Here is a 57,671-nt window from a genome sequence, read left to right as displayed (position 1 = left end):
CCAGCCAAGGAATAGGCCTTGGACATACCGGCCGTGGCGATGCCTTTCTCGTAGACGTCCACAATCGACGGGGTCATGCCATCGCCGGTTTGCCCTGTGCCACGATAGACCTCATCACAAAGAACATAGGCCCCAACTTCGCGGGCGATCTGCGCGATCTCTTCAAGCATCGGGCGTTCGATCAACGCGCCGGTGGGGTTGTTGGGGTTTGTCAGCGCGATCAGTTTGGTGTCAGGCGTCACCAAGGCACGCAATGCGTCAAGATCAGGCAGGAATCCATCCTCGGCGCGTAGGCGCAAGATTTGAACATCTGCCTCGATGCTTGCAGGGATGGAGTAATGCTGTTGATACGTGGGCACGATCGAAACCACCCGATCCCCGCGCGACACCAATGATTTATGCACCAGCGTATTCGCCGCGATGGTCCCGTGGGTGACAGTGATATTGGCAATGTCTTTATCAGCGTAAAGCGTCGAAATCGCAGTCCGCAGACGGGTCGAACCCTCGATCGCACCGTAGGTCATTTTCATCGGCAGCAGCGCAGATAGATCATCGCTGTTGCGACCGGACATTTGCAGCAACTCATCAATCGTGATGCTGGCAACGCAGGTTTCGGCAAGATTATAGGTGCAGTGGTTTTCCCACTCGTTCATCCAGATCTCGACTTTGAACGGTTCGATATGCATGGCGTAGGTCCTTTACGCTGTGGCGTGTTGATAGACGGCGTAGCCGATCGCGATGTCCTCAAGGCCGAGGCCAATGGATCGAAAGAAGACAGGGCGATCCGCGTCAGGTTTGGCGCAGGATGCAACGCAAAGCTCTGCCAGATCGCCGCAGATATCATTCGCAGACCATCCGCTTTCTTGCGCAATTACCATGTCACCGGCCGCATTTGGTGTCGTGGCGCGGTAGTCGCAATAGACTTGTGCGGTCTTCAGAAATGCTGGGTCAACTTCATGGGCACGCGCCACATTGGTGCTGATCGAGGTGACAAGCGCATTTGAGGCAAAATCGGCCACGTCCACAACAGGCGTACCCGATGACGTACACAGCATGACGACATCTGCCTCTTGGACAGCGACTTTAGCCGTATCGGCTAAGGTGATGCCGGATTGTAGTCCTTGCCATTTTGCCTGTGTTTCCGGCACGCTCGCTAAACTTGGCGAGTACACACGCACATCTGCCCAATCGCGCAGCCCGGCGACATGACGCATATGCGCTTGTGCCACAGCACCTGAACCAATGACCGCAAGCTTGAGGGGACGATCATTTGGCGCGAGCAAATCAACCGCGAGCGCGGTCGTCGCGGCGGTACGTTCTGTCGTTAAAGCGCCCGCGTCCAGCAAGGCCAGCGGTTGGCCCGTCTCCATCGACATCAGAACCGACCACGCGGTGATGATGGGGCCGCCGTCACGCGGCAAGTAGGGTGACAGTTTTGCGCCAAAAACGCCCGCGCCGCCAAGCGCCCCGAGATATGTGATGAAATCACCGCCTTGGGGAAATTCGGTAATGGTCTGCGGCGGTTGAACTGCACGATCTTGTCCAAGCTCTGTGAAAAGGTCTCGCATTGCTTCAACAATATCGATCTTGCCCAATGCGTTAGAAACGGTTTCTCTGTCGAGAGTAATTGGGGTGTTTGCCATTGCGTTAATCCTTTTTGGCCTTGCTAGCTAAGCAAGCCAGACAACGCCATCATCCCAAAGGATGACTCTACAAAGGAAAGTGCCGATAGCCGTGCCGCAGACAAGTTTCCAAGCCTTCAGCGAAAAGCTGGCAAGCGTCATCGATGGCCAATCAGGCGCCGACCGTTTTATCGAGGCCGTATCTGCTTTGTACCCTTGCGAGGCGGCATTTGCCGTGCTGAACCGACCAAATGCATCGCCTGTCTACTTGGCTGACAGCTACGCTGATCTTTCTTCCAAAGCGGCAGTGCAACGCTATGTCACCTCCACTTTTGAAATCAATCCCGTTCATAACGCCATACGGGGTGGTCTCGGCGGCGGCGTTTACCGCATGGCCGACCTCGCCCCTGATAACTGGAGCGCGACTACAGCGGACGTTATTGCGGATGATGCTGAAGAGATAAGCTTCCGAACGCCCGGGTGGCCACAAGGCCTTCGGGAAGTGTCCGTGCTCGTTGAACTAGAAGACGGCATGGTGGGTGAAATAAGCCTTGCCCGCGCCGCTGCATCGAAAGGTATCCCCGATGCGGATTTGGACGCTTTGCGAAGCGTTTTGCCACTGATACGGTCCGCGTTTCTCAGGCTCGCATCGAACTCCATTAATAATCTACCATTGGACCAAACGAAATCACGGTCTTTGGCATCTTTTGGGAACGATATCCTTTCGCCAAGAGAGGCTGAAATCATCCAGATGATCCTGAAAGGGCATTCCAGCCTTTCAATCAGTTTAAGTTTGGACATTGCTCTACCAACAGTAAAATCACATCGCCGTAACGCCTATGCCAAACTTGGCATCAGCACACAGCAGCAGTTGTTCCACGCCTATTTGAAATCGCGTGAACCTGAGGGAGAGAAGTAAATAGAGTAAACCCAGCATACACTGTAGTAGAACTGCTAACTTAGAGGCACTACGTCGCAATTCTTAAATCCGGACATTCGCGCGACCGCAGTGAAGGTGCGCTTTGTCCGCACTGTGTCAGTTCATGCGCTATGCAGCGAAGGGCAGGTCTTCCCAAATCTGCGATGGTCATAAACTTGAGGAGGGGGCTGGCATTCGAGCTGCATATTGACCTAAATTTCCTGCATGGCTTCGAAGACTACATTGAATACAAAGAACCTTGCGGCGCTCGGCGCTGAGCGGTTGGCCGACCTTCTTCTTGATATCACCAAAGGTAATGCTGACGCAAAGCGGCAGCTGAGGCTGGAGCTGGCAAGCGAAGCCGGTTCCGGAGATGTCGCTCGGGAGATCCGCAAGCGGCTCAGTAGCATTGCAAGATCACGATCGTTTATTGACTGGCAGGGCCGCAATGCTTTCGCGGCTGACTTAGACATGCAGAGACGCGCCATCGTTTCTCAAGTTGGGCCGGTCGATCCAGCAGGGGCGTTTGATCTGATTTGGCGGTTCGTGGCTCTTGCGAATGGGGTCTATGAACGTTGCGATGACAGTACGGGCAAGGTGCAGTCGATTTTTTACGAAGCCTGTGAAGGCTTGATCGATATGGCCGAGGTTGCCGCGCCGGACCCGCTTGTCCTGGCAGACCAGTTGCTGGAGGCCTTGGCCGATGATGATTATGGGCATTATCCAACTTTGATATCAGGTCTTGCTTCAGTCTTGGGTTCAGAAGGATTGCAGCACCTTAAAGCTGGGATCACCACTTCGGGAATTGATCTGTCGAACAACTACGCGCTGCGCATGGCGCTCGAGCAGATTGCGGATGTCGAAGGTGATGTAGACGCCTACATTGACCAACAAAGTGATCTGGCACGAAAGGCACCACAGGTTGCTGCTGAAATCGCGCGTCGTCTTCTTGAAGCGGGGCGGGTTGAGGAAGCATGGGAGGCCATCAATGCGCCCGATGAGAAAGATCGCGGATGGATTCCCTATGACTGGGAAGTGACCCGGATCAGCGTGATGCGCGCGATGGGGCAGCCCGAGGTGGCGCGGGACTTTATGTGGACGTGTTTTGCACGCAGCCTAAATGCAGACCATCTACGCGCATGGCTCAGCGGACTACCTGATTTTGAAGACGTCGAAGCAGAGAGCCGAGCCCTTGAACACGCGCTTGGGTTTGAGAGTTTCACGACAGCTCTCCATTTTCTGATGACTTGGCCCGCGATTGAGCAGGCTGCAGTTCTTATCACAAACCGTGCCGCAGAGATTGATGGAAATCACTATGAGCTTTTGGGACCGGTGTCCGACGCCCTTGAGGATCGCCATCCACTGGCCGCCACACTTTTGAAACGCGGCTTGATCGATTTTGCGTTGCAAAATTCACGGGTCAAACGGTATCGCCATGCTGCGCGTCACTTGCGTGAGTGCAAGAACCTAGCCGCGAGAGTTGACGACTTCGCACAATTTGATACGCATGAGGCTTATCTTGATGGCTTGAAACAGTCTCATGGAAAGAAGACCTCATTTTGGGGGGCGGTTGCTTAGTGTTCAGCTCACGGTGAGGGTAAGAGGACCCGTGTTCATTCTTTGTTCTTTTTCGCATAATGAAGTTTATGTTAATTATGAAAGTGCTCCTTCAAAAATCCGAGAGTCCATCTTATGTTAAATCTTTAATAAAATCGGCGCTGTTTGAATAGGCAACAAATTTAGAATCAAGTATTCTTCGCACCCACGCCATGGATGATTAGTTCCAGCATTTCATCTGCAATACTCTCTGGGTTAAGCGGCCCTTTCGGATTATACCAGATCGGCATCTGGTTGAAGGCCGAAAAAAGCACATGTGCGAGGCGCTTTGAGTCGCAATCGCGGATAGAACCGTCTTTGATCCCTTCTGCGATAATACTTTCAAGAAAATTCTGACCGTCTATCATTGTCTGACGCAAATTCTTCTGATTTTCTCCGGTCAGATTGCGCCGCGCTTCGCGCATCAAGGCAGAGCCGAATTCGCTCACAACCATGTTCGCATAGACTCTAAAGAATACGCGGATACGATCAAGCCCGTTACCCTGAACTTCCTTTGCCGATGTGAAGCATAGCTCGACCCGCTCCAGCGAGATGCGGGCGCATTGCATCAGGATATCTTCTTTGTTTTTGGCGTAATAATAAAGCGCGGGCTTGGTGACTGCGAGTGCTGCTGCGATGTCATCCATCGATGTCTGTTTGTATCCGACTGTTGAAAACGAATGCGCGGCCAGATTGAGCATGGCCCGCCGTTTCAGCTTTTGCTGGCCTTTGGCATCTTTGGTTTTTTTGTGCCAATGGATTCTAGTCAAAGCTACTCTTTCAAAACCAACGGGCGGAACCGAAGCACCGCCCGCATTTATCACTGACAGATTAGTAGTCGAGCCCGCGGGCCGCAATAGTCCATTTACCGTCTTCGACTTTTGCCATAATCAGACTTTCGATGCCCTGATGGTCTTCCGGGCCAAAGCTGACCGACTGGCCGCCGATCGGATCAACATAGCTAGTGATCGCTTCGGTTGCGGCCAGAAATCCTTCGGTCGTCAGATCGCGACCAGCAGCTTCGAGCGCCACGGCAATCAGGTCGATGAAAACGTAACCAAGCTGCGCTTGTGGGGCCATCTTTTCACCGTAAATTTCGCTGTAACTCTCCAGGATACGTTTTGCTTCCCCTTCGGAGTCTCCTGCGTTCGCAAAAACAAAAGGCGATACCAGATATAGACCATCCATCGCGCCATCAGCGGCAGTCGCAACTGCATCCATATAGGACACCATTCCAGTCACGAAAGTCGGTTCAAAACCAAGCTTTTTAGATGTTGCAACAACTAGAATTGTATCGCGCACCCCACCCGCCAGAAACACGATATCGCAACCGGCGTTTTTCAATGTGGTTACAGACGAGAGCATATCGGATTCGGTTGCCGAATGCTCCGTTTTGGCCGCGACTTTCATGTCATACTCTGCCAATTGCTGCGTGACGCCAAGCGCCATTGATTCACCAGCTTCATTTGCGAGTTGCGCAATGCAGGGTGTTGAGAAATCACCATTTTCCTTGAAGTATGCAACGCCCGCGCGAAACTGGTCTGTATAGCTGCGAAAAAATGCGTATTTCATCGGATCCAATGGTTCATACATCTCGACCTCGGCCGACATCGGGAACATGTTGGGAATTCCCGCTTCAATTTGTTGCGGCATGATCGCTAGGTTCATCGGTGTGCCAAGCGCGCCAACCATCGCAAAAATCTGGTCGCGGCGCATCAGTTTGTTTGCAACCTGAATCGCGCGGGGCACCTGATATTGCGTGTCCTCGATTATAATCTCAAGCTGGCGACCGTGAATGCCGCCCGCCGCATTGATCTCGTCCACGCGCATGCGCAGGCCATTCGCCTCGGGCACACCCCAGACTGCCAACGGCCCGCTTAGGTCCGTATAGGTGCCAAGCGTGATCATGTCGTCGGTCACGCCCTGCAGCCCCTCGGCCATCGCGCCGGTGGCTGTCATTGCGGTAAACGCAAGTGCTGTTGCTAGTTTCTTCATTGGTCTCTCCCTTTGGTGTTTCAATACATCGTTTCGATCAGGTCTTTGTATTTGCGCTCGATCTCGTTGCGCTTAAGCTTCATCGTCGGAGTCAGCTCGTCGTCTTCGGCTGTCAAAAGTACGTCGATCAGCCGGAATTTCTTTACCTGCTCGACCGGCGCGAAACCGCTGTTCGCCTGTTCCACCTCGCCTTCGATCAAGTCCTGGATTTGGGTGTTTGCGCACAGGGATTTGTAGTTGGAAAACGGGATACGCTTTTCCTGCGCGTATTTTTCAACGTTTTCGTGGTCGATCATGATCAGCACGCTCAGGTATTTGCGCTTGTCCCCGATGATCACCGCATCAGAAATATAGGGCGAGAATTTGAGCTCGTTTTCCAACTGCGAAGGCGTAATGTTCTTGCCGCCTGCGGTGATGATGATGTCCTTCTTGCGGTCCAGAATAGTTAGGTCACCATTGGCATCCATCGTCCCAACATCACCCGTATAGACCCAGCCATCGACCACGGTTTCCGCCGTCTTTTCAGGCTGGTTCAGATAACCCGAAAAATTGCTGGATGAGCGAATGAGGATTTCACCGTCATCGGCCAGTTTCGCTTCGACATTGCGCATTGCCCGGCCGATGGAACCGATCGGTGATCTGCCCGGTATGGTTGCAGTCACAATGCCGGTTTCGGTCTGGCCATATGCCTCTTGTACTGTCACCCCAAGGGCATTGAACCAGCTGAGCAGTCGGGCTGAAATCGGTGCCGCACCCGATACGATCGTATGCGCGCGCGCCAGTCCCAGTTCGACCCTGATATTTCGAAGCACCAGAAAGTCCAGCACCTTATGCCTAAGCCTAAGCATCGTCGGCACAGATTTTCCCGCAGCAATCAATGCCTCCCTGCGTCCAGCCGTTTTCAGGGCTTGGTCATAGGCAAACCGGCCAAATGCGGTGGCATCATTCATCACAAAATTGATACGGGAATAGAATTTTTCCCACACGCGCGGCACCGCAAAGATGAATGTTGGCGCGACTTCCTGAATGTCAGCGGCAAATGTATCGCCGCTTTCCGCGATGTTGATGGTTATGCCGTGACGGATCGGCACGCAGACAGACAGGATCCGTTCGGCCGCGTGACACAGCGGCAGGAACGTCAAAACTTCATCGCCCGGTCCGAGCGGCAATTCGGGGTAATTATCCGATTGCGCTAGAAAGAAGCGGTGCGACATCGCGGCACCTTTGGGAGCACCGGTTGTGCCGGACGTATAGATCAGCGTTGCGATATCTTCGGGATCGCCCGCATCAACGCGGCGCTCAAATTCAACGCTCAGTTCTTCGATTTTAGCGTCCGACAGTGCGAGAAATTCTTCCCAGCCTATGACTTTGTCATGCTGGAAACTGCGCAACCCTTCCATATCAAATACGATAACTTTTTCGAGATGATCAAGCTGGTCCTCCACACCCAGATACTTATCTAGCTGCTCTTCATCCTCAACGAATAGCACCTTCGCTCCGCTATCGTTCAACTGATAGGCAACTTGCTTTTCCTGCAAAGTAGGATATAGCCCGTGAGTCGTGGCCCCGATGCACTGGATGCCAAGGTCGGCAAACACCCACTCCTTGTTGTCTTCACTAATGATCGCGGCCACGTCACCTTCACGGTAGCCCAACGCCATAAGTGAACACCCGACCCTGCGCGCGGATGCGTAATAGTCCAGCCAGCTGAATTCTTTCCAGATGCCGAAATCCTTTTCGCGGATTGCGATTTTGTTGCCGAACTTCTTGCAGTTCTGCCGGAACAGTTTGGAGAACGTGTCACAGCCGTCAATCTGGACCGGCGGCGGCGTCCATCCTGCGGTGGATTGGTCTTGCATTGTGTTCATCGCCACGTCTTTCTTGCTTTCCAGCGGCGGTCGCCGCGCGCACTTTCTGCTTTGATGCCAAGGTAGAATTCGCGAATGTCAGCACTTTTCATGAGAACGTCGCGTTCACCTTCCATAACGATCCGGCCGGTTTCAAGGACGTACCCGAAATCGGCGGCCGGCAGCGCAACACTGGCGTTCTGTTCAACCAGCAACATGGTCACGCCTTCTTCGACGTTGATCCGTTTGATGATCTGGAAAATCTCGGAAATCAGGAGCGGTGACAGGCCCAGCGACGGCTCGTCCAGCAACATCACGCGCGGACGCTGCATAAACGCGCGACCCAAAGCCAACATCTGTTGTTGCCCGCCAGATAGATAGATCGCCTGCTTTTCCAGAAAGGTGCGCAGCACGGGAAACCAGCCCAGCACCTTTTCCAAGTCACGCGCCACTTCATCGCGATCCTTGCGGCAATAGGCACCCATCATCAGGTTGTCCTTGACCGACAAGAGGGAAAACACTTCGCGCCCTTCGGGTGAATGGGCGATGCCGACGCGCGCGATGACATCTGGGTCAAGCGCGGTGATATCGCGCCCTTCAAATTCCACCTGCCCCTTGAACGGATCAAGCGCGCCGGAGATGGTTTTCAAAATCGTCGTTTTGCCCGCCCCATTGGAGCCCATGACCGTAACGACCGACCCTTCCTTGACCGTCAGGCTGATGCCGCGAATGGCCATCACCCTGCCATACATCGTTTCGACGTTGCTGGCGCGCAGTACCTCGGTCATGCTGCCTGCCCTCCCAGATATGCCGCCTGAACATCGGGATCGCTTTGAACTTCGGATGCGCTGCCGCTTGCAAGAAACCGGCCTTCGTTGATGGCCAGCACCATGTCCGAAACTTTGTTCACCAGTTTCATGTCGTGTTCGATCATAACAACGGTGACACCCAGGACCTCGCGGATATCTTCAATCACAAAAGCAGTATCGTCGGTTTCCTCGCTGGTCAGTCCGCTTGACGGTTCGTCCAGCAACAGGATCTTTGGCTCCGACACCAACGCGCGGGCCATTTCGGTCTTTTTGCGCACGCCATACGGCAAATCCGCAACCCGTGCATGACGGTAGCCTTCGAGATCAAGAAACTCGATTATTTCTTCGGCTTTGCGGCGGTGGGCCAGTTCCTGACGCATCTGCGAACGGGTAAAAAACAGCTCACTCAGAGGCCCGAATTTGCCGTGACGGATGCGCCCGATCAGCAAGTTATCAAGCAATGACGCATGTTCGAACAGTTCGATATTCTGGAACGTCCGCGCAATGCCGTGGTTGATTACCTCATGGGATTTCGCTTTTCGCAGGCTTTTGCCGTTGAACCGGATGTCGCCTTGCGACGGATCGTAAATCCGGCAGATGAGGTTGAACACCGTGCTTTTGCCCGCGCCATTGGGGCCAATGATGGTGAACACCGACCCCGGTTCAACTGAAAAGCTCAAGCCATCCACCGCTTTCAAACCACCAAAGGAAAGCGATACGTTATCTATCTCCAACCCGTTCATCTTAAACGCTCCGTTTTGAGGAATGTCTTCTGACGCTGGAAACTGCGCTTCTTGTACATCGGGAACACGTTGAAATAGTGATGGATCTTGGTCCAGCGTCCATAAAGTCCGTCAGGTTCGAACAGGATGAACCCCAGCAGGATCAGACCGAATGCAAGACTATCGAAACCGCCGGACGTGGCGACTGCACTGGGCAGCACGATCTTGACCCAGCTCAACACGGTTGGCAGCAGCACGATAAAGAACGCCCCAAAAACCGCGCCGTGGATGGTTCCGATCCCGCCGACGACGATCATCAACAGCAGACGGATGGATTCCCCCATTCCGAAGGTTTCCGGCGTGATGTAGAAGAAGGCGTGCGCCAGCAGCCCGCCCGCGAGGCCCGCAAAAACTGCCGAGATGAAGAACGCATATGCCTTGAAGAAGGCCACATTGGTTCCCAACGCCCGCGCCGACACTTCGGAGTCGCGGATCGCAATCATGGCGCGACCCGACCTTGTGCGTGTCAGGTTGCGAACGATCAGGATACAACCCACGAAGATGACAAAATTCAGCAGATAAACTTTCCAGCTTTCGTCGATGGCCAGCCCGAGAATATTGATTTCCGGCACCGAAAGGCCACGATGACCGCCTGTGAAATCGCCCGCACCACCGATGAGCCGTTCGGTCACAATCGCAATCGAAAGCGTGGCAATCGCCAGATACAGCCCGTGCATCTTTCCGCAGATCCGTCCGACGGCCAACCCGACCAGCCCAGCCACCAACGCCGCTATCGGCAGCGACAAAAGCCACGGCACGCTGTAACGGGTCAGCAGGATCGTGTGAGTGTAGGCACCGATTGCGACAAACGCCGCCTGTCCGAAACTCACCTGCCCGGAAAATCCGGTCAGCACCATTAGCCCGAGACCCGCGATAGCATAGATGAATACGAATGAGAGTTCATCCAGAAAATAGCCGTCCAGAAACAGCGGCGCGGCCAGTGCGATCGCGGCAAACAGCAGATACCAGAATGCCTGTCCACGGTCGCGGAAAAGCTGGATGTCCTGAACATAGGATTTGCGAAAAATTACGCGCATGGCTTAGACCTTCTTTGCATAAATTTGGGCCAGCAGGCCTTGCGGACGGATCAACAGCACAAGGAACATGATCAAGTAGGCACCAATTCCTTTGAGGGTCGGGAACATGATATCGAAAAACGGTTCCGTCACACCGATCAGCAAGCAACCGATCACCGCACCGGGGATGGAGCCGAAACCACCGACAATTGCCCCTGCAAATGCCTTGAACCCGATAAAACCCATCTGCGTCGAAACCAACGTCATTGGCCCCAGGAGCAGTCCGGCAATCCCGCCAAAGATCGCGGACATTGCCCAGATCGAGGATGTCAGCCGTTTCACAGGAATACCCATGTAGAACGCTGCTAACTGGTTCAGGGACAACGCCTGCATGGCGACACCCTGCCGAGCGTAACGGAAAAACAGGTACAGCGCGCTGGCGACAACCGCGGTGACAACAATCGACAACACGCTGGCCCAAGAAATGATCACTGGGCCCAGTGTAAGATTGCCATCAACCGGAGCAGGCAACGAATAGTTGCCAAACCCCCAAATTATCCCTGCAACCGCCCTGAGCGCGATACCCAATGCCAGCGTCAGGATAAAGACAGTGAACACCGGCTGGCCCGTCAGGCGCCGCACCACAAGCGCTTCGACGCCGTAGCCGAATGCGCCCATGAAGACCAATGTCAACATCGCACCCAGCCAGTAGGGCATCCCCATCAGCACGATGAACTGATACCCGACAAATGCCCCCAGCATCATGAATTCGCCTTGGGCAAAATTCACCTGCTCAGTCGCCTTATACACAAGCACCAGACCAATCGCGATCAGGCTATAAAGGCACCCTTGTGACAGGCCGACCACAAAAAGCTGCATCGCATCGGCAAAAGACAAGGCAGTCATGCGTTGTTCCCCCAGTGTTCAAGGATTTCATCAAGGCTGATTTCTCCCGCATCTCCGGTCGTCGGTGTGTCGGGTTGTGTTCGCGAGAATCGCGGTGCGGGCGTCGGCATCTCGATGCCACCTACTGTGACAAAGCTGCCCCGGGCGCGATTATGCGCATGATCCGATGCGTCAGCCAGAGAAACCACAGGTGCGAAACACGCGTCGCTGCCTTCCAGAATATCGCACCATTCCTGTTGGGTCGCAGTCAGGAAAATCTCCGTAAGCGCGTCCATCATACTGGCCTGCGCGGTGGGTGCGTATTGATCGGCAAAGCGCGGATCGTCTGTGAGGCCCAGAAGTGCCAGAAGTTCGGCAAAAAATTGCGGTTCGAGACATCCAACGGACACATATTTGCCATCGCCCGTTTCGTAACAACGATACCACGCAACGCCGCCGTTGATAAAATCGCCAGACCGTTTATCAGACCAAGCGCCACATGCGACCAACCCGTGCTGCATGGTCATCAGCAGGTTAACCCCGTCCGTCATGGCCGTATCGACCACCTGCCCCTGCCCCGTGGCGCGCGCATGAGTCAGGGCTGCAAGGATACCAACGTTCAGCATCATCGCGCCGCCGCCCTGATCCGCGATCAGGTTCATCGGTGCAGGTGGCGGGCGGTCCGCATCGCCCAAACCCCAAACCGCACCGGTTATGGCGGCATAATTCATGTCGTGGCCCGCTGCATGTGCCAGCGGCCCTTCCTGTCCCCATCCGGTCAATCGGCCATAGACCAAGGCCGGATTGCGCGCCTGCACCTGTTCCGGACCAAATCCCAGCTTTTCCATTTTGCCCGGCCTGAACCCTTCGATCAGCACCTCGGCACGTTCGATCAACTGCCAGAGCCGGTCGACATCTCTGGCCTTTGTCAGGTCAAGTGTCAGGCTGCGGCGCGAGCGGTTGAACAGATTGTATTTCGCATCAATCGGCAACGGAAATTTCTGACCGGGCCGCGCGATGCGCACCACTTCAGCGCCCAGATCAGCCAGATGCATCGCAGCAAACGGCGCAGGGCCAAGACCTGCCATTTCAACAATGCGTACACCTTTGAGGGGACCTGAGCGTTGCAGCATCGCCCTATCTCGCCTGCAGGCGCGTGGCAGCATCAAGCCGCACGGTTTCGCCGTTCATATATGAATTCTCGATCAGAAAGGCGCAGCAATGAGCGAATTCTTCCATCCGGCCGACACGCTTGGGCGCTTCGACAGAGGCTTCGAGGTTTGCGATCACGTTGTCGGGCAGCGACATGACCATCGGCGTGCCGAACAGGCCGGGTGCAATCGCGTTGACGCGAATGCCCTTGGCACCCAGTTCGCGCGCGGCAGGCAGGTTAAGGCCCATCACCCCCGCCTTTGACGACGAATAAGCCGGCTGGCCGATTTGCCCTTCCATCGCAGCACCAGAGGAGACGTTGACAACAACACCGCGCTCTTCGCCGTTTTCGGGTTCATTCAACAACATCCGCTGAACAGCTTTGCTCATTACGTTGAATGTGCCGACAAGATTGATATCAACCGTGCGGCGGAATGTGTCGAGCGACGCGGCCTTGCCGTCACGGTCGATCACTTTCATCGGGCTGACGACCCCGGCGCAGTTGATGCACCCATGCAGCGCACCGAATTTTGAAACCACGGCGTCAACTGCCGCGTCCACGCCTTCATCGTCGGTCACATCGACGTTGCAGAACATTGCGTTTGAAGCACCCAGTTCCTTGACCAGCGCATCGCCAGCGCCCTGCGACATATCGAAAATACCAATCTTGGCACCGCGTGCTCGCAGATATTTCGCCGTCGCCGCGCCAAGACCCGATGCCCCGCCGGTGACGATGATTGTCTTGCCTTCGATTTCCATGACCGCTCCTATTTGAATGCCTGCACGCCGGTAAGCGTCCGTGCGATCAGCAATTTTTGTATTTCTGTAGTCCCGTCCGGGATCGGCCCGATAATGGCCTCGCGCGCCAGCCGTTCGACGATAAAATCGGTGGTGACACCATTGCCACCGTGGATCTGCACTGCTTGGCGCGTTGCGTTCACTGCGATTTCCGTGCCGTACCATTTGGCCATGGCACATTCCTTGTCGCAGCGTTCGCCGCGGTCGATCATGCCAGCGGCACGGAGGGTCAAAAGCCGCGCAGCATCAATCTCTGTGGCCATTACGGCGATCTTGTCTGCGATGAGCTGGTGACCCGCTATCTGCTTGCCGTGCTGGTTGCGTTCCTGCGCATATCTGATCGACTCTTCCAACGCGCGCCGTGCCAGGGAGATTCCCCACATGGCCATGTGAACGCGCGCCCGTTCAAACACCACAAGCGTTTGCTGCAAGCCGCGGCCGACCTCGCCTATCGTGTTTGCAATCGGCACACGCACGTCATCAAGAAAGATCTGTGCCGTGGATTGTGCGTTCAGACCCATTTTTTTGATGTCGCGGGTTTCATAGCCATGCTCTTTGCGATCCACTAGAATATGGGTCAGGCCCTCATCGGTGGCGCAGGTGCATATCAGGAAATCCGAAAAGCGACCATTGGTGATCCAGGTCTTTTCGCCATTGATCACCCAGTCATCGCCGTCCCGCCGCGCTCGGGTTTTGACAGCGGCCACATCGGACCCGACATTTGGTTCCGATATGCCCATCGACGCGGTAATTTCACCGGCAAGCAACGGACCGATATATTTTTTGCGAATCTCATCAGACCCGAGCTTCAGCAGAATCTCACCTGCCACCACGTTGATCAGAATGGGCAGCGCGATATCTATTGCCGTAACACCAACCTCTTCGAACAGCATCAGGTGGGTGGTCCAATCCAGCCCCATACCGCCCGCTTCTTCGGGATGCGGGGCCGATGTCAGACCGAACTCGGCAAGTCGCGTCATGAAACCCTGAATGACTTCTTTTTCGAACGGCGCATCCTTAACCTTCAGGTATTCCGGTTCGATCTGGTCATCCAGAAACCGGCGCAAGGAATCGCAAGCCATTATCTGCTCTTCGGTTTTGAACATCTTTCGCTCCTAGCGCCCGAGAATAAGGATGGAGGCCACGGCCTCTTCGATACCGATCAAACCGCCGCCATTTTCCGCGATGGCGATCCGCGCACCTTCGACCTGTCTAGGTCCACATTCACCGCGCAGTTGCGATACCAGTTCGTAAACCTGGCCCAACCCAGTCGCGCCAATCGGGTGGCCTTTGCATTCCAGCCCGCCCGACGGGTTCACCGGCACCCGCCCGCCGATGGAGGTGTCACCGCGCTCGGATGCAGCACCCCCTTCGCCAAATGGGAACAGCCCAAGGTTTTCGATCTGGATCAACTCACCCACCGCTGTTGCGTCATGCACTTCGGCAACTGATACGTCTTGGGGACCGATACCGGCGATTTCATATGCCCGCCGTGCCGCAATCGCGGTCAGGTGGTTCTCATAATCCTCCGGCGCGCGGTTTGATCCGGTCTGGATCACGCTGGCGCGCACTTCGATGGCACGATCCCGGCTGATCCCGAACTTTTTCAATCCGGCCTCGGTCATCAGAACCGCAGCGGCACCGCCATCGCTCATCGGGGCGCACATTGGCAGGGTCAAAGGATAAGTGATCGGTGGTGCGCTTAATATTTCGTCAACGGTATAAGGCGCGCGGAATTGCGCCTTTTCATTTTCAACCGAATGCATGTGGTTCTTTGCTGCAATCGCAGCAATCTGTTTTTGGGTCGTGCCGAACGTGCGCATATGCGCCAGCCCGAACGCTCCGTAAATCGCCATAAAGACTGAAAACGGCTTGTCCGAAGTGGTGTCATTCGGCACGTCGATGCCTTTGCCCAGCGCCATCAGTTTTTCGGTATTTTCCTCAACGGTGGACACATCCCACGCGCCATCGAAAAAGCTGAACATCTTAGCTTTGTCACCAGTCCACATTTTTTCGGCCCCAACGGCCAAAGCCACGTCACCCTCGCCTGCTTTGAGAAATTGAGCCGCAAGGTTCAACGCGGTTGACCCGCTGGCACATGCATTTTCGACGTTTACCATCGGGATGCCCTCAAATCCCATCTCGCGCAGGGTGATCTGGCCCGGGATCATCAACTGCGCCTCAAGATGTCGCTGTGTTGTGTTCGCGTAGTAGGCAGCCTGAATGTCATCCTTGCCAATGCCGGCGTCCGCCATCGCGCCATCGACAGCCTCGCAGGTCAGCGACTTTACCGTTGCCCCGTCGAGGCGTCCCATTTTGGTCATCGCGACCCCGGCAATGTAAATTTTTGTCATTTCAATCTCCGCTCATGTGCCGGTGAAAACCGGCTTTCGTTTTTCACCGAATGCGGCAAGTCCTTCGGCCGCATCGTTGGATTTCAGATGTTCGCGCAGCACGGCAAGTTCCTGTTTCAGCGCCTCCACCTGCGTCATTTCGATGGATGCATTGGCTACCCGCTTCATCTGCGACAGGACCAGCGGGCTTTTGGTCGCCAGCAACTGGCTGAACTCGTGCAGCCGCGCTTCAAGCGCGTCATCACCAACCACTTCCTGCACCAGCCCCATGCGCATCAATTCGCGCGCTGGTAGACTTTGGCCCGAAAACAAGAGGTATTTCGCGTTTGCGAGTCCGATCCGGCACGGCAAGACAGCAGCGCCGCCTGCGCCAGGGAACACACCAAAATTCGAATGAGCATCGCCAATTCTGGCGCTCTCGCCCGCAATCAGCACATCGCAACACATCGCGAGTTCCAGCCCGCCCGCAACGGTAATGCCATTCAGCCCGCCGATCACCGGTTTCGGCAAATCACGCAGCGCTTGAAACGTCGCGCCGATAGCGTCAAGAAAATCACCCTTTTGCGTATCGGCATCATCCAGACCAGCGAGGACTTCCTTCAGATTGGCACCGGCGCAAAACGCACGCCCCGCAGCCGTCAGCACAATTGCGCGCACCTGTTTTGCCACAGCGATCTCTCTTATCGCGGCGCGCAGTTCCCCAATGAGGTCGACAGAAAGTGCATTAAGACTGTTGGCCCTGTTCAACGTCAGCCACGCAACCGGACCACGGTATTCGACCAGTACATTCGCTTGAGTCATGCGTGCGTCTTTCTATTTACTTACCAGTAAGTAATCAAAAATATATAATCAAATCAAGAACTAATTTACGTTAGGTTACATAGGCTTGTAGGTTGTCGGTTTCTCCCGTCCGATTTGATCGGAGAATCAGCAATCCGGCGACATCAAGATAGTGCGTTCCCCGATGATGCGCGCGACATGAAAAAATGCCTCGCCGCGCGACACCTTGTGTTCAGGACGAACTTTTTGTGCCCAGATCCAGCGAGCCAGTCTGCATCATGCCGCCACAGACATATCCACCATCAACGACCAGTGTTTCACCGTTCACATATCGCGCATCAGGCGAGCCCAGATAGGCAACTGCCGCCGCGATATCCGCAGGGTCGGCCATGTAACCCGCCGGAATCATCGGCAACAGGCGCGCAACCGTTTCTTCGGTATAGGTGCTTTCGGTGAGCGGAGTTGTAATGGCGCCCGGTGCAATCGCGTTTGCCGTGACGCCATGCGCCGCAACTTCAAGCGCAATCTGGCGTGTCAGCCCCACCAAGGCCGCCTTGGACGTGCCGTAAGCCGTGCGCCCGACCCCTGCGCGGATGCCGCTGACCGACGTGATATTGATGATCCTGCCATATCGCTGACGAACCATTTCACGCGCAGCAAGTTGCGCGCACAACATGCTGCCTGTCAGGTTGATAGCCATAACGCGGTTCCAGTCTTCCAAAGGAAAATCGAGGAACGGATTAATCCCGACGATACCCGCATTGTTCACCAGCACATCCACGCATTTGTCCCAGCGTTCCGTCTCGTCAAATGCCGCATTCACCGATGCCGGATCCGACACATCAAGCTTTTGCCCAAGCGCTGTACCACCTGCCGCTTCGATCTGCTTGACCGTATCGGCTATGCCTGTTTCGGCAATATCAGTGACAACAACCCTCGCGCCCAACTCCGCCAGCCGCAAAGCAATCCCCTGTCCGATGCCAGAACCTGCACCGGTGACAAGTGCCACGCCGAAATCGTCACGATCTCTCATTGGTGGTTTTGTCATGCTGTAATCCTTTCATAAAGTGTAACAACCGCCGCACCGCCCAGCCCAACGTTATGCTGGAGGGCAAGCCGCGCATTATCGACCTGCCGGTTCTCTGCCTTTCCACGCAGTTGGTTGGTCAACTCAAAACACTGTGCCAGCCCCGTAGCACCCAGTGGATGCCCCTTTGACAGCAGACCACCAGACGGGTTCGTGACGTATTTCCCGCCAAAGGTGTTGTCGCCATCATCGACCAACTTTTCGCCATCACCTTCGGCACATAGCCCCAGGGCCTCGTAGGAAATCAATTCGTTCTGCGCGAAACAGTCATGCAATTCGATCACGTCGATATCGTCAGGACCCACGCCCGCCTTTTCATAGACCATGCGCGCGGCATCACGGCTCAGCCTGGCGCCAACCACTTCGATCATGTCGCCGGTTTCAGGGTCCAGCAGTTTATCCGTTGTCATTGCCTGCGCGCGGATTTGTACAGTTGTATCAAGGCCCATTTTTTCAGCGAACCCTTTGGACACCACAAGCGCCGCCGCAGCGCCGCAGGTGGGCGGACAAGCCATTGGCCGTGTCATTACACCGGGCCAGATCACCTGCGCACCCATTACATCCTGCGTGGTCATCTCCTTGCGGAAAACCGAGAGTGGGTTGTTCGCGGCATGGCGGCTAGCCTTGGCCCGAATTTTGGCGAATGTCTCCATCTTCGTACCAAATCGTTCCATATGCGCCTTGCCCGCACCGCCGAAATACCGAAGCGTCATCGGCAGATCGACGTCCCCTATCAGCCGGTCCGTGGCGGCATCAAATTCCGCCAGCGGTGACGGGCGATCGGGAAAGACAACACCCAACGCACCGGGGGCCATCTGTTCAAAACCCACCGCCAGCACACATTCTGCCACACCGCTTTCGACAGCCTGCCGTGCGAGGAAAAGCGCTGTTGAACCGCTCGAACAATTGTTGTTCACGTTGATAATCGGGATGCCCGTCATGCCCACGCGGTAAATCACACGCTGCCCGCTTGTGCTGTCGCCGTAAACATAGCTGGCATAGGCCTGTTGCACGTCTTCGAACGCGATACCGGCGTCATCCAGTGCAAGACGGATCGCCACCTCGCCCATCTCGTCGTAAGGTGCCGATGCGCCCGGTTTTGCAAAAGGGATCATGCCGACACCGGCAATAATGGCAGTCATTTTGGGTCTCCTTTTTTATGGTTTTTCGAATTGTGTATCGGGGTCGGTCAGCATCTGGCGCAACTCTGTCTTAAGTATTTTGCCGTAGCTGCTTTTGGGCAGTTCGAGAACAAAGCAATAGGCCTTGGGTCGCTTGAACCGCGCTATGTTATCCAGACAAAAACGGTCCAGCGCCTGTGCGGTCACGCCCGGCTCTGCCACGACAAACGCGATGACTTCCTCGCCCCATTCGGCCTCCTCGCGGCCAACAACATTAGTTTCGACCACGCCGGAATGACGCAGCAGCACCTCTTCGACCTCGCGCGGATAAATATTTGACCCGCCAGAAATGATCACGTCCTTGGACCGGTCCTTGAGCGTCAGGAAACCGTGGGCGTCCACGCTGCCAATGTCGCCGGTATGGAGCCAGCCGTCCCGCAAGGCTGACGCCGTTGCCGTTTCATTGCCCCAGTATCCCGCCATCACCACATCGCCACTGACGATCACTTCGCCCGCGACATCTGGGGGGCATTGTGTGCCTGTTTCATCCACCACACAGACCGTGACGCCGGTGCGTGGAATGCCGACGGATCCCAGCCAACTATCCGGAATTTCCCAGCTCAATATATGCGGTGGTAGATAAGTGATCGTACATGGTGCCTCGCCTTGTCCGTATCCGATCCAGATGCGGTTGCCCAACAGCGCCATCGCCCGGCGCAGGTCTGCGACATAAATCGGCGCACCGCCGCAGAACAACAGATCAAGGTTTTCGATGGCCGCCGTGTCAAGCGCAGGACAGGCCGTCAGACGCGTCAGCATCGTGGGTGCGACAAAAAAAGATGAATGGGGATATTCATGCAGCAACGTCACGATTTCATGCGGATCGAATCCACCGCTTTGCGGCACAACATTCGCCGCGCCCCGCTGCGCAAACGGTAGCATAAACAGCCCTGCCGCATGAGACAGCGGTGCCGGATGCAGCGCCGCCGACATTTCCGTAACCGGACACATATCGGCCAGAAAACTCGTGGTCATGGTCCAGAGGTTGCGGTGGGTCAGTATCGCCCCTTTCGGGCGGCCCGTCGTGCCGCTGGTATAAAAAATCCATGCCGGATCGGTTTGCGCAGCGTGTGCAGGCTGCAAATCCGCTGACGCTTGTAACGCCGCATTATATTCCGGTCCACCGACCGCAATGACTGCTGAAAACCCTTCGACGTCTTCCGGCCGGTCGGTAAAGGCAAGTGCGGCATCACAGTTAGCATGGATATAGGTCACTTCGTTAGGGTGCAGTTTGGCATTCAACGGAACGGCAACACATCCGGCAGTCCAGATGGCAAACAGGATCTCGATATATTCGGGCCGGTTGCCCATGAAGATCAGAACACGGTCACCTTTTACCAGATTGCGCTGTTTCAGCGCAGCGGCCAAGGCCGCGCTGCGGTCCTGTAATTGGGTGTAGGTGCTGAACGTCGACAACCCCAAGCAGACGGCAGGTCGATCGCAATAGGCGCGCGCGGACTGTGTCAAAATGTACGCGATGTTCATAATTCTGCTCCCTAAATTCTGCGCGCTTGCCCCTGCCAGAACGTATCCCTGATGTCCTTTTTGCGCACTTTCCCAACGGGGCTGCGCGGCAGTTCATCCCAGAAGTCAACCGTTTTGGGGGCCTTTACGCTGCCAAGGTTTTCCTTGCACAATGCAATGATTGCTTCGGGTTCCACCGTTGCATCGGGTTTGAGTTCGATCACCGCCTTGATCGCTTCACCCCATTTTTCGTCAGGCACACCGATCACCGCGCAATCCTGCACGGCAGGATGCGACCAGATCACCTGCTCGACTTCCGAGGGATAAACGTTGAAGCCGCCCGAAATGATCATGTCTTTCTTGCGGTCCACGATATAAAGGTAACCCTCGTCATCCAGATACCCGATGTCGCCGGTATGGTGCCAACCGAACTGGGAAACCTCTGCGGTTGCTTCGGGGTTTTTGTAATACCCCTTCATCACCAGATTTCCGCGCACAACAATTTCACCATGCTCACCACGCGGCATAATGTTACCGTCATCATCCATGATCGCCATCGGTGTCAAAAGTGCGGGCCTGCCGCAACTTGCAAGCCGGTGTTCGCGGGCCGGATCTCCGATAACATTGTGATCCTCTGCCGTCAGCAGCGCGCAGAACATCGGCGATTCTGCTTGTCCGAAACACTGCGCCATGACCGGCCCAAAAATCTTCAGGCATTGGCGCAGCTTGTCAATGGCCATAGGTGCGGCGGCATAAAGAAAGAACCGCAATGACGGAAAGCTACGTTGCGCAACTTCCGGTTGCGACAACAGCATGTAAACGGCGGTCGGCGGCAGGAACAGATGGGTCACTCCCTCGCTTTCAATTGTGTCTAGAACGTTGGCGGCATCAAATCCCGGCAGGATGACGCTGCGCGCACCAGCGGCCATCAACGCAATGGCAAGCACCCCTGACGCGTGGGTCATAGGCGTGATCAGCAAATGCACAGGGTCAGGTCCGGCATCAAAACTGGCATAATAGTTCGCGATTAGCGTGGTCCAGTTCAACTGCGTCAGCATGATCCCCTTGGGCCGCCCCGTTGTCCCACCAGAGGATAAAATTCCGACAAGATCATCAGGGCCAAGCGGCACATCGGGATCGGTTGAAGGGGCCGCGGCCATCCAGTCTTCCAGCCATGGTGCCGCGCCGTCTTGTTTATCCAGACAGATGAATTTTTGTATCTTTGGGCAAAGTTCACGCAATTGTTCCAGCGCCGGTGCAAGATCGCTGTGATAAAACAGAATCTCCACATCATTATGATCCAGGATATACGCGTTTTCTTCTACGCCGTTCTTGGCATTGACGGGAACCCAGATCGTGCCGGCACGAAACAAGCCCAGCATAACTTCAAGGCCGCTCACGCAGTTGGGGCTGTAAACGCCGGCCATCTTGTCGCGTCCGTACCCTTCGGCAGTGATGGCATTGGCGAAACGATATGTGCGTTCCTGAACTTCGCCGTAACTCCGGCCGATTTTAGCATCTTCCAAAGCGATCACGTTAGGGTTGATTGCGACACCCCTGTCGAAGAAATCGATCACACGCATAACGGTTTCCTATCTTGGTTTCCGGGATTTTCCCGCCTTGCCAGTCTGAACTCATACACTGATGAGCTTTTCGATCTCTTCGCGGTTGGCCAGCAAATCTGCTGTCGTGCCGCTCCACTGGACGGTCCCGTTGTCGACAACGTACTGTCGATGGGCCAATTTCATCGGCACGCGCAGGTTCTGTTCAACCAGCAAAAGCGTCATACCTTCTTCGTTGATCCGCCGCATCGAATCGACCAATTCATCAACGATCAGCGGGGCAAGGCCTTCAGTCGGTTCGTCCAGCAGCAACAGTTCCGGATTAGTCAAAAGCGCGCGCGAAATCGCCAGCATTTGCTGTTCGCCGCCCGAAAGCGTGTTTCCCGCCTGTGACGCGCGATCAAGCAGCACCGGAAACATTTCAAAAATCCGGGTTTCGGTCCATGCGCCAGTGCGTCCCATGACGGTTGCGATGCGCAGGTTTTCATGCACTGTCAGATTGTCAAAAATGCGCCTGTCTTCGGGGACATACCCAATGCCCAGACGGCCCAGTTGGTTCGGGAGTCGCGCGGTAACGTCGTCCCCTTTCCAGACTCTGCGCCCTGAAACCGGTTGCTTTAAACCGATGATCGTCTTGAGAATGGTGCTTTTGCCTGCGCCATTGCGCCCGATCAGCGAAACAACTTCGCCCTGTGCGACTTCGATCGACACGCTATGCAACGCCTGCGCCTTGCCATAAGTGACATTGCAGCTTTCCAACGCAAGCAGCTTCATTCCTCTTCTCCCAGATAAGCCGCTCGCACCTCGGCGTTTGCGCGGATTTCTTCAGGGCTGCCAGACGCCAGAATTTGCCCTTGAACCATCACGACCAAAGCACTGGAGACCCGCATTACAACGTCCATGTTGTGTTCGATCAGCAGCACGGTGCGGCCCTTGACGATCCGTTTTATCAGCTCCATCGCAGGCCCGATCTGGTCATGTCCAACACCGGCCAATGGTTCATCGAGCAACAGGACCGATGGGTTGCTCAGCAATGCCAGCCCGACTTCCAATGCGCGTTGATCGCCGTGAGACAAGGTTTCGGCGGGGCGGTGCGCCATCACCGTCAGGCCGATCTCTTCGAGAACGCTTTCGGCCCGTTCCCTGACTGCAGGAAAGCGGCCCGCCGGAAGCCAGAAGGGCTGCAACCTGTACAGATGCGCAAAAGCAGCAAGTTGAAGGTTCTCAAGCACCGACATGCCGGCGAAGATCTTGGTGATCTGGAAACTGCGGCCCAGACCGATGCGGGTCCGTTTATGCACCGACAGGCCCGTTACATCGCGCCCGTCCAGCATCACTTGACCACCGCTTAGCTTGGCATGACCCGAAAGCGCATTCATCAACGTGGTCTTGCCCGCACCGTTAGGTCCGATAATCCCGTAAAGCTGACCCGGCTGGAAGTCGAACGTCACACCGTTGACAGCTTTCAACCCGCTGAAGGAGACCTGAATATCGTTGCAACTCAATGATCCGGCAGTCATTGCATGTCTCCTTCGTCCTGATCACCTTGGAACATTCCGGCAATACCGTTGCGTAGGAAGATGGTGGCAAAAATGAACACCAGACCAAGGATGCCGTACCAATATTGGGTGATTTGGCTCAGTTCTTCTTTCAGTAATTCAAACAAGGCCACGCCAAGAATCGGACCTAGCAATGTGCCTTTGCCGCCCAGCACGGTCATGATCAAAACGTCGCCCGATGTGGACCAATGCAGCATTTGCGGAGAGATGTAGAAGATCAACGATGCCAGCAGGGCTCCTGCAACACCTGCATACGCACCCGAAACGATAAACGCCGATTGGCGCAAGCTATGGACGTTGTATCCGAGTTGCGCGGCGCGCACGTCGTTCGCCTGTACCGCGCGCAATGCCCGCCCGAATGGCGACCCACGCAGCAATGCCATCAGCGCCAGTCCGATCAGGAAAACCGCCACGATAAACCCATAATAGTTGTGGTTGTCGTAGAAATTGATCCCGAACAAGTCAGGCCGCGGCACGCCTGGAATACCGTCCAATCCGCCGGTGATTGCGCGCAGCTTGTTGGACGCAAGGATGTACATCATCTGCGCCAGGGCCAGTGTCAGCAGTGCAAAAAAAAGCCCCGAAACCCGAAGCGCAAAAAGCCCCATCAGGTAAGCCAGCACCGCTCCGACAATCGCCGCTGCAAAAAGGCCCGGTATAAAACCGACGCCATAGCTGAGGGTGAGGATTGTGAGCGCATAACCCCCTGCCCCGAACAACGCCGCATGGCCGAATGACAGCATACCTGTCACCCCGAAGACCAGATCAAAGCCGATTGCGAACAAGGCCCAGATCAGGATCAGGCTGACAAGGTTCACCCATTGCTCATCCTGCACAAAAAACGGAACGATAATCATAACTGCGATAATAATGCCCATCAGGGCCTGACCGATAATCCTGCGTGTCATGCCGAACGCCCCTTTGTGCTAAACAAGCCCGCAGGCCGGAACATCAGCGTTCCGATCAACAGGGCAAAGGTAAGTAGTTCGACCCATTCAGTTGCGTAGGTATATCCGGCCGCCCGCGTCATGCCCAACAGCAACGACGCAAGGATTGCGCCGCGAATGTTCCCAAGCCCGCCGATAATCACCACGACAAAACAGTCGATGATAACGCTGAATCCCATGCCCAGTTCGATCGGCACCAACGGTGCGCTAACCACGCCACCAAGAGCCGCAAGATACGCACCAAGCGCAAAGACGCCGGTGCGAACCCGGTTTACATTTACACCGAGTGTCTGAGCCATTTCCGGATCGGAACTGGCGGCGCGAATAATCATGCCCCATTTGCTACGGTCCAGCAGCAAGAACAGTGCCAGAGAAACCGCTGCACCAAAACCGATTACAAAAAGCCGGTATGACGGTATTTGACTGCCAAACATGGAAATCGGTGCCATGAAGATTTCTGGTGTCGGCACTTGCTTATAGTCAAATCCCCAGATCATCTTTGTCGCGTCGTCGATGACCAGAATGAATCCGAAAGTGAGTAAAAGCTGAAAAATGTGGTCGCGGTCATAGACCTGTTTCAGCGCCAAAATTTCGATCAGCGCACCAACACAGGCGACGATCAGCGGCGCAAACAGCAGTCCCAACCAGAACGATCCGGTCATATGAACAATTTGATACCCGACAAACGCGCCAAGCATATAAAGCGCGCCATGGGCAAAGTTGATCACCCCCAACATGCCAAAAATAAGGGTCAAGCCCGCTGCCAGCAGAAACAGCAGAAAGCTGAGACTCAGCCCGATCACGATAATGGACATATTCAGGGTTCCTCAGTTTCACCCCAAAAAAGCGGGCGACGCATGTCGCGAGGGAACAGCGCCGCCCAGTTCAGGGAGGATCGATTAACAGTCGCTAAACAGGCTATTTGCCGAAAACTCTTCGGTGATTTTCATGGTGAGGTCCGGCAATGGTGCCTCGCCCTTCACAACTTCACCCCAAAGACCGACCTGTTTGGCCTGATGGTCACAAGCGCGCATTTCCTTGCGCCCTTCGACCGAATTTTCATAGACCGATGTTTCAAATGCATCGACCCAGGTTTCCACATCCCAGCTGTCAGTCGCTTCGATGACATCCATCCACCAGCGAAGACCGTCAAATGCCTCGCCCGCGAAGGCCGAAGGGTAGTCACCGTTTGCGTCACGGTAGGCCGTCACGAATTCGGCGTTTGCCGGATTGTCGAGCGAGAAGTGATAACGCACGCCGGAGTTCACGCCCAATGCGGCCTCGCCTGTCGCGGCTGCAAAGATTTCATCCTGAAGCACGGGGCCGAACAGCACTTTGTTCTGACCCATCCCAACCTGACCTGCCTGCTTGCAGAAGGTGACGCCGTCATTGCCCGTTGCCACAACCAGAATACCATCGGCGTCCGAACGCGCCATCTTGTCGATGATGACCGAAAAGTCGCGGTTGCCAAGCGGGGCAAAGTCATTCCCGACGATCTCGACACCGGCGGCTTTTGCTTTTGCGGCAAAGTCGTCAAAGGCGCTGCGCGTGGCCTGATAATCAGCCGTGACCGCGTATACTCTCTTGATCCCGCGTTTCTTTACGAATTCAACACACATGTTCATTTCCATGGCCAACGTGTTGGACGTACGGAATGAGTAACGCGCACCGTCCATCTTGGTAATGCTGTCGTCTGCGGAAATCGTGACCAGATGCGGCACCTTGCGCTGTGTGGACAGGCTTTGCAGTGCCAGAGTCGACGCTGAGCTGACCGCGCCAAACATCAATTGCGTGCCTTCCGCCAACAGCCGGCTTGCTTTTTGTACGGCGGGCTGGGGTTTGGTTTCATCGTCTTCCCAGCTGAAGCGGACTTTTTTGCCCAACAATTCGCCACCCCGCATGGCCACGGCAAGTTCCGCGCCTTTGCGCATGTCATTGCCGATCAAGCCGTATGCGCCCGAGAAAGACAGAATGCCCGCAATGTGATAATCTTCGGGCGTTGCGGCCCGCAGAACCATTGGCGCAGGCAAGGTACTGGCCAAAGTTAGCGCCCCGGCGCTGCGTAGAAAATTCCGACGTTTCATAGTTTTCCTCCCGGTTTCACGCCCCAAGAAGTTTCTCCTGCAAGGCGAATGATGCGCTGCCCGGGATAAATCGTTCCCGGAAAAGCAGAATACTATCAGCAAGTTTGGCGGGTTTTATCATACGTCGGATCAGCAATCGGGCGGTAACAAATCATGGATTTGCAAATGGCGCAAAAGTGCATCTGATCGCGACCGTGTCCCTAACCCTCCCCCATCTCTTGCATCAAGCATCGCAGGGTTAGGACTGGCAGGGAATGTCCGAAAACGCCACAAATTTGACATTTTCTGCCAAATCGATATTATTTACCCATCAGTAGAATTTTGAGGTCATCGTCATGAAGGTGGGCTTGCTCCAAAACCTGCGTCTTCCCAAACATAGCATCCAGTTCATGTGTGACGTGCTGATCGAACACGGCATTGATCCTGACCCATTGCTCAAAGAAGCAGGTTTGCAGCTCAGCCTTCTCTCGGATCCATGGGGCACGCTGGACGGTATTCAGGAACTCACATTCCTGCGTGCCTTTTGCCGGAGTACAGCGCATATTGAAGGTGTCGCTTTTGTCACCGGTCTGCGTTACAGCCTGATCTCGTATGGCCCTATCGGGCTTGCCACGCTAGTTTCAGAGAATGTGACAGCGGGGCTGAGGGTTTTCACGCAAATGCAGGGGCTGGGATACGCACTGCTGGCATATGACATCACAGAGGACGATGAAGGTTTTGCAACAGGGTTTGTTGCCGACGACCAGTATGTACCGCCCGATCTTCTGGATTTTGTTCATGAACGGCTGCTTGGGTCCGGCCCGACCTTCTTCCGGGACCTGCGTCAAGAAAACCTGCCCATCCGTCTGATCGAATGCCCGTTGGACCGCCCGAAAGGCTGGATGAACCTAGAAGCGCGCTGGCAAACCGAAATCGTGTATCGCGCACCGCGCAGTTGCATTCACTTTCATCCTGGAACAGGCGCGCTGAAACTGCCGCTGGCGAATGCCCTTCTTGCGGTAAACTATCGTGTTTTGTGCGAGAATATGCTTGAAACCGGCCCCAAGCATACCGGAACAGCAAATTCGGTTTATCAGGTGTTGATGCAGGTGCGCGGCGTTTTTCCCAATGCGCCGGAAGTGGCCGAAACGCTTCATTTGTCAGAACGCTCTTTACATCGAAAACTTGCCAGTCAGTCGATGAGCTATCGCCAGATTATCGATAGCGTGCGCTTGCGCCGCGCACGGGAGCTTCTTGATACATCCGACTTACCGCTGGCTGAAGTTGCAGATCGCCTCGGTTTTTCGGAAACTGCCAGCCTGTCGCGATTTTTCCGGCGGGTTTCAGGGGATTCGCCGTCCGCATATCGAAAAACCAGCAAAGGGTTATTCGCCAGTTCACGTTAGGATTAGACGACGAGACGCTAACACGACCATATATCAGAACGGAGTGACGCCATGAACAAGTCCGATGACGAAACGCTCACCTTCAAAGAGATGGTCGGGAAATTCGACGTCACCCCCCGAACCCTGCGGTATTACGAATATCTCGAACTTCTCAAACCCACGCTACAAGGGCGTGAACGAAGTTATGATCGCAAACAGATCGCGCGGTTCAAGCTGATCTTGCGAGGTCGTCGGTTCGGAATGAAGCTTGAAGATATAAGAGTTTGGTTAGAAATATATAAAAACAGGGGCTCAAGAGCGCAGCTTCGCGAATGGGCAAGGATATCAAAAATCCTCGAAAATAAGCTTCGCGCCGAGATAAAAGAAAGAGAGGAAGCTCTGGCAGAATTACGAGAAACCTCAAAGCTCGCCAATGAATTGAATTTCAAAAAGTGATCCCGAAACCCAACGCACCGACCAAATAGATGGCTGGTTGATGCAAACACCCATAATTTGGAAGCGAATGGATGGAGCTAGCTCTAAAACACAATCGACAAAGTGCTGGGACGTAAAATTCGCTTTTACAACATACAGCGGGTCCCTGCGCATTATTTGCCATAAGCGCGCTTATGCGTGTTTCTGCCCACATTCCAGGCAAATACTAAGTTGCAATCCGCCACATTCGAAACCGCCCCAGCCCTGTCACCTCACGAACCAAGTCCTTTTCCTCCATCAAGGCAAGGTTTCGCTGCACGGCTGCGCGGCTGGAACCAATCTGGGACTCAGCCATTGGAGCAGACACAAGGGGCCATTCTGCAAAGAGAGCTCGTAAGGCGGGAGGGGTTTTGCCGGATAGTGGCGCCATTTCAGCCTCTGCCTGAACCGTCCAAGCCTCAGTCTGATCCAGATGCCGCATCGCCGTTAGAACAGCGCTCTCCATCCCCGCCAACCAACGGGCCAATCGTTCGTCCGGAGAACCAGATGCACGCAGCCCCCCTGCTCCACCCATGGCGAGCGGCGCAAATATAGCACCGTTTCCGTTGCTGCTCGCAATCCTGGCCGCCGTGACGGCGGCTTCGATCTGGTCTCCTTGTGTCGCGTTGCCCTTAAATCTGAGACACGACGGGAGTGGGCAAAACCTGGTGGTCGACGTGGTAGGGTAAGGTATCGGAACAAGGCGGGACCCACCATGGAAGTAAACATTTTTGTCGAGACGACGTTTGACGATGGAGAAACCAAGAAGCGCAATATCGGTCGACTTCGCCGTGCGCCGGACGAGTTTGGTTCCGAGAGTTTGGGCCTTCTCCTCAATGACGCAAAGACCTTACTGAGGCGTTTGCAGGAGACGATTGTGCAAGATCAGGTCGGTGAAGCAATGGAGGCTCGCCGGAAATGCGATGGCTGTGGCAAACAACGCGCGATCCATGATGATCGAGGCCGTATTCTCGACACTCTTTTCGGGCGAATTCGGGTGAAGTGGCCAAGGCTTCGACGCTGCTTGTGCCAACCGGCTGGGGTCGCGAAATCTGGGCCACAATCACCACTTGCCGGGTTATTCTCTGACCGTGCGACTGCCGAACTTCGGCGCCTGCAGGCTGAATTGGGGGCCAGGCACTCGTTTCGGGAAGCCGCTCGATTAATCGAAATGTTCATGCCCTGTTCGGCTCAATTGAACACGACCGTTCGAAATCGTTTGGGTCGCATCGCCGACGAGCTAGGCCGCGAAAACGTAAGCCAAGGAGACGCGGATACAATCGCTCCGCCATCACCACTGACCGTTTTCCTGGATGGTGCGCACATACGATGTCGACCTGAATACCAGAAACGGCACCTCGATGTTGTAGTCGGCAAGGTTGAAAGCCCCAATATGAGCCGGCGGTTTGGTCTCGTGCAGCAAGCCGCCGGTTCTCCAGCAAAGCAGCTCCGACATGACCTGATCGCGCAGGGCTGGGACGGTCAGAGCAAAGTGACCGTGATTTCAGACGGCGAACCTGCACTGCCGAATTTGGTGAGGCGTGCCGTTCGAGGTCCCGTCACCCACATACTGGACTGGTGGCATATCTCGATGCGGGTCAAGCACATTGAAAATGCGGTGCGGGGACTTCTGCAATCGAAGGGCTTTTCAGGGTTGCCGCTACTCTTCGAGCGACCTGCTGATACACTGCGTTGGCACCTTTGGCACGGCAAAGTGATGACCGCCGCGACAATCCTCAAGGTTCTTCAGATCGATTGCGATCGTCTGCACGCCGAAACCCGAGAATTACGAGAAGCGGCCAAGCGGGTCAAAGCCCGGTGCCAGGACCTCTATTCCTACCTTGCGAACAACTTCGACGCGCTCGTAGACTACGGCCATCGACACCGGAATGGCCTCGCAGTTTCGTCGTCCCGGGCAGAAGGCTGTGTTGATGACATCGGCAACACCCGCATGGGCAAGCGGCGGCGCATGAGATGGTCACCGCGGGGCGCGCAACGGGTTGCCGTCACTCGGGCCGCTGTCCTTGACAGAAGGCTAGGCGTCTCAAAGCGGGCCGCTTAACCACCAAGTTTTGCCCACTCCCACGGCAGGGTGCCGGCCGGCTTCCTGCTTGGCTTTATGCGCCGATGGCGAAATTCGTCGGGAACTCCAACTCGTCCCGCGGTCAAGCCGCCCGCGAGACCAATAACGGACCCCAAAGAGCGCGAATTGCTGAGACAGATGCAAGCCGCACCAACTGCGAACCGCCAGTTCCACGCGTCCGACTTGTGTCGCTTGATCGGACATGCTGCCTACGAAGCGCGTGTACTCGATGTGATCCACAAGTTTGGGTGTCAGAGGTTTTCAGCAACTTTGGCCGTGCACGGAAGAGCGGTGTTGGCAGGGGAAATATCCAGATGATCCGCTGGCGGCAGTGCGCGATTGGATCAATGAGCGCTCCCTGCGCTTGAGGGACCCCTGGATGGCTAAATTCGGGGGTCGGGCCTAGAGATGTGGTAGGGACTGCGTGAACAGCTTGCGGGCGGTTTCTGAGTTGGTTCTGAAAAGCTGGTTCAGGTATCCAACTGTTCCGTCATTTCCAACTCGAGCCGCGCAGTCTCCTGGTTCAGTCGCCATCTTCTAACGACATAAAACACGAGCGCCTTGCGAGTTTCGATCAGTAAATGCGTCTTGTCGTCAAATCCGTACTCCAGCTGGACGGCTCGCGCTTGTGCATCAGATAGATCTGAACGCGGACGTATCCACAAGCGCACTAAGCTGTTCCAGTCCGTGTCAAAAGGCAGGGGAGCAGGTCTCTCCCGCGTTTTCATGTCGATTTGTTTCGTTATTCGTATTGGGAGATAATCGCGGTACGCCTCGTGATTATAGCTCCATGCGCGGAGATAAATTGCCTCTCCGTCAAAATGGAACTGAACTGGACTGATCCACTGCGGGTCGGATAGGCCGCTTGTCATCGAGGTGTAGGTAATCTGGATGTCGCGTTCGCCCATCTTGGCGCGGTACAGCTGTGCGACAACGGTGGAATCCATCACGCGAGTGGGCAGCGGGATGCTCGCGCCAAGCGATGTCGCCTTGCCATCAAGTAATTCGAAAACTTGTTCCGGGCCAGCCTCAGTCAATGCGCAGTGGTCGCCGGTCGAGAAATAGGCCTTCTCTGCGGCATCGTAGACTGGCGGCGTATTCGTCAGAGAAAGATAGGTTCGAAAGTCAACGGCAGCCTGTGCCATCGAGATATTGAAGCGTTCGATCAAGTCGCGGCGGTTCGCCTGACCTCTCCAGGTCAGACATTGGTCGAGGAACAAAATTCGCTCACGTTGCGCGTGCTTGAGGGCTTTCAGGCTCATACGCCGAGTAATACTTGACTCCGCTCGCATAGTCCATACATTTACTATACGTATAGAAAATGGATTGATCTGATGAGACTACTTCATACGGCAGATCTGCACCTGGGGCGGCAGTTCATGGGGTTGAGCCTCGAGGAGGATCATGAGGTTATCCTGGGTCAGATCCTTGAAGCGCTTGTGGTCGAACGAGCTGATGTTCTTGTCATCGCGGGGGACGTTTTTGACCGTGCCTCTCCGCCCAATTCATCGGTCCGGCAGTTCAATCGCTTCCTCAAGCGTGTAGCAGAGGAGACCGAAGCCGCTGTGGTGATGATCTCTGGAAACCACGATTCTGGCGACAGGATCGAGGCTATGTCTGTCTTTTCCACCGCGTCTCGTGTGCTGGTGCGGGGGATTGCCGATGCGGTGGAAGCGCCGCTGGTGCTGCGTGACGCGCAGGGCGAGGTCGCCTTTTCCGCACTGCCCTTTTCCTATGAATACGCCGCACGCGAGGTGTTCAGGGATGAAAGCATTAATGCGCCGGCGGAGGTAGTTGCCGCCCAGATCGCTGCGGCAAGGAGGCAGGTGCCTGATGGAGCGCGTTGGGTCGTCGTGGCCCATGCTTTCGTCGCGGGTGGTGCGGTCGGCGAGACCGAGCGCGCCCTGACGCGAGTCGGAGGCATAGAAACTGTTCCCTCCGATGTCTTCGATGGGGCGGACTATGTTGCACTGGGGCATTTGCACAAGCCGCAGGAAGTGGGCGCGAGCCATATTCGGTACTCCGGCGCACCGCTTGCTTTCGGTTTCGACGAGGCGGGAAATGAAAAATCCATGACAGTCGTCGATCTTAAAGCTGAAGGGGTCGAGATCCGCATCGTACCGTTCCGACCGATCCGGCAGGTTCGCTCGCTTACTGGGGCATTCTCGGATCTTCTGGAAGGAACGCCGTCTGACGATTTCATCCAGGCTATCCTGACGGATGAAAACCCTCTGATCGATCCGATGAAACGGTTACGCGCGACCTATCCCAATGCTTGCCATCTGACCTATGCCCGGCAGGAGCGCGCTGCGGAGACCAAGGCGCTCGGCAGCGGACGGACCGCGGTCACGCCAATCGAGATGATTGTCGACTTCGTGAAGGTTGTGCGCGGCCGGGAACCAAACGCCACCGAAGTCGCGATCATCGCGGAAAAGCTCCACGCGGTAACCTCCGGGGAGGAGCAGACATGAGACCCATTCGCCTATCGCTTCAAGCCTTCGGGCCATTTGCGACAACCGAGGTAGTCGATTTCCGGTCCGCGCTGGAGACGGGTCTGTTCGGGATTTATGGTCAGACCGGCGCGGGAAAGTCGACGCTGTTTTCGGCGATGTCCTTCGCGCTATTCGGGGCGCCGACCAAGACTGATCAAGAACCACGTTCACTACGCTCGGATCACGCCGCGTCGGATCTACCTACCGAAGTTGAATTTGTCTTTGAGCTGGGCGCCAAGACCTACCTGATCCGTCGTCGTCCGGCGCAGGAACGTCCGAAGGCACGCGGTGAAGGGACCACTGAGGACGCGTCGGAAGCCTCGTTATTCGACGTCACCGGGATTCCGGTGGACATTCTTGGTCCGAGTCAGTCTGGCCGTGTCATTGCGGAAAAGAAAGTCTCGCTAGTTGGGCAGCAAGTCGAGGCGCTGCTTGGCTACGGGGCAGATCAGTTTCGACAGATCGTGCTCTTACCGCAAGGCAAGTTCGAGACGTTCTTGGCCGCAAAAACGGATGCGCGGGTCGAGATATTGCGGGATCTCTTCGACGTGAAGATCTATCGAGATCTCGCCGCACGGCTGAAAGAAGAAGCCTCAGAGGCAGAACGAGCGTTGCGCGACCAGCGCGCTCTCTACGTGGCTCGACTCGAGGAACGTGGTTTTGAGAGCGCGGAGGCGCTAGAACTCGGGATTGCCGCAGCCGAAACAAAAGTCGAAGAAAAGCAGGGAGTTCAGAACGGCGCGGCGATGGCTACCGAAGCCGCGCGTAAAGCTCTGACCGAAGGCGAGCAAATCGAGAAAGCATTTTCTGCTGTCGACACGGCACAGCAGGCATTCGATAATCTAGAAAAGAAAACGGGCGAGGTCGAAGAACTGGCCAAGCGCATTGAGGCTGTCCGGAATGCCATTCAGGCCCGTGATCTTGAGACGGCTTTGCGCGATGCGGAGCAGGAAAGCCGGAATGCGGTGGAGGCTGTCACAAAGGTCGAGGCGGCACTAGATATCGCCACTGGCGCGAAGGAGGTGGCGGGAAAAAAACTTGTTGAGGCACAGTCGGGCGAGGACCGGCGGCAGCAAGTTCAGGCTGACCTGACAAGGTTGGAGGCGATCGAGAACCAGGTCGGTCAAGCAGCGGCTCTTAGAAGCGCGTTTGACGACGCTGCGAAGGACGAAGGTTCGGCGAAGAAGGCTCTGACCGAGGCCATAGATGCCCGAGAGAAGCTCAAGTCTCAGCGCGATGCGACCGATCTGGCACTTGATCAAGCGCGAAAGACCGAAACGGTGCGAGGCCAGCTGACCGGTGAGTTGGCCGAGGTCAACCGAGAAAGAGTCAAGGCAGCGGCGCATGTTAAGGCGCAAGAGGCTGTCGCGGATGCTCAACGAAATGTAGAAGCGGCATCGAACGAACTGGCGACAAGAACCGACGCGGCGCAAGCCGCTGATGCGGCATTGGTAGATGCCGAGGCACGGCTTTCGCGCACGCAAGCGATCATTCTGGCCGAAAAGTTGACCGAAGGAGCGCCCTGCCCTGTCTGTGGCTCCCATGATCATCCTGCGCCTGCCCATGGTATGCCCGAACAATCTGGTTTGACCGAAGCGTTTCGGAGTGCGCAGGTTCAGGCGAGAACTGCCTCCGAAGCCAGAGTTCGGGCCGAAAGCGAACTCGGCAATTTTCGAATGCGGCTCGACGAAAAGAAGCGGGCGCTCGAGGAACAGGAAAGTCCTGAGCGCACGTTAGCGGAACTCGAAGTTGAAATCGCACGGCTTGAAGGCGACGTCGCCGCGCTTGGAGAAGCGGTCGATTTAGACGCGATGGCGGAGCAGTTGGCCCAACTCAAGCTGAAACTGACTGAGGCTGAAGCTGCCGAGGCTACGGCGCGCACCGCTGCGGGAAAGGCCGAGACCGATCTTGCCGGCGCGCGCGCCAAGCTGGACACAGTGATCGAGGCCCTGCCGGAAGGTCTGCGCACGCCCGAGGCGGTTGTCGCTCGACGGGAGGCTTTACAGAGAGAGCAAAGGCAACTGTCCGAGGCGCTGGAAGTGGCGACGCAACAGGACCGAGCCGCCGGTGAAATGCTCACCCGTGCGCAAGAGCAGCTGGAAGCAGCAAAGCGGGCGCGCGACGCGCAGCAACAGCGCGTGAAAAAGGCGCAAGATGATTTTGGTGCTCGGCTTGCCGAGGTCGGGCTGGACAAAGCGGGATATGATGCTTGCAAGGCGCATTTCCCGACCCTCGATGCCGACCAGAAGACGGTATCCGATCATCGTGAGGGCCTGATCGCGGCTCACACGACATTGCAGAACGCCATAGCCGCTTGCGCAGATCGTGAACGCCCGGATCTTGCCCCGCTTCAGCTGGCGTTGGCAGACGCCACCCAGACCTTGAACGCGGCCAACGCTGCACTCGCCACAGCGAGGACAGATGTATCGTCACTGACCAAATTCAAGGAATCGCTTGCGGCGGCGCTGGCCGAAACCGAGCGGCTTGAAACCGAGACCGGTCCGCTCCGGGGGCTGGCCGATCTGGCTAACGGCAAGAACGATTTCAAGATGACACTCGAGACCTTCGCGATCGGTGCAATGTTCGACCAGGTTCTCGATGCGGCGAATATGAGGCTCGACCCTATGACACGTGGTCGCTACCGGCTGACGCGCGGGCTTGAGGCATCTGGCGGCCGCGGCAAGCGTGGGCTCGAAATCGAGGTCTTCGACATCAACACCGGCAAGGCGCGTCCGACAGCAACGCTATCCGGTGGCGAGACCTTTATCGCGGCACTAGCCCTCGCGCTTGGGCTAGCTGATGTGGTCGAGAGCCTTTCGGGCAAGATCCGAATGGACACGATCTTCATCGATGAAGGCTTCGGCAGCCTCGACACCGAGAATGGGGCGGGCACGCTGGACCAAGTGATCCAGGTTCTTGCTGCGCTGACAGAGGGCAGCCGGGCTGTGGGACTGATCTCGCATGTCGGGCTGGTGCAGGAGGCTATTCCACAAGGCTTCTATGTGCGTTCGACCCCAAGCGGCAGCCGGGTCGAGGAAAGGAGGGGGCTGGGATGACGGACCGTTGGTATTTCCGTAAGGCGCACACCCGCCGCCTGTCGACGGGGCGCACGGTATCCGTCCGCGGCGGTTGGGCAGTTCGGGGCGACCGTGAAAGCAAGAAGGGCGCACCGTTCAGGCGGACTTGTCCAATATGCGGGGCGCTGATCGTAAGTGTGGGCATGCCCAGAGGGGGCTGGGTCCATTTCGAGGGCGGCAAAGGCCTGACACGAATTAAACACCATTGCCTACATCTTGGCGAAGGTCTGAGCAGGCGGCGCGACGAGGACACACCGGATCTTTTCGAAATGCTGCGATAGCTCGTTGCCGGATTACACAAAGCAATTCTGAGAGAAAATTTTGTTCGATATCCAACCCAGGATTCTTTGGCGAATCTGATGAACGTAGGCATCGGCGCCACGCGCCCCACCCTCAATGAACTGAGAAGGCCCTTACCGCTGGATCTACTCACAACGGTCTAGTCCTTGATCCGCCACATCCTGAAGCGTCCTTGTTGCGTCACTTCTCGGATCAGGCCTCTCTCTTCCATCCAAGCGAGGTTCCTTTGAACAGCCGCGCGACTTGCGCCTGTTAAGACTTCCGCCATCGGGGCCGACACCAAAGGCCACTCTGTCAACGCCGAACGAAGAGCGGCCGGAGTTCGCCCCGAAAGCTGAGACATGGCTCCTTCCGCCCGAGCACTCCATGTCTGGGTATCATCTAGATGACGCATCGCCGTTAGAATTGCGCTGTTCATCCCATCCAACCAGCGGGCCAAGCGTTCGGGTGGCAAGCCCGAAGCACGCAGCCCCCCTGCCCCGCCCATAGCGAGCGGTGCGAAAATGGCGCCGCTTCCGTCACTGGCCGCGATCCTGGACGCGGTGACGGCGGCTTCCATCTGGTCGCCGTGCTGTCCGAGGCCCGCCAGGCTCCAGAGATGAAAGCCCATGCAAGCCCGCGTGATTGGGTGGAGATCGGCTGCGGCTGCTATTACGTCCAGCCATCCGCCCGCGCGATCTTCGAAACGCTCAGTGCTGTCTTCAATGTTTTCGGGATCGCGGCGATCTAGGAAGGCTGCCAAGTCACCTTTTGGTCCGGGACCGCCAGTCAGGCGCCGAGCGGCCCATCCAACTCTTGCTAGGGCATTTGTGTCATCCTGTGCGCCCGAGAGCCGCATCGACACCCAGAGCGCCAGCCGATCAGAACTCACCCGATCTCCTGCGAACCAGCTAAGATCCGCCGCCTCGATGAGAGCGAGCCGATGCCGCCAGCCTTCCGGACCGCGCAGCAGCCGGTCATCCAGAGCTCCAAGGCGTCCAGCCACTCTTGCCAGTCGCGCAGCGTGAACCCCCTCTGCCCTTGCCCAGTCATCGACGACAGCGGTGTCGGGCGGTTCCGCCCGCGGCCCGGGAGGCAAATCATCGGGTTCTTCTTCGAGTGGCCCAGGCAGGAACCAGAGATCATCCTCGTGAGCCTCTTCGTCCCCCTCGACTGTGATGAAGGGGTCGTCAAAATCATTAGTCAAATTAGATGTTTGTGATTTCATATGTGCAAAATACTGATTTTTTGCCCATTACCCAAGCGTTTTTGTGGCCGTTGCTTGCGCCCTTTATATAGTACGCGCGCGCGACTGCCGGCGGAACCTCTCAGATCGCGCTCTGCGCAAGAAAACCAAGGCATTGTACGCCAGCTCAACGAGAGAACACTTGCTTGCATTCGTTTATAAACCGTCGATTGGTGACGTGATCCGCAATTGGAAAAAGCCAGAGAAAGGGAAGCCCGGGTGCCGGGCTTGATAGGATAGAGAGAGTCTCATCCGGGTCCGGCGTAACAAGGACCCTGACCATGGCCAAGACCTCAACCCGCCCGAAACCCGCCACCGTGAAGAAGACAGAAGCCGCCGCATCGGCAACGGCTGACGGAGCGACCGACATTCGTCTGATCCCGCTCGACCAGCTGGAGCCCAGCCCGCTCAACGTTCGCAAGGTGGCGCCGAGCGCCAGCGTCGAAGCCGAGCTTCTCGCAAGCATTCGCGAAACCGGCATCAAGCAGAACCTGGTGGTTCATGCGCTGTCTGAGACACGTTTTGCGGTTGATGCCGGCGGTCGCCGCCTCAAGGCGCTGAAGCAGCTCGCCGATGACGGCGTGATCCCAGTTGATCACCCCGTGCCCTGCCTCGTCGAGGACGAGCGCAACGCCATCCTCACATCTACCACGGAAAACCTCCAGCGCGCGGCGATGCACCCGGCCGACCAGTTCGAAGCTTTTGAGGCGATGATCGCCGAGGGGCGCAGCGAGGACGAGATCGCGCTGAAGTTCGGCGTCTCGGTCGACCTGGTGCGACGTCGTCTCAAACTCGCCCGTGTCGCGCCCGAGATCATCGAACAATTCCGTGCGGGCGATCTGACCCTCGAATGCGTGATGGCTTTCACGCTGACCGACGACCATGACCGCCAACTGGCAGTTTGGAACGCGGTGAAGGGCGGCTATCACATCCACCCACAGAGCATCAAACGCCAGCTGACTGAGACCGCGCATTCGGCGAACTCGGCCCTCGGGCGCTTTGTCGGCATCGAGGCGTATGAGGCGGCAGGCGGCGTTCTGCTGCGCGATCTCTTCGACGATCGTGCCAGCGCCCATATGGAAAACCCCGAGCTCCTGGAGCGCCTCGCCATCGAGAGGCTGCAGGCTGCGGCCAAGACTTTTGAGGGGATGTGGAAATGGGTCGAGGTTCACCTCTCGGTCGACTACGGCGCGTTTCGCAGTTTCGGGCGGGTCTATCCGCAGGATGTCGATCCCGATCCGGACTTGCTCGCCGAGGAGGAACGTCTCATCGCCCGCGAAGAGGAATTGGCGGCGCAGAACGACGGCGAGGATTGGTCTGAGGCGGAGACGGAGGAATACTACGCAATCGAGCCGCGTTTGCGCGAGATCGAAGCCCTGCAGCGCGAACGGCAACCGTACGCGGACGAAGATCGTGCCATCGCGGGCGTGGTTCTGACCATCGGTCATGACGGGGCGCTACGTGTCGAGAAAGGCCTCGTGCGACCAGAAGATATCCCCGCTGCGACCGAGCCGGGCGAGGATAGTGCTGAAGCGGGTGATGCCCCATCCCCTGCCCGCCCGCACGTGACGCCGCCAACCTCCTCGACGCCGGTGCCAACCTCCGATCCGGCGGCGACCTTGCGCAAGGCGGATGGGATTTCGGCGAGCCTCGCCGACGATCTGCGCGCGACGCGTCAGCACATCCTGCGGGCGCATCTGGCGGCGGATTTCGAGGTGGCGTTCGATGCGATGCTCTACGCGCTCTGCGAACAGGCTTTGGGGCGGTCCTACAACAACGAAGCGCTCGACATCTCGATCCGGCCTTTCCAGGCGCAAGACCGCGAGGTGCTGCATGCGGATACTGTCGCCCAGAAAATGCTCGAGGCACTGGAACAGGACCTCGCCACCGACTGGATGAAGCTCGAGAAACCAGAGGACTTCCGGGTGATGTCGGCGCTGCCTCTTGCCGATAAGCAGGCGCTTTTCGCCTGGGCGACGGGTCTGGCGGTAAAGCCGCAGCTCTCCTCCGACAATCGCCCCTCCCCAATCATCGAGGAGATTGGCGCGCGGCTTGATGTCGATGTGGCGGCCTGCTGGCGCCCGACCGCGCAAAACTACTGGGGTCGAGTCAACAAGGGCCATGCAGTCGCGACTGCGCTCAAGCTGATCAGCGAGGACTACGCCGAAGATCGCAATCGCGAGCGCAAGGGCGATATCGCGGCCGCGATGGAGCGGGCTTTCGCGGAAACCGCCGGCGAGACGGAAGGGTTCGGCGCGGCGACGGTTGCGAAGACGACGCGCTGGCTGCCCGACGGGATGGCGTTTGCCGGTGCGATGGACGCTGACGCCGACATGGGTGACGATGTGCCCGAGGCCGAAGAAGGCGACCAGCCCGCCTCAGATACTCAGATCGATGCCGAGAACGACGAACCGTCGTCCTTGCCAGCCTTCCTCAGTGGGGATGCTGCCTGACGAAGCGACCACCGACCTGAACCTGACATGATCTCTGGGCCGTCCTCACATCGAGGGCGGCCCTTTCCGGCTGGCGGGTTGACCACAGCCGATAACGGATCAGCTGGCCCGTCCCGGAGAATTCCTATGACCACCACACTCGACCTCGACCCCGTTCAGGAAGCCGCACTTATCGCTGCGCAGAATGACGCCTTTCGCCGTACCATCCTTGGCAATGCCCCAGTTGCCGATGCCCCGCAGGGCCAGTTCGTAATGACACGCGGCGTCGCGGCGCTTGGGCTCGATGTGCAGCTGGAACTCACCCGCCGCGTCGCCGCTTTCGACACCTTCATTGCCGACAGCGACCCCCATGGCTGGCACGAGATGGGTGTCATTGAGCTTGAGGACACGACGGTCTGGTTCAAACTCGACCTGTACGATGTCGACTACCAATACGGCTCCCCCGAGCCCTCTGACCTTGCGCAAACGCGTCGGGTCCTGACCCTGCTGCTGCCGTGGGAATACTGACGCCCCCCATCCCTAGTCACCGCCCCGGACCGCCCTTGCACAAAGGGCGGTCCTTTCAGGCTGGCGGGTTCCAAAGGGCGCGATACCCGCGTCCGGCCCGCCACAGGAGACCAGAGATGGCCAAGACACTCGACTACCAGATTACCCTCTATCCCGCGCATCGCGATGGCGCCTTCGTTGTCACTCAGTTCCAGATGATGGCGAGCTACCCCGAAAAGCGCATCCAGGCCGCGGGAATGGATGACCTGATCGACAAGGTGACGCAGTTCGCAATGGAGCACGGCGAGAGCTGCAGCGCTTCGGTGCGTTGTCTCGCCCCGCGCAAACCGCCGGGGTTCAAGCGCGCGACCGAGAACCTCTATTTCAACCTGGTAGATCGGACGGCTGAAGACCGCGGCGACGCTGCGGCCTGAAGCCCCGCAGGAAACTTCCTGGGCGACCCCGCGTAATGGTCGCCCTCCCATTTCCTCAATTCCAAAGGATCAAAGACATGACACAAGAGACTGATTTCTACGCGCAGATACTCGAATCCCAGAGGCGTGCTGCCGAACAGCGGGTAGAAACCCGCGCGACGCTTCTTTCCGAACTGCGCACCCTCGGCGTAACGAACATCGAGGTGCAATACGAAGGCTACGGCGATTCCGGCAATGTCGAGGATGTCGTGGTGACCCCTGACACGATCATCCTGACGGAAGACCTGCGGCGCCGGGCCGAAGATTTCGGCTGGGACTTCGCCTATGCCCTGTGCCCCGGGTTCGAGAACAACGAGGGCGGCTATGGTGAACTGACTTGGTCGCTTGAGACTGACAAGATCGATGTCAGTCATTCGAACCGTTACATCGAGACCAACACCACTGAACACGAGGGGCTCTGACATGGCACACCCCCTCCATCACGCTGAAAGCTCAGCCCGAAAGTTTGGCGGTGTGCCAAACGATTACCAGCATGTGCATGACTGGTTTGACTCATCCAAAGAGCACCTAGGTCTCTTTGTTCACAGAGCCCAAAAACATCATACCGTTGGGATCTATGATGCTGAACGCCACTTCGGTCGCAGCCTGACCAACAGCGCGGGCCGGGTTGTTCCCATCCGCTGGATCGGCGAGCAGCATGTGCGCGAAGACTGCCAAGGACGCATCCCGTCGCTGGCGGACTGGCTCGGGCGCATCCAGCCAGAGCCGTGGATGGCCAATGGCCGGATCGACAACGACCCGACACAGATTGTTGGCGATCCGCGCGCAGTTTGGGTCGCGGCGGTGGTCAATCACCAGACCATTCTCGGCTTCGAGGACTGGCTGCTGAAGGTTTCGGTTGAGCACATCCAAGATCGTCAGAACCGCGCTGCTGCCTGATCCACCGGACGGCAAACTCGCCGACCACCTGACCACGTCCAAATCGACCCGCCTGCGGCCTCAACCGGCTCGGCGGGTCGATTGCGTTTCAAGAAAGGATATCGAAATGCAAGACCCTGTCTACGAGGAGGCCTACCAAGGCCATACCATCAAGATCTACCATGACCCGGATACTGAGAGCCCGAGGGAGTGGTCCAACCTCGGGAAACTGATCTGCTGGCACCGGCGCTATCGGCTGGGCGACAGCCATCCCTTCGACAGCCCAGATGCGCTCCTGCGCGATCTCTCGGGCGTCACAGACCAGAGCGACCTCTCGATTGAGCAGCTGCGCGAGCGCGCCGAGCGCAAGGCGATCTTATTGCCCGTGTTTCTCTACGATCATTCCGGTCTCGCGATGAACACGATCGGGTTTCACTGCCCGTGGGATTCCAGCCAAGTCGGCTATGTCTACGTGACGCTCGACGCGGTCCGGGAAGAGTTCGGCGTGAAACGCGTCACCAAGGCGATGCGCGAAAAGGCCAAAAACATTCTGCGCGCTGAGATCGTCACCTTCGATGCCTACCTCGGCGGCCAGGTTTATGGCTATGTCGTCGAGCGTGACGGCGAGGAGGTCGATGCCTGCTGGGGGTTCTTCGGGCACTATGAGTTGGACTGCCTGTCCGAGGCACGAGCATTTGTAGATCACCTGACTTTGCGAGAGCTGCACAGACCTGCCGGCGCCGAACAGGGCGCAAGCCCACCCCCGAGTTGAAATGCCCGAAATACTCATATATCTTATTCATGCGTATTCTGGAGATGAGCATGGCAAGCACAAGCGTCACACTTGGCCCCCATTGGGACGAATTCATCGCCCTGATGCTTAAAGAGGGGCGTTACGGGTCAACCAGCGAGTTGATCCGCGCCTCTCTGCGCCTGATGGAGGAGCAGGAAGGTCAGCGGGCGCGGCTTCGCGTTGCGCTGATGGAGGGCAAACAATCCGGTGACGCCGGTCCGCTTGACATGGATGAGATCAAGCGCGAGGCGCGGAGCCGCTCTGGCGCTTCTGATGCGTGAAATCCATCACTCCCAGGCGGCAAAATCCGATCTCGTCGACATCTGGGTCGAGACAGATCGACAGTGGGGCGCGGCGCAGGCGGACCGCTATCTCGACGACATCGATCGTGCCCTGAAGGGGCTCATCGCCAACCCGCAAATGGGATCGGACTGCTCCGACCTCCAGCAGGGTGCGCGTAAACTGATCACGGGTCGGCACCTCGTGTTCTACGAGGTGGACCCGGACAGGATATTCGTGATCCGGGTCCTGCATCAGTCCATGGACGTGCCGAGGCATCTGCGGTCGTCCTGATAACGGGCAAATTTGCACCGGGGCTTTGCCATGAAAGAGCGAGAGACAGGGCGGGAGGGGTGACCCCTCCCGGGTGAGAGAGTGCGCGCGGGGCTTGGGGCCAACCCTCAACCCCGGAGATTGCCGATGAACGCTCACCCCCATTCCGTCCCGCTTGCGCCCGAGGCCGAGACCCCTGCCCGCTCGGAAGCCTCGCGCTTCGCCCAAAACCTTTTGCTGGCTGCGAAAACCCTCGTCCCCCAGTTCGAGGCGGGCAAGCCCATCGACGCCGCTGCCCTGCGCGCCGCGATGGAAGAAGCTTCCGGTGCCAGCGACACCAGTGGTGCCTGGGTCTGGAAGGACGTCTATGAGGCCGCAGAGGTCGCCCAGATCCTGATGCTCTCGCGCTACGGTGCGCTGATACAGCGGCAGGCGGCTACGCCGCACGCCTTTCTTTCCATGATCGAACGCCTCGCCGGTTTGGCGCCCTCTCACACGCGGCGCTCGGAAGACAGCATCCGTCTGCAACAGTTTTCGACCCCTCTGCCGCTCGCAGCCATCGTCGCGCAGGCGGCGGGGTTTCGGGCCGACGAACTCGTGCTCGAGCCCTCGGCCGGCACCGGCATGCTGGCGATCTTCGCCCGGATCGCAGGCGCTCGCCTGGCGCTGAACGAGCTCGCTGAGACCCGCCGCGCGTTGCTGGAGCAGCTTTTCTCCGACGCTGCAGTCTCGGAACACGATGCCGCCTCGATCGACGACCGTTTGGATCGGTCGATCACGCCCTCGGTCATCGTGATGAACCCACCGTTCTCGGCCGCTAGCCACGTCGAAGGCCGGTTCCGGCAGGCCACCAGCCAACATGTTCTGTCTTCCCTTGCTCGCCTCGCGCCCGGTGGGCGTCTCGTTGTCATCACCGGCGAGAGTTTCCGTCCCTCCACCAAGAGTTTCCAGCCTACGTTTCAGCGGATCAGGCAAAGCGCTGACGTGGTGTTTTCCGCAGCCATCGACGGCAAGGTCTTCGCGCGGCATGGCACCACGATCGACACGAGGCTGACGGTGATCGACAAGCGCGTGGCTGGTGCTGAAGAGACCGCACCGGCTGATATTGACGCCGCCTATCATCCGATCTGCGCGACCACGAGTGATCTTCTCTCCGTAGTACTCACCCATTGTCCCGCGCGCCGCAACCCCCTGCCCTGCCCCACTGGCGCGGCTCTTTCGGTGCCACCTCGCCCGACCCGCACCAACCTCCACGCCCTGCGCAACGCAGCACGCAAAGAAACCCGCGCCCTCGCCGAGGAACGCGCGAAGCACCCGTTCGACGACATCGACACGGCCCCGCTCGACTACCTGCCGAAAGCCTGGAGCGAACCCGAGGGCGCGCTGCAGGATACGGTCTACGAAGCCTATGACCTGCAATCGATCCGGATCGACGGCGCGGCCGCTCATCCGACCGCACTCGTGCAATCCGCGGCCATGGCCTCTGTCCCGCCGCCTGTCCCGACCTACCGCCCAATGCTGCCGAAGACCCTCGTCGCGGACGGTCTCCTCTCCGCGCCGCAGCTTGAAAGCGTCATCTATGCGGGCAATGCCCACGAGACGCATCTCAAGGGCTGGTTCAAGCGCGGCGAGATCGAAGGTCAGCTGATGGCAGCGTCTGAGGATGACGAAGGTGCCTTTCGCCTGCGCAAGGGCTGGTTCCTCGGCGATGGCACGGGCTGCGGCAAGGGCCGGCAGGTCGCGGGCATCATCCTCGACAATTGGCTGCAAGGACGACGCCGCGCGGTCTGGGTCTCGAAGAGCGACAAGCTCATCGAGGATGCGCGCCGCGACTGGATGGCGCTTGGGGGGCGTGAAAGCGATATCGTGCCGCTCTCGAAATTCCGCCAGGGGAGCGATATCCGTCTCCCAGAGGGCATCCTCTTCGTCACCTATGCCACCCTGCGTTCTGCTGAACGCGACGGGAAAGCCTCCCGCCTCGATCAGGTGACGTCCTGGCTTGGCGAGGGGTTCAACGGGGTCATCGCTTTCGACGAAAGCCACGCCATGGCGAATGCCGCCGGCGAAAAGTCCGACCGCGGCGACAAGAAGGCATCCCAACAAGGCCTTGCTGGCCTCGCGCTGCAAAATGCCGTTCCCGATGCCCGGGTGCTCTACGTCTCAGCGACCGGCGCGACGGTGGTCGGCAATCTCGCCTATGCCTCCCGTCTCGGGCTCTGGGGCACGGGTGATTTCCCTTTCGTGACGCGGGCCGAGTTCGTTGCCGCGATGGAGGCCGGGGGCATTGCTGCCATGGAGATGATCTCGCGCGATCTGAAGGCGCTCGGGCTCTATCTTGCGCGGTCCCTCTCCTATGCCGGGGTCGAATACGAAATGCTGGTGCATGAGCTGACGCCCGCACAGATCGCGATCTATGACAGCTATGCCGATGCCTACCAGATCATCCACACCAACTTGGAGGCCGCCCTTCAGGCCTCGGGTATTTCCTCCGAGACCGGTACGCTGAACCCCCAGGCGAAATCCGCTGCGCGCTCGGCCTTCGAGAGCAACAAGCAGCGTTTCTTCAATCATCTCATCACCGCCATGAAATGCCCTTCGCTCATCCATGCGATCGAAGCGGACCTGGCCGCGGGGCATTCGGCCGTGATTCAGGTGGTCTCGACCAGCGAGGCGGTGATGGAACGGCGCCTCGAAGAGATCCCGCCCTCGGAGTGGGACGACCTGCAGGTCGATTTTACGCCGCGCGAGAACATCATGGACTACCTCATGCACAGCTTCCCGACGCAGCTCTTCGAGCCCTACTCCGACGAGAACGGCGACCTACGCTCGCGTCCCGCCCTCGATGGTGATGGCAATCCGATTATCTGCCGTGAGGCGGAGCGGCGGCGGGATGAGCTTGTCGAGCATCTCGGTGCCCTTGCCCCGGTGCAGGGCGCGCTCGATCAGATCCTGTGGCATTTCGGGGGCGATGCGGTGGCCGAGGTCACGGGGCGCAAGCGGCGCATCGCGAGGACGCGTGAAGGGCGGCTCAAGGTCGAGAACCGAGCCGCCTCCTCCAACCTCGGCGAAACCCAGGCCTTCATGGATGACGCCAAGCGCATCCTGATCTTTTCTGACGCCGGTGGCACGGGGCGCAGCTACCACGCCGATCTTGGTGCAAAGAACCAGCGCCTCCGGGTGCATTACTTGCTTGAGCCTGGCTGGAAAGCCGACAATGCGATCCAGGGGCTGGGGCGTACCAACCGCACGAACCAAGCGCAGCCGCCGCTCTTTCGCCCCGTTGCCACAGACGTGAAGGGTGAGAAGCGGTTCCTCTCCACCATCGCCCGCCGCCTCGATACGCTCGGGGCCATCACCAAGGGGCAACGCGAGACGGGTGGGCAGAACATGTTCCGCGCCGAGGACAACCTCGAGAGCCCTTATGCACGAGCGGCGTTGCGGCAGTTCTTCTACAAGCTGCGCGCGGGCAAGATCGACGCCTGCTCCTACTCCAGGTTCCAGGAGATGACCGGGCTGACGCTCGATGAGGCGGATGGCACGATGAAGGAAACCCTGCCGCCGATCCAGCAGTTCCTGAACCGCTGCCTCGCGCTCCGCATCGACATGCAGGACGCGATCTTCGAGGCCTTCGGCGGGTTTCTTTCGGCGATAATTGAGGACGCGCGTCAGGCAGGCACCCTCGATGTCGGGCTAGAGACCCTGCGCGCCGAGAAGTTTGAGATCGTTGATCGCAAGGTCATCTTCGAGCATGAGGCGACGGGCGCGACGGCAACTGCGCTGACCGTGGAGCGTATCGATCGCAACGATCCGCTCACTCTGCCCCGCGTCAAAGCCATCTGCGCCGACACAAGAGGCGCGACGCTGTGCTGGAACAAGACCTCCAAACGCGCGGCCCTGATGGTGAAAGCGCCGGCCTTCATGGACGAGGATGGCGTGCCGATCTTGCGGGTGAAGCTCCTGCGGCCCATGGCGACCGAAATCCTCGCGCTGACCGAGTTCTCGAAGTCGCACTGGGAAGAGATCGATGATGCGATGTTCGAGCAGCTCTGGCAGGCCGAGGTCGACGCGGTGCCGGAGTTCACTACATCGAAGATCACGCTGATCTGCGGCCTCCTCCTGCCGATCTGGGACCGGCTGCCCGCCGACAACATGCGGATCTATCGTCTGCAGACCGAGGACGGGGAGCGCGCCATCGGCCGCTTGGTCAGCCAGGAACAGCTTCTCAATGTCTATGCGCGCCTTGGTCTCGACTGCCAGATTGAGATGACGCCGCAGGAGGTGTTCGGCGCGGTCATGGACGCGAAGACGACCCTCAGCCTGCTTGGGGGCTACCAGTTGCGTCGCTCTCTGGTCATGGGACAGCCGAGGCTCGAGCTGATCGGAGCGTCGGGCGCGGCACTGCCCGCATTGAAGGCCTTGGGCTGTTTCACCGAGGTGATCCAGTGGAAGACGCGGGTGTTCATCCCGGTGGATTGCACCGAGGTGCTGGCGCGGGTCCTTGCCGCGCATCCGGTTGGCGCAAGCGCAGCGGATGCAGCCGCATGAGCGCGCGGCGCAGCATCGCAGACCTCTCGGCTGATCTTGCAGACCGCGCCGAGAGTTTCTGCCGCCAGTATTTCCCCGAGGGGTCCAAGCAGGGCAACTATTGGCAGGTTGGCGACACTTCGGGCGCAAAGGGTCAGAGCCTCGCCATCCGGCTGCAAGCTCAGGGTGGGCGCAAAGCCGGATCTTGGACCGATTTCGCGACCGGTGAGTATGGCGATCTGATTGACCTGATGCATGAACGGCTTGGTTCGGTCACGCTCAAGGAAACGCTGAGGGAGGCCCGGTCCTTTCTCGGCGAGGCCCCCTGCCCTTCCTTACCTTGTGACACCCAAAGGGCTGAGTGCCCCGATGCTGCCTCTAGCAAACGCATTGCGCGGGCGCGGAAGCTCTTTGCCGCTGGCAAGCCGGTTCTCGGCACCTTGGCTGCCACCTATCTGCAGGGGCGCGGGATCACACGGCTGGGTCCGGCGCTGCGTTATCACCCGCGGGTTTTCCTGCGGCAGGGCGAGGACGACGCCGATCCGCCGCAAAGGGCCCCTGCCCTGCTCGCGAAGATCACCGACAATCGGGGCCAGATCACCGGCTGCGCACGCTTCTATCTCGACCCGTCCACCGGCGGTTTGGCCGAGATCGAGAGCCCGAAGCGGATCCTCGGACAGCTGCACGGCCATGCCATCCGCTTCTGGTCCGGCAAGGCGCGCAGCGATCTCATCGTCGGTGAAGGTCTCGAGAACACCCTCTCGGTCGGCACGGCTCTCTCCGAGTTTGACCTCGCCTCCTGTCTCACTGCCACCCATCTCGGCCTCTTCATCCCGCCGCCGGGGATCAAGCGTATCTGGATCGCGCGGGACAATGACGAAGCGGGACGAACCGCATCACTGAGACTGCGTAACCAACTGGAATCGCTTGGTATTGCCTGTGGTGGTCTCGTGCCAAACATGGGCGATTTCAACGACGATCTGCGGGCATTTGGCAAAGATGCGCTGCGCCGGTCGTTGCTTGAGGCCATGAAAGTACAAGGTCTGGAGATCGAGGACGGGTGAGCGCCAGCCCCATAAGTGACGTCCGACAGGGCAAAGGTTCCGCGGGTTCGATCTGAACCCGTTTGGAAAAGAGGAGCGATGGACCGGCGGGTCGGAGCAGAGTGCTCCTCGCCCGGACAGCAATGCGCCCCGCACCAGAAAATTCCCCTGAGCCTTCGGCTCATTCCTCGCGGGAGCAATTTTCCGGCCCTGGGCGCATTCTCCGCTGCGCTCCGATCCTGACGGATGCGGCCCGGTCGCCGCCGGTCCTGTTATCGCCCCATCCAAATCGGGTCAGATCAATCAGAGGAACCAGACAATGCCCCATCAGACAGACATCCCCGAGGAAACCGGCGTAACCTCCGCCATCCTCGACCACCTCGCACTTCATGGCGCAACACCAGGACCCGGCGAGACCGATCATCGCCCCCTGCCCCAGCCTGACGAGGTCGAGCTCGCCATGGCGACACTTTTCGACACCACTATCGGCCTCCTCACCGGCAGCCAGTTGGAAGACAATCTCGAAGAGATGCTCTGGTCCCTCACCTCGATCTTCCATCGCCGGCTTGCCCATATCCAGAAGCTTCTCGACGATAACGAATTCGAGGTCCGGGAAAGTTTGGCCATCCAGGACGGTTCCGAGGTCGCTTCGGTTGAACTGGAACGCCTCCAGTTGATCGGGCTTAAGCTCTGGGACCATCGCGACGCCTTCGAACAGATGCGCGATCTGGCCGTGGACCACTTCTCGGCCGCCACCGGGTCTCCTTGGCTGCCCCGCACCGGTTCCAAGGTCTCGCATCGCGGCCTGACTTCCGCCGTGGTGGACAGCCGGGCCTATCTCTCGGCCAAGCGCCGCAAAGAGACCGAGGTGCACTGCCCCGAAGGCACGCGGATCGCTTTCTCGGGCGGGGATTATCACGCCTACGATCTGATCTGGTCCGTCCTCGATGCCACCCATACGAAATATCCCGACATGGTGCTGCTGCACGGCGGTACGCCCAAAGGTGCCGAGATGATCGCGGCCCGCTGGGCAGATACCCGTGGCGTTACCCAAGTGGTCTTCAAGCCCGACTGGAAGAGCCACGGCAAGGCCGCCCCCTTCAAGCGCAACGACAAGATGCTCGAAACCATGCCACAGGGTCTGATTGCCACGCCCGGTTCGGGCATCACCGAGAACATCGTCGACAAGGCCCGCAAGCTCGGAATCCGCATCAAGAGGATCGGGGCTTAGGCCCCGGTTCACGCCCCGCGCAAGAGGTCCTGTACGACGGAAGGCTTCTTGGCGATCAATGCCAGCAGAACCTGTGCTGGGCCTGTCGGGTGCCGGCGCCCGTGTTCCCAGTTCAGGAGCGTACCTTTCGCGACGCCAATGCTCTTGGCGAACTCGGCCTGGGACAGGCCCGTCCGTTGCCGGACTTCGGCGACATCGACCTCCGCCACGGACACTTCATGCACTTTGGCGTCGGCCAAATCGCCATTCGCGAAGGCCAGAGCCTCTTCGAGGCCCTTGGATACAGATTTGAATGCACTCATTTTGCGTCGATGCTCCTTGGCCACGGCTGTTTTGCTGGGGCAGTAAGATACTTCGGCTTGAGCAACTAGCTATGGCCGTAGGTAAGATTAACCTTGCAAATCTTCCGTATCGTGGAGTAATTGCAAGGTATGTACAAACGCAAGACCCAACAATTCGTTCAGTCTTCCTTGGAGAGCCAAGCGGCTGTGGTCCTTCTCGGCCCCCGACAGGTCGGAAAGACAACACTTGCACTCGACATCGCATCAGAGCGCCCATCTGTCTATCTCGACCTTGAGCGTGAGGCGGACAGGCAAATCCTGACTGAACCAGATCTCTATCTGGACGAACAGGCGGGCAAACTCGTCATCCTCGACGAGGTGCAGCAGATGCCTGACCTCTTCAGAACCTTGCGCGGCCAGATCGATCAGCGTCGGCGGGCCGGGTTTCGGACGGGACAGTTCCTGCTATTGGGATCGGCTTCCAATATCCTCTTGCACCAAACGGCGGAATCCCTCGCCGGTCGTGTTCGATATGTTGAAATGCCCCCCTTGCAGCCTGACGAGGTGGGGGCCGATCAGTTGAACTTGCTCTGGCTGCGCGGCGGCTTTCCCGACAGCTTTCAGGCCGCGAGCGATCGGGCAAGTATGGACTGGCGTCTGGATTTCCTGCGCACCTATCTGGAGCGAGACATCCCTGCCCTCGGACCTCGGATTCCGGCAGCGACCTTGCGGCGGTTCTGGACGATGCTTGCGCATGTCCAGGGCGGCCTTCTGAACGCCGCGGCCCTTGCCGAGGGATTGGGCGTGTCCGGCCAGACCGTTGGGCGCTACCTCGATCTGCTCGTCGATCTCATGCTGGTGAGACGCCTGCAGCCCTGGCACGAGAATGTCGGCAAGCGTCTGGTGAAATCGCCAAAGGTCTATGTGAGAGACAGCGGCATCGTGCATGCGCTGTTGGGCATCGGCACGACAGAAGGCTTGCTCGGGCACCCGGTCGTCGGTGGCAGTTGGGAGGGGTTCTGTATCGAGGCGCTTCTTGCTGCCGCCCCTTTAGGCACCGAACCTTTCTTCTATCGCACTTCGGCCGGTGCTGAACTCGACTTGGTTTTGCGTTTGCCAAGCGGCGACATCTGGGCTGTTGAGATCAAACGGACGACTGCACCAAAGGTTTCGAGAGGATTTCACACAGGGGCCGAGGACATTGGAGCCAACCGAAAGCTCCTGGTCTATGCCGGTGAGCATGAGGTCCCCGTCGCGAAGGACATTCGAGCGTTACCACTGGCACATGCAATCGAGTTGTTGAGCGCGCTATGACCTCGTTTTTATCTCTGGCTCAGGACACTTCCATTGGTCTGAGGATAACAGCGACACGCGAAGAATCTCAGAGCCAGGTCTGGCCATTAGTCGGGCACCAGAGCGGATGAGTGTCTGGCAACTCGATGGTATCTGGACGCCTGCATCTCCGAATGCGAACGCAAACGCCCCTGTGATGCCACGGAAGGATGGGCGAATGCTCTGCCGTTGCCATCGATTTGTGATCTGACGGCTTTGGTCTTCGAAGAGTCTTGAAGTTTGGATGGACGAGAAGACAATCCCTACTCCTTGCGGCATCTCTCTCGTCTGTTCCCCTACTTTCCTTCATGGCCACCGCACTTCTCCCTTTGTCTGAGTTGCATGACATGCTGGTCGCAGCTGTCGTCCCGTCCACAAAGGTTGTCGCCGATCTTTTTCCCCTGACCCTGCGGGTCATTCCGCGCGGACCAAAAAGACCGGCGCCTGCCCCTCTCCGCTGCGCTCCGCCTTCGGTGTGGCCGGGCCTTGGCCAGCTGCAAGGTGACCATCATTGCAACGCAAACAAGGAGAAGAGCAATGACCACGAACTGCATCAAATTCACCAGCGCCGACATCGAAACCGCCAAGGGCGTCGGCTCCATCTCGACCCTGACCTTCGACCTCGACATCACGGTCGAACCCGTCGCGAGCTCGAACCCGATGGCCCCCACGCACCGCGTCCTCGGCCGCTCCCCGCGCGGCAAGTTGGTCGAGTGCGGCGGCATCTGGAAGAAGCAGAACAAGGAGACCGGCGCTGACTACTACACGCTGACCATCCGCGACCACGGCTTCAACGCCAACCTCGGCAAGGCCGCGAACCAGGACGATCTGTCCCTGCAGGCCGTCATCCCCTGGGGTCCCAAAGACGCCGCGTGACGGCTAAGGCCGGTCGGTTCTCCACCGACCGGCCCATCAAGACTCCAATCTTGAACGCGTTCAAGATTGGAGTTTTAGGGGTGGTGGAGCTTCTAAATAAGCGCCTGAAACTCATAGGCGCGTGGTATCTTTATTTTTCCTCCAAAACCGTGCTACCATAGAAGCAGAATCGAGTCGAACTCGGACCCAACCGAAGTCAGGGCTTAGGAATGAGCGGTAGTCTAGAACAGTTTTTGACGGACCTGTCACGTGGGCTTGAGCGCACGATGGTGGCAGTGAACAAGGAACTCACCTTGCGTCAGCGCATCAAGCGCACGTGGTCAATGCGCCAGTGCGCAAGGTTTATGAACGTCAGTATTCAGTATCTAACCAAGTTCGCCAATTCGAGCGACGACTTTCCCGCGGGCGAATATGTTGGAAGAGAGCGTGTTTTCACGCTTTCCGAATTGATGCACATGCGGGCCCTTCTGGCGGCCTCGGCAAAGCGGCCCTACGACTACCTAGCCTGGCGCAAACCCGACGCCCCCTTACCCGTCATCTCGTTTGCCAGCCAGAAAGGGGGCACGGCTAAGAGCCTGAGCGCCGCGCATTTTGCGCAGTATCTCAGCTTGCATTACGGCATGCGCGTTGGTGTCATGGATGCAGACCCGCAAAGCACGATAACGCTCTACTTTGTCGGGGGTGAAGGTCTTCCCCAGATGCCCGACGAAAACACCGCCTCCATGGTGGACTTTGCCGGCCTCTTCCAGTCGGAAGATGCGCCATACACTGATCACGATGCGCAGACGCTCGACAGCTTCTTTCTAAAGACCTCCTGGCCGGGGCTGCGTCTGCTGCCGGCACATGGCGAAACGTCTGAGGGAGAGATCCAGATTGCGCGCCTTGTGCGAGAGGCCCCCGCCGGAAAGAGCTTCTATCGCTACCTGCGCGATGCCCTTGATCGCTGGAAAGCGGGCCACCCGCCAAAAACGCTGCCCAACGAATTGGTAGTCGAGGGCAAGGTCGATCAGCAGCGACTGAACGCTGCGCTGACCGAGACCCTCGATGTCATCATCATCGACTATCAGCCTGCGTTGACACTTTTCCAGCTGAATAACGTGATTGCGTCGACTTCGCTGGTCATCCCGCAAACCATGAAGGGGTTTGACATCGCAACGCTGTCGACCTTTGTGACCGGCCTGCTGGGGATGCTTCAGCATATTCTGGCCCATGAACGGATCGAAATAGGAACTGGTGCCAACATGCTGTTGCCGACGATCGTCCAACGATCCAATGCGCAGGATCTAAACCACATCGGAAACCTGCTGGAACACTGCCCCACGGAAATTCTGCCGGTGTTTTATCTGCGTTCCGACGCAATCTCGAATGCGTCGGACGTCTATCAATCCGTATACGAATATGAGCCGGACACGCCGGGAAAACGCAAGGGGATCAACCGGTTCATCACGAATGCCGATGCGGTTAACGACGCCATAGTATCGCGACTCTGGCCGGGCTTCGAACGCGGTTATGCCAATACATGGATGGACGAGTTCTATGAAGATGACGGCGAGGGTGAAGCATGAAACGCAGTATTCCAAGGTCGCTGGTCAGCAAGGCTACTAGTCCCGACACATCCAAGGAGCGCACGCCCGGTCCCGAAGGCCGGGCAGAAACGGGCGACGCTGTTTCTACTCCTTTCAAGGGGGCCGGCAGTGCTTGGAAATCAGGGGCGCTTGCGCAATCGCAAGCCGCTGTGGAGCGAAGCAGAGCTGAGCTTTGTTCGGATATCTTAAACGGCCGCCACGAAATAAGCCTGTCGCCAGACCAGATATCAGATCCGATGGGGACAGACCGCCGTCAAGACTGGATGTCCCAGGAAGCATTCAGGTCTCTGGTAAACAGCATTGCCTCGAACGGGCAGGACACACCCATTCTGGTGTGGCCCGAGGATCCGGATTGGGAGCCGGATCCGTTGGAGCCGTCGAACGTCACTGGTGTTCCATTTGTCATGCTTACAGGACGCCGCCGACTGGCGGCCGCGTCGGAGTTGGGTTTACCTCTTCGTGCAATCCTCGCTTCGCCGGAAGCGCGAAACGCCGAGAACAGCAAGTTTGAGATGTTGTTTCTGCGGTTCCGCGAGAATGAGGAGCGCGAGAATCTTAGCCCATTTGAGCGTTTGGTTTCGATTGGTGAAATGTATGAAACGTTGGCTTCTGGGGCAGACAAGCTGACAGCTGTGGCCTTCGCAAAGAAAATTGGCGTGCATGAGAGCCTAGTCTCACGAGCGAGGTCTGTTTTCGCTGCGCAGGATCAGATCTTGAACGCGTTCAAGAATGTCTACGACATGAGCTTTCGTGATTTGCAGGGAGCCTTAGCGAGCTTGGAGAGGGTGAACAAACCCAAGCTCAAACCGAAGGCAAAGCCCAGAAAGCTCACGGTCAAACGCAAGGTGGGCAACCGAAATCTTTCGGCGACTTCAGTCGATGGAAACCTATCCATCAAGGTTGCAGGTGTGCCGATAGACCAAGAGCGTCTCGAGAAGCTCGGAGATTTAGTCGCCGACTACTTGAGCGCCGAAGGTTCGGGGAAGGAAACCGACTGACGACAATGTCAGCGACATATCCTCCAGAACGACGAGGCAAGGAGCAAAAAGGAACGACAATCGAAATAAAGGCAAAAGAAAAGCCCCCAAGCGGTGTGGCCTGAGAGCTGATCTTAATGGTTTGGTCACCTTCAAGATAAGTCTCGCAGGATTCACTGTCAACGACGAACGCTCCTGAGCGAACGGCTTTCTTTTGCCTCCACATAAACGGAGGTGAGATACAGGCATGAAACATACAGGTTGGCGCAAGCCGACACCGGGTCTTGGGGTTGCTGAGCAACTTGCCCAAGCCGGTGAACGGGTAGCAGTACCCAAAACACGGGCATTCGTGGCACTTAAGCGCGTGGGGGCACATATCGGCTTGAAGGCCGGAGACATGTTGCTCCTCGACACGCTCGGGGCCTTTACCCAGGCCCAGGACTGGGAGGAGGGGCAGCGTCCGATCGTCTGGGCGTCGAACGCCTATCTGATGGAGCAAACGGGTTTTTCGCTGTCTGCCCTCAAGCGCCACGCGCGGCGCCTTGCTGAGATCGGCGTGATCTCCTTCCAGGATAGCCCCAATGGCAAGCGGTGGGGCCGCAGAGACGTCGATGGCCGCATCGTCGAGGCCTATGGCTTCGATCTGTCGCCGCTCTCAGCCCGTGTCGAGGAGTTCGAGGAGCTTCATGCTGAGTTGCAGGCTGAACGCGAGCTCTGCCTACGCCTGAAGCGCCAGATCACTGTGGCGCGCCGGATGATCCGAGCCCGGATCGAGGCAGCTCTCAGCAGCGCTCTGCGTGGGCCCTGGAGGCAATTCACGGGGCTTTTTGAGGAGCTTCTGGAACGACTTCCGCGCCGTCATGAAGCTTCAGAGCAGTTGGAGCGGCTATTGGCATGGTTCAAGGAACTCCAAGAACGGGTCGAGGCGGCTTATCTTAAGGCGACTGTTGCGACAAAACCTGTGGAAAACACCGATGATAAACACGCCCAAGTCACGAAGAAGACTCAAGAAATGAACCCCAGGGAGGTCATTTCTGAACCTCATATACTAATTACAAACCAACTTAATCCTGTAACTAGTAATTCCTCTGAAAAAGAGGAAGCGGCGGGTGTGGTGCCTAATGCCCAACCCGAAGAGCGGGTTGATAGGGAGCTGGAAGACTGGGTTGCCGAGGTACGCAAGAAGCGGACAGCGCTCGATCTGCCGACAATCATGCAGGCCTGTCCGGAATTCGCATCCTGGGCGCGGAATTTGGGTGGATTCCTGAAAGATTGGGGCGATCTGCACCGGGTTGCCGGTCAACTCAGGCCGATGATCGGGATCTCTGAGCATGCCTGGAACGTGGCGCAGGACCGAATGGGCACCCAGGTGGCCACGGCCGCGTTTGCCCTCGTCTTCGAGAAGCACAGTGCGGGCGAGGTTGCCTCGCCGGGCGGCTATCTGCGGGGCATGGTCGAGAAGGCCGGGGCAGGGGAGCTGCATCTCGAGCGCAGCTTCTATGGTAGGCTCAGTGGGCAGGCGGCGTGATAGGGCAGGGGCTCAGAGACCGGCGGCTTTGGTCAGGTTCACCCGGAACCGGTCCCGGCGGCGCTGATAGCGGCGGGTCATCTCGGCGGAAGCGTGGCCGAGGTGTTTCTGGACGTAGCGCTCGTCGACTTCGGCGGAGCTGGCGAGACCGGCGCGCAACGAATGGCCGGAGAACAGCGCCAGGCGGTCTTTCTCAGGCAGGTCCGACCGGATGCCGGCGTCGAGCACGGTGCGCTTGATCAGGCGCGCGACGTGTTTGTCGTTGAGGCGTGTCTCCAGCGCCTTCTTGCCGTCCCGCGAGGTGCCGACAAAGATTGGGCCAAAGTCGATCTTGGCGAAGTGCAGCCATTGTTCGAGCGCATGGACAGGGCAGGTCTGATCCTTGGAGCCGCGGCCGATCTCGACCTCGCGCCAGCCGGTCTTGGCATTGAGGGTGAGCAGGGTGCCCTTGTCGAACACTTCAACCCAGCCGCCCGAGTCCGGCGTGTCGTCCTTGTGGACATCGAGGCTGACGATTTCCGAGCGACGAAGGCCGCCGGCGTAGCCCAGCAGCAGGATCGCGCGATCCCTGAGGCCGCGCAGGTCAAAAGGCAGGGTGGCCACCATCGCAAGGATGTCATCGGCCAGGATCGCTTCCTTTTGCACCGGCGGACGGGCGTGTTTGCGTTTGATCCCGGCCAGCACGGTGGCGATATGGCGGTTCTTGCGATCGAGGGCAAAGCCGCGCTGCGCATAGTTCCAGGCGAGGCCCGACAGGCGGCGGTCGATGGTGCTGACCGATAGGGCAGGGGAGGGGCCCGCTCCGGACGCCAGGTCCGCAAGGTAGAGCCCGATCATTTCGGGCGACGGGGGCAGAGTCTCCGCGCCCTTCATCCGGCACCAGCGCGCGAAATGCGCCCAGTCTTTCGCATAGGCCTTCAGCGTATTGTCCGAGGCCGCGGCGCGCGCATAGTCGCGCGCGGTATCCACCAGCCGATCGAGCGTGCCTGAACCAGCCACAAAGGAAGGAAGGCTCAAAGCCTCGCTGCTGGGATGATCTCTCTCGTTGTTCTCGCTGACCGAAGGCCCATTTGGCGGCTTTGAGATCGATTTCTCGTTGTTTTCTGACTGTCGTTCTTGTTCCATGAGTGGACACTAACGTATTGATATTATTGTGTTCATGTTCTTGTTTCATTCCCGGATTATAGTTTCATTATCGGACAT

50 protein-coding genes and 2 pseudogenes (1 of these 52 running past the window's edge) are annotated in these 57,671 nt (G+C 57.8%); 24 read left to right on the top strand and 28 right to left on the bottom strand.

What is annotated here, in order from left to right:
• Positions 1-686, bottom strand: partial view of an aminotransferase gene (locus QQL78_RS19220; RefSeq protein ID WP_152464276.1) — the 5' portion only. Its footprint begins 439 nt before the window's first position; 686 of the gene's 1,125 nt are visible here — the first part of the coding sequence; it begins with the start codon at positions 684-686; its stop codon lies off the left edge, out of view.
• A gap of 12 nt (positions 687-698) precedes the next feature.
• On the bottom strand, positions 699-1,643 hold the full coding sequence (locus tag QQL78_RS19215; protein ID WP_152464275.1) for an ornithine cyclodeaminase family protein: 945 nt from the start codon (positions 1,641-1,643) through the stop codon (positions 699-701).
• Between the two features lie 91 nt (positions 1,644-1,734).
• Here QQL78_RS19215 and QQL78_RS19210 point away from each other — a divergent pair, with 91 nt between their 5' ends.
• Both QQL78_RS19210 and QQL78_RS19200 read left to right on the top strand, forming a co-directional pair.
• On the top strand, positions 1,735-2,541 hold the full coding sequence (locus QQL78_RS19210; RefSeq protein ID WP_284376190.1) for a helix-turn-helix transcriptional regulator: 807 nt from the start codon (positions 1,735-1,737) through the stop codon (positions 2,539-2,541).
• A 225-nt stretch (positions 2,542-2,766) separates the two neighbouring features.
• Entirely contained in the window at positions 2,767-4,119 is a 1,353-nt protein-coding gene (locus tag QQL78_RS19200) for a DUF6880 family protein (protein ID WP_007120570.1), read from the top strand.
• A 167-nt stretch (positions 4,120-4,286) separates the two neighbouring features.
• Here the strand turns inward: QQL78_RS19200 and QQL78_RS19195 are convergent, their stop codons facing one another.
• From QQL78_RS19195 to QQL78_RS19095, 21 genes are all read right to left on the bottom strand, one after another.
• On the bottom strand, positions 4,287-4,961 hold the full coding sequence (locus QQL78_RS19195; RefSeq protein ID WP_284376186.1) for a TetR/AcrR family transcriptional regulator: 675 nt from the start codon (positions 4,959-4,961) through the stop codon (positions 4,287-4,289).
• A 7-nt stretch (positions 4,962-4,968) separates the two neighbouring features.
• Complete coding sequence (locus tag QQL78_RS19190) at positions 4,969-6,132, bottom strand: ABC transporter substrate-binding protein (RefSeq protein ID WP_039965744.1); 1,164 nt, start codon at positions 6,130-6,132, stop codon at positions 4,969-4,971.
• A gap of 20 nt (positions 6,133-6,152) precedes the next feature.
• Entirely contained in the window at positions 6,153-8,000 is a 1,848-nt protein-coding gene (locus QQL78_RS19185; protein WP_009808039.1) for an AMP-dependent synthetase/ligase, read from the bottom strand.
• Complete coding sequence (locus tag QQL78_RS19180) at positions 7,997-8,767, bottom strand: ABC transporter ATP-binding protein (RefSeq protein ID WP_009808038.1); 771 nt, start codon at positions 8,765-8,767, stop codon at positions 7,997-7,999. Before QQL78_RS19180 ends, QQL78_RS19185 begins: the two co-directional genes overlap by 4 nt.
• On the bottom strand, positions 8,764-9,531 hold the full coding sequence (locus QQL78_RS19175) for an ABC transporter ATP-binding protein (protein ID WP_009808037.1): 768 nt from the start codon (positions 9,529-9,531) through the stop codon (positions 8,764-8,766). The genes QQL78_RS19180 and QQL78_RS19175 overlap by 4 nt, the downstream gene beginning before the upstream one ends.
• The gene (locus QQL78_RS19170; RefSeq protein ID WP_009808036.1) at positions 9,528-10,607 is read right to left on the bottom strand and encodes a branched-chain amino acid ABC transporter permease; all 1,080 of its coding nucleotides are present in this window, start codon (positions 10,605-10,607) and stop codon (positions 9,528-9,530) included. Before QQL78_RS19170 ends, QQL78_RS19175 begins: the two co-directional genes overlap by 4 nt.
• A 3-nt stretch (positions 10,608-10,610) precedes the next feature.
• Positions 10,611-11,492 carry a branched-chain amino acid ABC transporter permease gene (locus QQL78_RS19165; protein WP_009808035.1) on the bottom strand — a complete coding sequence of 294 codons (882 nt, stop codon included), beginning with the start codon at positions 11,490-11,492 and terminating at the stop codon, positions 10,611-10,613.
• Positions 11,489-12,604: a CaiB/BaiF CoA transferase family protein gene (locus QQL78_RS19160; RefSeq protein WP_009808034.1), complete on the bottom strand. Its 1,116-nt coding sequence runs from the start codon at positions 12,602-12,604 to the stop codon at positions 11,489-11,491. The genes QQL78_RS19165 and QQL78_RS19160 overlap by 4 nt, the downstream gene beginning before the upstream one ends.
• Positions 12,605-12,608: 4 nt before the next feature.
• The gene (locus QQL78_RS19155) at positions 12,609-13,382 is read right to left on the bottom strand and encodes an SDR family NAD(P)-dependent oxidoreductase (RefSeq protein ID WP_009808033.1); all 774 of its coding nucleotides are present in this window, start codon (positions 13,380-13,382) and stop codon (positions 12,609-12,611) included.
• Positions 13,383-13,390: 8 nt separating this feature from the next.
• The gene (locus QQL78_RS19150; protein ID WP_009808032.1) at positions 13,391-14,527 is read right to left on the bottom strand and encodes an acyl-CoA dehydrogenase family protein; all 1,137 of its coding nucleotides are present in this window, start codon (positions 14,525-14,527) and stop codon (positions 13,391-13,393) included.
• Positions 14,528-14,536: 9 nt separating this feature from the next.
• Positions 14,537-15,775, bottom strand: a complete 1,239-nt coding sequence (locus QQL78_RS19145; RefSeq protein ID WP_009808031.1) for a thiolase family protein — start codon at positions 15,773-15,775, stop codon at positions 14,537-14,539.
• Between the two features lie 12 nt (positions 15,776-15,787).
• On the bottom strand, positions 15,788-16,576 hold the full coding sequence (locus QQL78_RS19140) for an enoyl-CoA hydratase/isomerase family protein (RefSeq protein WP_009808030.1): 789 nt from the start codon (positions 16,574-16,576) through the stop codon (positions 15,788-15,790).
• Positions 16,577-16,787: 211 nt separating this feature from the next.
• Positions 16,788-17,603, bottom strand: coding sequence for an SDR family NAD(P)-dependent oxidoreductase (locus tag QQL78_RS19135; protein WP_229678646.1), 816 nt, complete (start codon positions 17,601-17,603; stop codon positions 16,788-16,790).
• Positions 17,600-18,784, bottom strand: a complete 1,185-nt coding sequence (locus QQL78_RS19130) for a lipid-transfer protein (protein WP_009808028.1) — start codon at positions 18,782-18,784, stop codon at positions 17,600-17,602. Before QQL78_RS19130 ends, QQL78_RS19135 begins: the two co-directional genes overlap by 4 nt.
• A gap of 15 nt (positions 18,785-18,799) precedes the next feature.
• A complete protein-coding gene (locus QQL78_RS19125; RefSeq protein WP_074647007.1) occupies positions 18,800-20,308 on the bottom strand; it encodes a class I adenylate-forming enzyme family protein in 1,509 nt (502 codons plus the stop codon).
• Between the two features lie 11 nt (positions 20,309-20,319).
• Complete coding sequence (locus QQL78_RS19120) at positions 20,320-21,870, bottom strand: AMP-binding protein (protein ID WP_067296559.1); 1,551 nt, start codon at positions 21,868-21,870, stop codon at positions 20,320-20,322.
• A gap of 51 nt (positions 21,871-21,921) precedes the next feature.
• A complete protein-coding gene (locus tag QQL78_RS19115) occupies positions 21,922-22,623 on the bottom strand; it encodes an ABC transporter ATP-binding protein (protein WP_176832926.1) in 702 nt (233 codons plus the stop codon).
• The gene (locus tag QQL78_RS19110; protein WP_064223626.1) at positions 22,620-23,369 is read right to left on the bottom strand and encodes an ABC transporter ATP-binding protein; all 750 of its coding nucleotides are present in this window, start codon (positions 23,367-23,369) and stop codon (positions 22,620-22,622) included. Before QQL78_RS19110 ends, QQL78_RS19115 begins: the two co-directional genes overlap by 4 nt.
• On the bottom strand, positions 23,366-24,316 hold the full coding sequence (locus QQL78_RS19105; protein ID WP_082894733.1) for a branched-chain amino acid ABC transporter permease: 951 nt from the start codon (positions 24,314-24,316) through the stop codon (positions 23,366-23,368). The genes QQL78_RS19110 and QQL78_RS19105 overlap by 4 nt, the downstream gene beginning before the upstream one ends.
• On the bottom strand, positions 24,313-25,170 hold the full coding sequence (locus tag QQL78_RS19100) for a branched-chain amino acid ABC transporter permease (protein ID WP_064223625.1): 858 nt from the start codon (positions 25,168-25,170) through the stop codon (positions 24,313-24,315). Before QQL78_RS19100 ends, QQL78_RS19105 begins: the two co-directional genes overlap by 4 nt.
• An 84-nt stretch (positions 25,171-25,254) precedes the next feature.
• Positions 25,255-26,439: an ABC transporter substrate-binding protein gene (locus QQL78_RS19095; RefSeq protein WP_067296557.1), complete on the bottom strand. Its 1,185-nt coding sequence runs from the start codon at positions 26,437-26,439 to the stop codon at positions 25,255-25,257.
• Between the two features lie 335 nt (positions 26,440-26,774).
• Between QQL78_RS19095 and QQL78_RS19090 the strand changes: the two genes are divergently transcribed.
• The gene (locus QQL78_RS19090; RefSeq protein WP_089423652.1) at positions 26,775-27,824 is read left to right on the top strand and encodes an AraC family transcriptional regulator; all 1,050 of its coding nucleotides are present in this window, start codon (positions 26,775-26,777) and stop codon (positions 27,822-27,824) included.
• A gap of 51 nt (positions 27,825-27,875) precedes the next feature.
• Positions 27,876-28,259 (top strand): MerR family transcriptional regulator, encoded by a 384-nt coding sequence (locus QQL78_RS19085; protein WP_064223622.1) that lies wholly within the window; start codon positions 27,876-27,878, stop codon positions 28,257-28,259.
• A gap of 205 nt (positions 28,260-28,464) precedes the next feature.
• Here QQL78_RS19085 and QQL78_RS19080 read toward each other — a convergent pair.
• Positions 28,465-28,947, bottom strand: a pseudogene (locus QQL78_RS19080) (helix-turn-helix domain-containing protein); the annotation flags it as partial.
• Positions 28,948-28,992: 45 nt separating this feature from the next.
• On the opposite strand from QQL78_RS19080, the gene QQL78_RS19075 reads away from it, so the two are divergent.
• Together QQL78_RS19075 and QQL78_RS19070 are read left to right on the top strand one after the other, a co-directional pair.
• Positions 28,993-30,339, top strand: a complete 1,347-nt coding sequence (locus QQL78_RS19075) for an ISKra4 family transposase (RefSeq protein WP_078543006.1) — start codon at positions 28,993-28,995, stop codon at positions 30,337-30,339.
• A 12-nt stretch (positions 30,340-30,351) separates the two neighbouring features.
• Positions 30,352-30,678, top strand: a pseudogene (locus tag QQL78_RS19070) (hypothetical protein); the annotation flags it as partial.
• Positions 30,679-30,830: 152 nt separating this feature from the next.
• On the opposite strand, the gene QQL78_RS19065 reads toward QQL78_RS19070, so the two are convergent.
• Positions 30,831-31,622 carry a BrxR family transcriptional regulator gene (locus QQL78_RS19065; protein ID WP_089423653.1) on the bottom strand — a complete coding sequence of 264 codons (792 nt, stop codon included), beginning with the start codon at positions 31,620-31,622 and terminating at the stop codon, positions 30,831-30,833.
• A gap of 72 nt (positions 31,623-31,694) precedes the next feature.
• Here QQL78_RS19065 and QQL78_RS19060 point away from each other — a divergent pair, with 72 nt between their 5' ends.
• Together QQL78_RS19060 and QQL78_RS19055 are read left to right on the top strand one after the other, a co-directional pair.
• On the top strand, positions 31,695-32,831 hold the full coding sequence (locus QQL78_RS19060) for an exonuclease SbcCD subunit D (RefSeq protein WP_089423654.1): 1,137 nt from the start codon (positions 31,695-31,697) through the stop codon (positions 32,829-32,831).
• Positions 32,828-35,908 carry an AAA family ATPase gene (locus QQL78_RS19055; protein WP_089423655.1) on the top strand — a complete coding sequence of 1,027 codons (3,081 nt, stop codon included), beginning with the start codon at positions 32,828-32,830 and terminating at the stop codon, positions 35,906-35,908. Before QQL78_RS19060 ends, QQL78_RS19055 begins: the two co-directional genes overlap by 4 nt.
• 460 nt (positions 35,909-36,368) lie before the next feature.
• Here the strand turns inward: QQL78_RS19055 and QQL78_RS19050 are convergent, their stop codons facing one another.
• A complete protein-coding gene (locus tag QQL78_RS19050) occupies positions 36,369-37,436 on the bottom strand; it encodes a hypothetical protein (protein ID WP_198362935.1) in 1,068 nt (355 codons plus the stop codon).
• 299 nt (positions 37,437-37,735) lie between these two features.
• Between QQL78_RS19050 and QQL78_RS19045 the strand changes: the two genes are divergently transcribed.
• The 11 genes from QQL78_RS19045 to QQL78_RS18995 all read left to right on the top strand — a co-directional run bounded on the left by QQL78_RS19045 (position 37,736) and on the right by QQL78_RS18995 (position 49,888).
• Positions 37,736-39,907 carry a ParB/RepB/Spo0J family partition protein gene (locus QQL78_RS19045; protein ID WP_008335691.1) on the top strand — a complete coding sequence of 724 codons (2,172 nt, stop codon included), beginning with the start codon at positions 37,736-37,738 and terminating at the stop codon, positions 39,905-39,907.
• A gap of 126 nt (positions 39,908-40,033) precedes the next feature.
• A complete protein-coding gene (locus QQL78_RS19040) occupies positions 40,034-40,414 on the top strand; it encodes a DUF3768 domain-containing protein (RefSeq protein WP_284376151.1) in 381 nt (126 codons plus the stop codon).
• 116 nt (positions 40,415-40,530) lie between these two features.
• Positions 40,531-40,827 (top strand): hypothetical protein, encoded by a 297-nt coding sequence (locus QQL78_RS19035; RefSeq protein WP_008335680.1) that lies wholly within the window; start codon positions 40,531-40,533, stop codon positions 40,825-40,827.
• Positions 40,828-40,904: 77 nt separating this feature from the next.
• A complete protein-coding gene (locus QQL78_RS19030) occupies positions 40,905-41,288 on the top strand; it encodes a DUF6878 family protein (RefSeq protein ID WP_008335679.1) in 384 nt (127 codons plus the stop codon).
• A 1-nt stretch (position 41,289) separates the two neighbouring features.
• The gene (locus QQL78_RS19025; RefSeq protein ID WP_008335678.1) at positions 41,290-41,766 is read left to right on the top strand and encodes a DUF6915 family protein; all 477 of its coding nucleotides are present in this window, start codon (positions 41,290-41,292) and stop codon (positions 41,764-41,766) included.
• A 106-nt stretch (positions 41,767-41,872) separates the two neighbouring features.
• Positions 41,873-42,517: a hypothetical protein gene (locus QQL78_RS19020; RefSeq protein WP_008335676.1), complete on the top strand. Its 645-nt coding sequence runs from the start codon at positions 41,873-41,875 to the stop codon at positions 42,515-42,517.
• A 50-nt stretch (positions 42,518-42,567) separates the two neighbouring features.
• Positions 42,568-42,819 (top strand): type II toxin-antitoxin system ParD family antitoxin, encoded by a 252-nt coding sequence (locus QQL78_RS19015; RefSeq protein ID WP_037207773.1) that lies wholly within the window; start codon positions 42,568-42,570, stop codon positions 42,817-42,819.
• The gene (locus QQL78_RS19010; RefSeq protein ID WP_008335672.1) at positions 42,812-43,111 is read left to right on the top strand and encodes a type II toxin-antitoxin system RelE/ParE family toxin; all 300 of its coding nucleotides are present in this window, start codon (positions 42,812-42,814) and stop codon (positions 43,109-43,111) included. Before QQL78_RS19015 ends, QQL78_RS19010 begins: the two co-directional genes overlap by 8 nt.
• Before the next feature lie 126 nt (positions 43,112-43,237).
• Complete coding sequence (locus QQL78_RS19005) at positions 43,238-47,635, top strand: strawberry notch-like NTP hydrolase domain-containing protein (protein WP_008335670.1); 4,398 nt, start codon at positions 43,238-43,240, stop codon at positions 47,633-47,635.
• Positions 47,632-48,678: a DUF7146 domain-containing protein gene (locus tag QQL78_RS19000; protein ID WP_008335668.1), complete on the top strand. Its 1,047-nt coding sequence runs from the start codon at positions 47,632-47,634 to the stop codon at positions 48,676-48,678. The genes QQL78_RS19005 and QQL78_RS19000 overlap by 4 nt, the downstream gene beginning before the upstream one ends.
• Before the next feature lie 298 nt (positions 48,679-48,976).
• Positions 48,977-49,888: a DUF2493 domain-containing protein gene (locus QQL78_RS18995; protein WP_008335666.1), complete on the top strand. Its 912-nt coding sequence runs from the start codon at positions 48,977-48,979 to the stop codon at positions 49,886-49,888.
• 8 nt (positions 49,889-49,896) lie between these two features.
• Here the strand turns inward: QQL78_RS18995 and QQL78_RS18990 are convergent, their stop codons facing one another.
• Positions 49,897-50,190 (bottom strand): helix-turn-helix domain-containing protein, encoded by a 294-nt coding sequence (locus tag QQL78_RS18990; RefSeq protein WP_008335665.1) that lies wholly within the window; start codon positions 50,188-50,190, stop codon positions 49,897-49,899.
• Between the two features lie 129 nt (positions 50,191-50,319).
• Here QQL78_RS18990 and QQL78_RS18985 point away from each other — a divergent pair, with 129 nt between their 5' ends.
• The 5 genes from QQL78_RS18985 (at position 50,320) to repC (ending at position 56,468) form a co-directional block, all read left to right on the top strand.
• The gene (locus QQL78_RS18985) at positions 50,320-51,483 is read left to right on the top strand and encodes an ATP-binding protein (protein WP_008335662.1); all 1,164 of its coding nucleotides are present in this window, start codon (positions 50,320-50,322) and stop codon (positions 51,481-51,483) included.
• A 555-nt stretch (positions 51,484-52,038) separates the two neighbouring features.
• Positions 52,039-52,377 carry a DUF736 domain-containing protein gene (locus tag QQL78_RS18980; RefSeq protein ID WP_008335659.1) on the top strand — a complete coding sequence of 113 codons (339 nt, stop codon included), beginning with the start codon at positions 52,039-52,041 and terminating at the stop codon, positions 52,375-52,377.
• A gap of 209 nt (positions 52,378-52,586) precedes the next feature.
• The gene (locus QQL78_RS18975) at positions 52,587-53,942 is read left to right on the top strand and encodes a ParA family protein (protein ID WP_009804235.1); all 1,356 of its coding nucleotides are present in this window, start codon (positions 52,587-52,589) and stop codon (positions 53,940-53,942) included.
• Positions 53,939-54,961: a ParB N-terminal domain-containing protein gene (locus QQL78_RS18970; protein WP_037207731.1), complete on the top strand. Its 1,023-nt coding sequence runs from the start codon at positions 53,939-53,941 to the stop codon at positions 54,959-54,961. The genes QQL78_RS18975 and QQL78_RS18970 overlap by 4 nt, the downstream gene beginning before the upstream one ends.
• Positions 54,962-55,187: 226 nt before the next feature.
• Positions 55,188-56,468 (top strand): plasmid replication protein RepC, encoded by a 1,281-nt coding sequence (gene repC, locus QQL78_RS18965; RefSeq protein WP_081940158.1) that lies wholly within the window; start codon positions 55,188-55,190, stop codon positions 56,466-56,468.
• Positions 56,469-56,480: 12 nt separating this feature from the next.
• Here repC and QQL78_RS18960 read toward each other — a convergent pair whose 3' ends face one another.
• The gene (locus tag QQL78_RS18960; RefSeq protein WP_239369305.1) at positions 56,481-57,593 is read right to left on the bottom strand and encodes a tyrosine-type recombinase/integrase; all 1,113 of its coding nucleotides are present in this window, start codon (positions 57,591-57,593) and stop codon (positions 56,481-56,483) included.
• Between the last annotated feature and the right edge of the window lie 78 nt (positions 57,594-57,671).

It is taken from the genome of Sulfitobacter pacificus (genome assembly GCF_030159975.1).
Classification (GTDB): Bacteria; Pseudomonadota; Alphaproteobacteria; order Rhodobacterales; family Rhodobacteraceae; genus Sulfitobacter; species Sulfitobacter pacificus.
The sequence above is the reverse complement of the archived record's forward strand: the minus strand, read 5'-3'. Positions and strand labels throughout refer to the sequence as shown.

Coding starts and splice junctions, on each gene's coding strand:
- QQL78_RS19215 (WP_152464275.1), bottom strand. CDS start 1,643: ATGGCAAACACCCCAATTACTCTCGACAGAGAAACCGTTTCTAACGCA.
- QQL78_RS19200 (WP_007120570.1), top strand. CDS start 2,767: ATGGCTTCGAAGACTACATTGAATACAAAGAACCTTGCGGCGCTCGGC.
- QQL78_RS19190 (WP_039965744.1), bottom strand. CDS start 6,132: ATGAAGAAACTAGCAACAGCACTTGCGTTTACCGCAATGACAGCCACC.
- QQL78_RS19185 (WP_009808039.1), bottom strand. CDS start 8,000: ATGAACACAATGCAAGACCAATCCACCGCAGGATGGACGCCGCCGCCG.
- QQL78_RS19180 (WP_009808038.1), bottom strand. CDS start 8,767: ATGACCGAGGTACTGCGCGCCAGCAACGTCGAAACGATGTATGGCAGG.
- QQL78_RS19175 (WP_009808037.1), bottom strand. CDS start 9,531: ATGAACGGGTTGGAGATAGATAACGTATCGCTTTCCTTTGGTGGTTTG.
- QQL78_RS19170 (WP_009808036.1), bottom strand. CDS start 10,607: ATGCGCGTAATTTTTCGCAAATCCTATGTTCAGGACATCCAGCTTTTC.
- QQL78_RS19165 (WP_009808035.1), bottom strand. CDS start 11,492: ATGACTGCCTTGTCTTTTGCCGATGCGATGCAGCTTTTTGTGGTCGGC.
- QQL78_RS19160 (WP_009808034.1), bottom strand. CDS start 12,604: ATGCTGCAACGCTCAGGTCCCCTCAAAGGTGTACGCATTGTTGAAATG.
- QQL78_RS19155 (WP_009808033.1), bottom strand. CDS start 13,382: ATGGAAATCGAAGGCAAGACAATCATCGTCACCGGCGGGGCATCGGGT.
- QQL78_RS19150 (WP_009808032.1), bottom strand. CDS start 14,527: ATGTTCAAAACCGAAGAGCAGATAATGGCTTGCGATTCCTTGCGCCGG.
- QQL78_RS19145 (WP_009808031.1), bottom strand. CDS start 15,775: ATGACAAAAATTTACATTGCCGGGGTCGCGATGACCAAAATGGGACGC.
- QQL78_RS19140 (WP_009808030.1), bottom strand. CDS start 16,576: ATGACTCAAGCGAATGTACTGGTCGAATACCGTGGTCCGGTTGCGTGG.
- QQL78_RS19135 (WP_229678646.1), bottom strand. CDS start 17,603: ATGACAAAACCACCAATGAGAGATCGTGACGATTTCGGCGTGGCACTT.
- QQL78_RS19130 (WP_009808028.1), bottom strand. CDS start 18,784: ATGACTGCCATTATTGCCGGTGTCGGCATGATCCCTTTTGCAAAACCG.
- QQL78_RS19125 (WP_074647007.1), bottom strand. CDS start 20,308: ATGAACATCGCGTACATTTTGACACAGTCCGCGCGCGCCTATTGCGAT.
- QQL78_RS19120 (WP_067296559.1), bottom strand. CDS start 21,870: ATGCGTGTGATCGATTTCTTCGACAGGGGTGTCGCAATCAACCCTAAC.
- QQL78_RS19115 (WP_176832926.1), bottom strand. CDS start 22,623: ATGAAGCTGCTTGCGTTGGAAAGCTGCAATGTCACTTATGGCAAGGCG.
- QQL78_RS19110 (WP_064223626.1), bottom strand. CDS start 23,369: ATGACTGCCGGATCATTGAGTTGCAACGATATTCAGGTCTCCTTCAGC.
- QQL78_RS19105 (WP_082894733.1), bottom strand. CDS start 24,316: ATGACACGCAGGATTATCGGTCAGGCCCTGATGGGCATTATTATCGCA.
- QQL78_RS19100 (WP_064223625.1), bottom strand. CDS start 25,170: ATGTCCATTATCGTGATCGGGCTGAGTCTCAGCTTTCTGCTGTTTCTG.
- QQL78_RS19095 (WP_067296557.1), bottom strand. CDS start 26,439: ATGAAACGTCGGAATTTTCTACGCAGCGCCGGGGCGCTAACTTTGGCC.
- QQL78_RS19090 (WP_089423652.1), top strand. CDS start 26,775: ATGAAGGTGGGCTTGCTCCAAAACCTGCGTCTTCCCAAACATAGCATC.
- QQL78_RS19085 (WP_064223622.1), top strand. CDS start 27,876: ATGAACAAGTCCGATGACGAAACGCTCACCTTCAAAGAGATGGTCGGG.
- QQL78_RS19075 (WP_078543006.1), top strand. CDS start 28,993: ATGGAAGTAAACATTTTTGTCGAGACGACGTTTGACGATGGAGAAACC.
- QQL78_RS19065 (WP_089423653.1), bottom strand. CDS start 31,622: ATGAGCCTGAAAGCCCTCAAGCACGCGCAACGTGAGCGAATTTTGTTC.
- QQL78_RS19060 (WP_089423654.1), top strand. CDS start 31,695: ATGAGACTACTTCATACGGCAGATCTGCACCTGGGGCGGCAGTTCATG.
- QQL78_RS19055 (WP_089423655.1), top strand. CDS start 32,828: ATGAGACCCATTCGCCTATCGCTTCAAGCCTTCGGGCCATTTGCGACA.
- QQL78_RS19050 (WP_198362935.1), bottom strand. CDS start 37,436: ATGAAATCACAAACATCTAATTTGACTAATGATTTTGACGACCCCTTC.
- QQL78_RS19045 (WP_008335691.1), top strand. CDS start 37,736: ATGGCCAAGACCTCAACCCGCCCGAAACCCGCCACCGTGAAGAAGACA.
- QQL78_RS19040 (WP_284376151.1), top strand. CDS start 40,034: ATGACCACCACACTCGACCTCGACCCCGTTCAGGAAGCCGCACTTATC.
- QQL78_RS19035 (WP_008335680.1), top strand. CDS start 40,531: ATGGCCAAGACACTCGACTACCAGATTACCCTCTATCCCGCGCATCGC.
- QQL78_RS19030 (WP_008335679.1), top strand. CDS start 40,905: ATGACACAAGAGACTGATTTCTACGCGCAGATACTCGAATCCCAGAGG.
- QQL78_RS19025 (WP_008335678.1), top strand. CDS start 41,290: ATGGCACACCCCCTCCATCACGCTGAAAGCTCAGCCCGAAAGTTTGGC.
- QQL78_RS19020 (WP_008335676.1), top strand. CDS start 41,873: ATGCAAGACCCTGTCTACGAGGAGGCCTACCAAGGCCATACCATCAAG.
- QQL78_RS19015 (WP_037207773.1), top strand. CDS start 42,568: ATGGCAAGCACAAGCGTCACACTTGGCCCCCATTGGGACGAATTCATC.
- QQL78_RS19010 (WP_008335672.1), top strand. CDS start 42,812: ATGCGTGAAATCCATCACTCCCAGGCGGCAAAATCCGATCTCGTCGAC.
- QQL78_RS19005 (WP_008335670.1), top strand. CDS start 43,238: ATGAACGCTCACCCCCATTCCGTCCCGCTTGCGCCCGAGGCCGAGACC.
- QQL78_RS19000 (WP_008335668.1), top strand. CDS start 47,632: ATGAGCGCGCGGCGCAGCATCGCAGACCTCTCGGCTGATCTTGCAGAC.
- QQL78_RS18995 (WP_008335666.1), top strand. CDS start 48,977: ATGCCCCATCAGACAGACATCCCCGAGGAAACCGGCGTAACCTCCGCC.
- QQL78_RS18990 (WP_008335665.1), bottom strand. CDS start 50,190: ATGAGTGCATTCAAATCTGTATCCAAGGGCCTCGAAGAGGCTCTGGCC.
- QQL78_RS18985 (WP_008335662.1), top strand. CDS start 50,320: ATGTACAAACGCAAGACCCAACAATTCGTTCAGTCTTCCTTGGAGAGC.
- QQL78_RS18980 (WP_008335659.1), top strand. CDS start 52,039: ATGACCACGAACTGCATCAAATTCACCAGCGCCGACATCGAAACCGCC.
- QQL78_RS18975 (WP_009804235.1), top strand. CDS start 52,587: ATGAGCGGTAGTCTAGAACAGTTTTTGACGGACCTGTCACGTGGGCTT.
- QQL78_RS18970 (WP_037207731.1), top strand. CDS start 53,939: ATGAAACGCAGTATTCCAAGGTCGCTGGTCAGCAAGGCTACTAGTCCC.
- repC (WP_081940158.1), top strand. CDS start 55,188: ATGAAACATACAGGTTGGCGCAAGCCGACACCGGGTCTTGGGGTTGCT.
- QQL78_RS18960 (WP_239369305.1), bottom strand. CDS start 57,593: ATGGAACAAGAACGACAGTCAGAAAACAACGAGAAATCGATCTCAAAG.